This window comes from Gordonia aichiensis NBRC 108223, assembly GCF_000332975.1.
Lineage (GTDB): Bacteria > Actinomycetota > Actinomycetes > Mycobacteriales > Mycobacteriaceae > Gordonia > Gordonia aichiensis.
This window is the reverse complement of record NZ_BANR01000003.1, coordinates 519,043-575,334: the sequence shown is the minus strand read 5'-3', so window position 1 is coordinate 575,334 and position 56,292 is coordinate 519,043. Positions and strand designations below refer to the sequence as shown.

General features: G+C 65.6%; 59 protein-coding genes, 2 tRNA genes, 1 other RNA gene, 1 pseudogene and 1 riboswitch (2 of these 64 cut by a window edge). Of the genes and pseudogenes, 23 read left to right on the top strand and 40 right to left on the bottom strand.

What is annotated here, in order from left to right; translation table 11 throughout:
• From GOACH_RS04070 to trhO, 3 genes are all read right to left on the bottom strand, one after another.
• On the bottom strand, window positions 1–606 hold the 5' portion of the coding sequence (locus GOACH_RS04070; protein WP_040517711.1) for an N-acetylmuramoyl-L-alanine amidase. The gene continues 456 nt to the left of window position 1, outside the view; the window shows 606 of its 1,062 coding nt (coding positions 1–606); it begins with the start codon at window positions 604–606; the stop codon falls past the left edge of the window.
• Between the two features lie 187 nt (window positions 607–793).
• Window positions 794–1,873 carry a CobW family GTP-binding protein gene (locus tag GOACH_RS04065; RefSeq protein ID WP_005170928.1) on the bottom strand — a complete coding sequence of 360 codons (1,080 nt, stop codon included), beginning with the start codon at window positions 1,871–1,873 and terminating at the stop codon, window positions 794–796.
• A complete protein-coding gene (gene trhO, locus GOACH_RS04060) occupies window positions 1,870–2,736 on the bottom strand; it encodes an oxygen-dependent tRNA uridine(34) hydroxylase TrhO (RefSeq protein ID WP_005170925.1) in 867 nt (288 codons plus the stop codon). Before trhO ends, GOACH_RS04065 begins: the two co-directional genes overlap by 4 nt.
• Before the next feature lie 1,080 nt (window positions 2,737–3,816).
• Here trhO and GOACH_RS04050 point away from each other — a divergent pair.
• Window positions 3,817–4,155, top strand: coding sequence for a histone-like nucleoid-structuring protein Lsr2 (locus GOACH_RS04050; RefSeq protein ID WP_005170920.1), 339 nt, complete (start codon window positions 3,817–3,819; stop codon window positions 4,153–4,155).
• Between the two features lie 246 nt (window positions 4,156–4,401).
• A tRNA-Ala gene (locus tag GOACH_RS04045) sits at window positions 4,402–4,474 on the top strand.
• Window positions 4,475–4,576: 102 nt separating this feature from the next.
• Here GOACH_RS04045 and GOACH_RS04040 read toward each other — a convergent pair.
• From GOACH_RS04040 to GOACH_RS04030, 3 genes are read right to left on the bottom strand one after another with little or no spacing between them, the layout of a single operon-like run.
• On the bottom strand, window positions 4,577–5,311 hold the full coding sequence (locus GOACH_RS04040; RefSeq protein WP_245551798.1) for a hypothetical protein: 735 nt from the start codon (window positions 5,309–5,311) through the stop codon (window positions 4,577–4,579).
• Window positions 5,308–6,105, bottom strand: a complete 798-nt coding sequence (locus tag GOACH_RS04035) for a hypothetical protein (protein ID WP_005170916.1) — start codon at window positions 6,103–6,105, stop codon at window positions 5,308–5,310. The genes GOACH_RS04040 and GOACH_RS04035 overlap by 4 nt, the downstream gene beginning before the upstream one ends.
• A complete protein-coding gene (locus GOACH_RS04030; protein ID WP_083859013.1) occupies window positions 6,102–7,448 on the bottom strand; it encodes a site-specific integrase in 1,347 nt (448 codons plus the stop codon). The genes GOACH_RS04035 and GOACH_RS04030 overlap by 4 nt, the downstream gene beginning before the upstream one ends.
• A 111-nt stretch (window positions 7,449–7,559) precedes the next feature.
• On the opposite strand from GOACH_RS04030, the gene GOACH_RS24075 reads away from it, so the two are divergent.
• From GOACH_RS24075 to GOACH_RS04000, 6 genes are all read left to right on the top strand, one after another.
• Complete coding sequence (locus GOACH_RS24075; protein ID WP_005170910.1) at window positions 7,560–7,892, top strand: helix-turn-helix domain-containing protein; 333 nt, start codon at window positions 7,560–7,562, stop codon at window positions 7,890–7,892.
• Window positions 7,893–7,895: 3 nt separating this feature from the next.
• Window positions 7,896–8,516 carry an NUMOD4 domain-containing protein gene (locus GOACH_RS24590; RefSeq protein WP_005170907.1) on the top strand — a complete coding sequence of 207 codons (621 nt, stop codon included), beginning with the start codon at window positions 7,896–7,898 and terminating at the stop codon, window positions 8,514–8,516.
• The gene (locus tag GOACH_RS04015; RefSeq protein WP_005170905.1) at window positions 8,513–9,682 is read left to right on the top strand and encodes a helix-turn-helix domain-containing protein; all 1,170 of its coding nucleotides are present in this window, start codon (window positions 8,513–8,515) and stop codon (window positions 9,680–9,682) included. The genes GOACH_RS24590 and GOACH_RS04015 overlap by 4 nt, the downstream gene beginning before the upstream one ends.
• Window positions 9,683–9,713: 31 nt before the next feature.
• Window positions 9,714–10,181, top strand: a complete 468-nt coding sequence (locus GOACH_RS04010) for a hypothetical protein (protein WP_005170903.1) — start codon at window positions 9,714–9,716, stop codon at window positions 10,179–10,181.
• An 89-nt stretch (window positions 10,182–10,270) separates the two neighbouring features.
• A complete protein-coding gene (locus GOACH_RS04005) occupies window positions 10,271–10,636 on the top strand; it encodes a hypothetical protein (RefSeq protein WP_005170901.1) in 366 nt (121 codons plus the stop codon).
• Between the two features lie 30 nt (window positions 10,637–10,666).
• On the top strand, window positions 10,667–10,849 hold the full coding sequence (locus tag GOACH_RS04000; RefSeq protein WP_005170898.1) for a hypothetical protein: 183 nt from the start codon (window positions 10,667–10,669) through the stop codon (window positions 10,847–10,849).
• A gap of 179 nt (window positions 10,850–11,028) precedes the next feature.
• On the opposite strand, the gene GOACH_RS03995 is transcribed toward GOACH_RS04000, so the two are convergent.
• From GOACH_RS03995 to ykgO, 3 genes are all read right to left on the bottom strand, one after another.
• Entirely contained in the window at window positions 11,029–11,271 is a 243-nt protein-coding gene (locus tag GOACH_RS03995) for a ribosome modulation factor (protein ID WP_040517582.1), read from the bottom strand.
• The gene (locus tag GOACH_RS03990) at window positions 11,268–11,906 is read right to left on the bottom strand and encodes an HAD family hydrolase (RefSeq protein WP_040517707.1); all 639 of its coding nucleotides are present in this window, start codon (window positions 11,904–11,906) and stop codon (window positions 11,268–11,270) included. Before GOACH_RS03990 ends, GOACH_RS03995 begins: the two co-directional genes overlap by 4 nt.
• 276 nt (window positions 11,907–12,182) lie before the next feature.
• Entirely contained in the window at window positions 12,183–12,305 is a 123-nt protein-coding gene (gene ykgO, locus GOACH_RS03985; RefSeq protein ID WP_040517580.1) for a type B 50S ribosomal protein L36, read from the bottom strand.
• Between the two features lie 218 nt (window positions 12,306–12,523).
• Between ykgO and GOACH_RS03980 the strand changes: the two genes are divergently transcribed.
• Window positions 12,524–13,708 (top strand): aminotransferase-like domain-containing protein, encoded by a 1,185-nt coding sequence (locus GOACH_RS03980; protein ID WP_005170894.1) that lies wholly within the window; start codon window positions 12,524–12,526, stop codon window positions 13,706–13,708.
• Window positions 13,709–13,767: 59 nt separating this feature from the next.
• On the opposite strand, the gene GOACH_RS03975 is transcribed toward GOACH_RS03980, so the two are convergent.
• The 4 genes from GOACH_RS03975 to pgm all read right to left on the bottom strand — a co-directional run bounded on the left by GOACH_RS03975 (window position 13,768) and on the right by pgm (window position 17,953).
• Entirely contained in the window at window positions 13,768–14,262 is a 495-nt protein-coding gene (locus GOACH_RS03975) for a DUF1269 domain-containing protein (RefSeq protein WP_005170889.1), read from the bottom strand.
• Window positions 14,263–14,465: 203 nt separating this feature from the next.
• Window positions 14,466–15,245, bottom strand: coding sequence for a YczE/YyaS/YitT family protein (locus tag GOACH_RS03970; RefSeq protein ID WP_005170887.1), 780 nt, complete (start codon window positions 15,243–15,245; stop codon window positions 14,466–14,468).
• Window positions 15,246–15,441: 196 nt separating this feature from the next.
• Window positions 15,442–16,191 carry a DsbA family protein gene (locus tag GOACH_RS03965; protein WP_005170885.1) on the bottom strand — a complete coding sequence of 250 codons (750 nt, stop codon included), beginning with the start codon at window positions 16,189–16,191 and terminating at the stop codon, window positions 15,442–15,444.
• A 121-nt stretch (window positions 16,192–16,312) separates the two neighbouring features.
• Entirely contained in the window at window positions 16,313–17,953 is a 1,641-nt protein-coding gene (gene pgm, locus GOACH_RS03960) for a phosphoglucomutase (alpha-D-glucose-1,6-bisphosphate-dependent) (protein WP_005170884.1), read from the bottom strand.
• Window positions 17,954–18,023: 70 nt separating this feature from the next.
• Between pgm and GOACH_RS03955 the strand changes: the two genes are divergently transcribed.
• Together GOACH_RS03955 and GOACH_RS03950 are read left to right on the top strand one after the other, a co-directional pair.
• Window positions 18,024–18,611: an alpha/beta hydrolase gene (locus GOACH_RS03955; RefSeq protein WP_005170882.1), complete on the top strand. Its 588-nt coding sequence runs from the start codon at window positions 18,024–18,026 to the stop codon at window positions 18,609–18,611.
• A 127-nt stretch (window positions 18,612–18,738) separates the two neighbouring features.
• A complete protein-coding gene (locus tag GOACH_RS03950; protein WP_005170879.1) occupies window positions 18,739–19,314 on the top strand; it encodes a TetR/AcrR family transcriptional regulator in 576 nt (191 codons plus the stop codon).
• Between the two features lie 99 nt (window positions 19,315–19,413).
• Here the strand turns inward: GOACH_RS03950 and ssrA are convergent.
• From ssrA to GOACH_RS03905, 10 genes are all read right to left on the bottom strand, one after another.
• Window positions 19,414–19,786: a transfer-messenger RNA gene (ssrA, locus tag GOACH_RS23260) on the bottom strand.
• A 111-nt stretch (window positions 19,787–19,897) separates the two neighbouring features.
• Entirely contained in the window at window positions 19,898–20,872 is a 975-nt protein-coding gene (locus GOACH_RS03945; protein ID WP_005170878.1) for an alpha/beta hydrolase, read from the bottom strand.
• 220 nt (window positions 20,873–21,092) lie between these two features.
• Window positions 21,093–22,340, bottom strand: coding sequence for a glycoside hydrolase family 27 protein (locus GOACH_RS03940; protein WP_005170874.1), 1,248 nt, complete (start codon window positions 22,338–22,340; stop codon window positions 21,093–21,095).
• A 23-nt stretch (window positions 22,341–22,363) separates the two neighbouring features.
• On the bottom strand, window positions 22,364–22,837 hold the full coding sequence (smpB, locus tag GOACH_RS03935) for an SsrA-binding protein SmpB (protein WP_005170871.1): 474 nt from the start codon (window positions 22,835–22,837) through the stop codon (window positions 22,364–22,366).
• 45 nt (window positions 22,838–22,882) lie between these two features.
• Entirely contained in the window at window positions 22,883–23,794 is a 912-nt protein-coding gene (gene ftsX / locus GOACH_RS03930) for a permease-like cell division protein FtsX (protein WP_005170864.1), read from the bottom strand.
• Between the two features lie 114 nt (window positions 23,795–23,908).
• A complete protein-coding gene (gene ftsE, locus GOACH_RS03925) occupies window positions 23,909–24,595 on the bottom strand; it encodes a cell division ATP-binding protein FtsE (protein ID WP_040517574.1) in 687 nt (228 codons plus the stop codon).
• Between the two features lie 69 nt (window positions 24,596–24,664).
• The gene (locus tag GOACH_RS03920; protein WP_005170861.1) at window positions 24,665–25,282 is read right to left on the bottom strand and encodes a hypothetical protein; all 618 of its coding nucleotides are present in this window, start codon (window positions 25,280–25,282) and stop codon (window positions 24,665–24,667) included.
• Window positions 25,282–26,283: a mechanosensitive ion channel family protein gene (locus tag GOACH_RS03915; RefSeq protein WP_040517703.1), complete on the bottom strand. Its 1,002-nt coding sequence runs from the start codon at window positions 26,281–26,283 to the stop codon at window positions 25,282–25,284. The genes GOACH_RS03920 and GOACH_RS03915 overlap by 1 nt, the downstream gene beginning before the upstream one ends.
• A complete protein-coding gene (gene prfB, locus GOACH_RS03910; protein WP_005170857.1) occupies window positions 26,276–27,391 on the bottom strand; it encodes a peptide chain release factor 2 in 1,116 nt (371 codons plus the stop codon). Before prfB ends, GOACH_RS03915 begins: the two co-directional genes overlap by 8 nt.
• A gap of 106 nt (window positions 27,392–27,497) precedes the next feature.
• Complete coding sequence (locus GOACH_RS03905) at window positions 27,498–27,878, bottom strand: hypothetical protein (RefSeq protein WP_005170854.1); 381 nt, start codon at window positions 27,876–27,878, stop codon at window positions 27,498–27,500.
• Window positions 27,879–27,986: 108 nt separating this feature from the next.
• Here GOACH_RS03905 and hisN point away from each other — a divergent pair, with 108 nt between their 5' ends.
• Together hisN and GOACH_RS03895 are read left to right on the top strand one after the other, a co-directional pair.
• Complete coding sequence (gene hisN / locus GOACH_RS03900) at window positions 27,987–28,787, top strand: histidinol-phosphatase (RefSeq protein WP_005170851.1); 801 nt, start codon at window positions 27,987–27,989, stop codon at window positions 28,785–28,787.
• Between the two features lie 115 nt (window positions 28,788–28,902).
• Complete coding sequence (locus GOACH_RS03895) at window positions 28,903–29,301, top strand: VOC family protein (RefSeq protein ID WP_005170849.1); 399 nt, start codon at window positions 28,903–28,905, stop codon at window positions 29,299–29,301.
• A 10-nt stretch (window positions 29,302–29,311) separates the two neighbouring features.
• On the opposite strand, the gene GOACH_RS03890 is transcribed toward GOACH_RS03895, so the two are convergent.
• On the bottom strand, window positions 29,312–29,971 hold the full coding sequence (locus GOACH_RS03890; protein WP_005170846.1) for an MBL fold metallo-hydrolase: 660 nt from the start codon (window positions 29,969–29,971) through the stop codon (window positions 29,312–29,314).
• 57 nt (window positions 29,972–30,028) lie between these two features.
• Window positions 30,029–30,502 carry a DUF2752 domain-containing protein gene (locus tag GOACH_RS03885; RefSeq protein ID WP_157227529.1) on the bottom strand — a complete coding sequence of 158 codons (474 nt, stop codon included), beginning with the start codon at window positions 30,500–30,502 and terminating at the stop codon, window positions 30,029–30,031.
• 205 nt (window positions 30,503–30,707) lie between these two features.
• Between GOACH_RS03885 and GOACH_RS03880 the strand changes: the two genes are divergently transcribed.
• Both GOACH_RS03880 and GOACH_RS03875 read left to right on the top strand, forming a co-directional pair.
• On the top strand, window positions 30,708–32,078 hold the full coding sequence (locus tag GOACH_RS03880) for an acyl-CoA dehydrogenase family protein (protein ID WP_040517701.1): 1,371 nt from the start codon (window positions 30,708–30,710) through the stop codon (window positions 32,076–32,078).
• A 41-nt stretch (window positions 32,079–32,119) separates the two neighbouring features.
• Window positions 32,120–33,340, top strand: a complete 1,221-nt coding sequence (locus GOACH_RS03875) for an acyl-CoA dehydrogenase family protein (RefSeq protein ID WP_005170838.1) — start codon at window positions 32,120–32,122, stop codon at window positions 33,338–33,340.
• Between the two features lie 139 nt (window positions 33,341–33,479).
• Here the strand turns inward: GOACH_RS03875 and crcB (GOACH_RS03870) are convergent, their stop codons facing one another.
• The 8 genes from crcB (GOACH_RS03870) to GOACH_RS03835 all read right to left on the bottom strand — a co-directional run bounded on the left by crcB (GOACH_RS03870) (window position 33,480) and on the right by GOACH_RS03835 (window position 42,164).
• Entirely contained in the window at window positions 33,480–33,848 is a 369-nt protein-coding gene (crcB, locus tag GOACH_RS03870; protein WP_005170832.1) for a fluoride efflux transporter CrcB, read from the bottom strand.
• The gene (crcB, locus tag GOACH_RS03865; RefSeq protein WP_005170830.1) at window positions 33,845–34,339 is read right to left on the bottom strand and encodes a fluoride efflux transporter CrcB; all 495 of its coding nucleotides are present in this window, start codon (window positions 34,337–34,339) and stop codon (window positions 33,845–33,847) included. The genes crcB (GOACH_RS03870) and crcB (GOACH_RS03865) overlap by 4 nt, the downstream gene beginning before the upstream one ends.
• Before the next feature lie 22 nt (window positions 34,340–34,361).
• Window positions 34,362–34,443: riboswitch (Fluoride riboswitch) on the bottom strand.
• 18 nt (window positions 34,444–34,461) lie between these two features.
• Window positions 34,462–36,357 (bottom strand): propionyl-CoA synthetase, encoded by a 1,896-nt coding sequence (locus GOACH_RS03860; RefSeq protein ID WP_005170828.1) that lies wholly within the window; start codon window positions 36,355–36,357, stop codon window positions 34,462–34,464.
• Between the two features lie 28 nt (window positions 36,358–36,385).
• Window positions 36,386–36,634 (bottom strand): DUF2630 family protein, encoded by a 249-nt coding sequence (locus GOACH_RS03855; protein ID WP_005170824.1) that lies wholly within the window; start codon window positions 36,632–36,634, stop codon window positions 36,386–36,388.
• Window positions 36,635–36,677: 43 nt separating this feature from the next.
• Window positions 36,678–37,001: a histone-like nucleoid-structuring protein Lsr2 gene (locus GOACH_RS03850; RefSeq protein ID WP_005170819.1), complete on the bottom strand. Its 324-nt coding sequence runs from the start codon at window positions 36,999–37,001 to the stop codon at window positions 36,678–36,680.
• A gap of 436 nt (window positions 37,002–37,437) precedes the next feature.
• Window positions 37,438–37,511, bottom strand: a tRNA-Met gene (locus tag GOACH_RS03845).
• Window positions 37,512–37,675: 164 nt separating this feature from the next.
• Window positions 37,676–38,926 (bottom strand): MCE family protein, encoded by a 1,251-nt coding sequence (locus GOACH_RS03840; RefSeq protein ID WP_005170816.1) that lies wholly within the window; start codon window positions 38,924–38,926, stop codon window positions 37,676–37,678.
• A gap of 262 nt (window positions 38,927–39,188) precedes the next feature.
• The gene (locus tag GOACH_RS03835; protein ID WP_040517570.1) at window positions 39,189–42,164 is read right to left on the bottom strand and encodes a UPF0182 family protein; all 2,976 of its coding nucleotides are present in this window, start codon (window positions 42,162–42,164) and stop codon (window positions 39,189–39,191) included.
• Window positions 42,165–42,347: 183 nt separating this feature from the next.
• On the opposite strand from GOACH_RS03835, the gene GOACH_RS03830 reads away from it, so the two are divergent.
• Window positions 42,348–42,992 (top strand): PPA1309 family protein, encoded by a 645-nt coding sequence (locus GOACH_RS03830; protein WP_005170809.1) that lies wholly within the window; start codon window positions 42,348–42,350, stop codon window positions 42,990–42,992.
• A 25-nt stretch (window positions 42,993–43,017) separates the two neighbouring features.
• On the opposite strand, the gene GOACH_RS03825 is transcribed toward GOACH_RS03830, so the two are convergent.
• Window positions 43,018–44,055, bottom strand: a complete 1,038-nt coding sequence (locus GOACH_RS03825; RefSeq protein ID WP_005170806.1) for a YlbL family protein — start codon at window positions 44,053–44,055, stop codon at window positions 43,018–43,020.
• A 188-nt stretch (window positions 44,056–44,243) separates the two neighbouring features.
• Here GOACH_RS03825 and GOACH_RS03820 point away from each other — a divergent pair, with 188 nt between their 5' ends.
• The 6 genes and pseudogenes from GOACH_RS03820 (at window position 44,244) to GOACH_RS24170 (ending at window position 49,835) form a co-directional block, all read left to right on the top strand.
• Window positions 44,244–45,722 carry a zinc-dependent metalloprotease gene (locus GOACH_RS03820; protein ID WP_005170804.1) on the top strand — a complete coding sequence of 493 codons (1,479 nt, stop codon included), beginning with the start codon at window positions 44,244–44,246 and terminating at the stop codon, window positions 45,720–45,722.
• Between the two features lie 108 nt (window positions 45,723–45,830).
• Entirely contained in the window at window positions 45,831–46,763 is a 933-nt protein-coding gene (locus GOACH_RS03815) for a hypothetical protein (RefSeq protein WP_005170800.1), read from the top strand.
• Between the two features lie 55 nt (window positions 46,764–46,818).
• Window positions 46,819–48,135, top strand: coding sequence for an ABC1 kinase family protein (locus tag GOACH_RS03810; protein WP_005170797.1), 1,317 nt, complete (start codon window positions 46,819–46,821; stop codon window positions 48,133–48,135).
• A 106-nt stretch (window positions 48,136–48,241) separates the two neighbouring features.
• Window positions 48,242–49,570, top strand: coding sequence for a 13E12 repeat family protein (locus GOACH_RS24180; protein WP_005170795.1), 1,329 nt, complete (start codon window positions 48,242–48,244; stop codon window positions 49,568–49,570).
• A pseudogene (locus GOACH_RS24555) lies at window positions 49,491–49,682 on the top strand (HNH endonuclease); the annotation flags it as partial. The gene GOACH_RS24180 and the pseudogene GOACH_RS24555, both read left to right, overlap by 80 nt.
• 9 nt (window positions 49,683–49,691) lie before the next feature.
• Window positions 49,692–49,835, top strand: coding sequence for a hypothetical protein (locus GOACH_RS24170; protein WP_245551796.1), 144 nt, complete (start codon window positions 49,692–49,694; stop codon window positions 49,833–49,835).
• A 148-nt stretch (window positions 49,836–49,983) separates the two neighbouring features.
• Here GOACH_RS24170 and GOACH_RS03800 read toward each other — a convergent pair whose 3' ends face one another.
• The 3 genes from GOACH_RS03800 to GOACH_RS03790 all read right to left on the bottom strand — a co-directional run bounded on the left by GOACH_RS03800 (window position 49,984) and on the right by GOACH_RS03790 (window position 52,998).
• Complete coding sequence (locus GOACH_RS03800; RefSeq protein WP_005170791.1) at window positions 49,984–50,310, bottom strand: WhiB family transcriptional regulator; 327 nt, start codon at window positions 50,308–50,310, stop codon at window positions 49,984–49,986.
• Window positions 50,311–50,483: 173 nt separating this feature from the next.
• On the bottom strand, window positions 50,484–50,759 hold the full coding sequence (locus GOACH_RS03795) for a hypothetical protein (protein WP_005170788.1): 276 nt from the start codon (window positions 50,757–50,759) through the stop codon (window positions 50,484–50,486).
• Window positions 50,760–50,877: 118 nt separating this feature from the next.
• Window positions 50,878–52,998 (bottom strand): ATP-dependent DNA helicase UvrD2, encoded by a 2,121-nt coding sequence (locus GOACH_RS03790; RefSeq protein WP_040517699.1) that lies wholly within the window; start codon window positions 52,996–52,998, stop codon window positions 50,878–50,880.
• 140 nt (window positions 52,999–53,138) lie between these two features.
• On the opposite strand from GOACH_RS03790, the gene GOACH_RS03785 reads away from it, so the two are divergent.
• On the top strand, window positions 53,139–53,420 hold the full coding sequence (locus GOACH_RS03785) for a mycoredoxin (RefSeq protein ID WP_005170782.1): 282 nt from the start codon (window positions 53,139–53,141) through the stop codon (window positions 53,418–53,420).
• Between the two features lie 11 nt (window positions 53,421–53,431).
• Here the strand turns inward: GOACH_RS03785 and nudC are convergent, their stop codons facing one another.
• The 3 genes from nudC to GOACH_RS03770 all read right to left on the bottom strand — a co-directional run.
• Window positions 53,432–54,370: an NAD(+) diphosphatase gene (gene nudC / locus GOACH_RS03780; protein ID WP_005170779.1), complete on the bottom strand. Its 939-nt coding sequence runs from the start codon at window positions 54,368–54,370 to the stop codon at window positions 53,432–53,434.
• 66 nt (window positions 54,371–54,436) lie between these two features.
• Window positions 54,437–55,507, bottom strand: coding sequence for a potassium channel family protein (locus GOACH_RS03775; protein ID WP_005170776.1), 1,071 nt, complete (start codon window positions 55,505–55,507; stop codon window positions 54,437–54,439).
• Window positions 55,508–55,562: 55 nt separating this feature from the next.
• Window positions 55,563–56,292 carry the end of an ATP-dependent helicase gene (locus tag GOACH_RS03770; protein ID WP_005170773.1) on the bottom strand. 2,801 nt of this gene lie beyond the right edge of the window, so the window shows 730 of its 3,531 coding nt (coding positions 2,802–3,531); the start codon falls outside the window, past its right edge; its stop codon occupies window positions 55,563–55,565.

The following is a 56,292-nucleotide window of genomic DNA, read 5'->3' as shown; positions in this document are numbered from 1 at the left end:
GGCCTTGACGAAGGCGTCGCGCATGACGTTCGACGCCTTGCGACCCTCACCACCCTGCACCGCATTCGCCTTGGCGTCGGGCAGCGGCAGCGAGGGCACGATCATGTGAAAGCCCTTCTTCGTCGCATCAGCGCCGGCCGTCGTCGAGTCCGCGTGCAGACTGACGGCAACCGCAGCACCCGATCGGCTCGCGGCAGCAGCGCGTTCGTCGACGCAACCGCCCCAACCGGTGTCATCGGGCCTGCTCAAGACGACCCGCGCGCCCTGACTTTCCAGGCCGGCCTTGACCAGCTGCGAGATCTGCCAGTTCACCGTGTGCTCAGCCGCACCGTTGACGCCGGTGGCACCGGTCGTCTGGCAGTCCTTCTTGCCTCCGCGGCCGTCGGGGACCTGTGCCGACAGGCTGTGGCCTGCGGAGCCCCCCTGATGTCCGGGATCGAGAAACACCGTCTTACCCGCAAGGGCGGTGCCGGTTGCCGACGGCGCAGCGGGAGCAGCCGTCGCGGTTCCTGTCCCCGTCGCGACGGTGACGGTTGCGGTGGCCGCAAATGCGAGCGCGGCGGCAGCAGCAGACACACGGGTCCGCAGGTGTCGTTTCTGGGTCATCACGGTTTCGGGCGCGCATTCGGCTTCTGCCGAGCGCACCTCACTCCTTCCAAGACGCAACACTAGTCACAACAGTCACAGCTTTAACAGCTAAGCAGCCGAACGCGCAATGCGGAAATCGATGACCTGGCATGACGGGATTCGTTAGGGACCTGTGACGTTCGTGCAACCGGCGAGGCGCGCTCGGTCAGCTCGGCTCGTGCAGATACCGGGTGATGTGCAGGATGCCGTACTCGTCGTCTGGCGTCTCCGCAGTGGCCAGGACGCTCTCGAGCGCTTGCCGCGCCGCAACGGGGTCCATCTCCGACCCGATGGCAACGATTGCGGTGTGGGGTACTTCTGCCGACCACCCCTCGCGGACCACGCGGACGAACCCGCCGACAGCATGCACGACGTACCGCTCGGGATACCCGGGCAGATCGAACCGTACGACTCCCTTGATCCGATAGCACCCGACCGGAGGCTCGTGCAGGAGAGCAGCGAGACGTCGAGGATCGACGCCGTCAGATGTCTCGACCTCGACGGATTGGTAGGCGTCGTGCAGGTGCACGTGTGACCCGTGGTCATCGCACCCGGAGTCGGTGTCGGCGATCAGCAGCTCGTCGAGAGTGAGCTGACGCGGCGCGGAGTCATCCCCGACGTCTCGCTCGAGTCGATCGAACAGCAGTCCCGGGTCGATCCGACCCTCGGCCACGGCGACCGTCGGTGCCGAAGGGTTCACCGCGCGCACCGCGGCAAGCAGGTGTGCGAGCTCGTGTTCTTCGACGAGATCACGCTTGTTGACCACGACGAGATCGGCGATCGCCAGGTGCGCGTCGACGTCGGGGTGTCGCTCGCGCAAGGCCCCGAAGCCTGCGGCATCGACCACGTATACGAGGCCGCCGTACCGCATCGCGGGGTCGTCGAGTCCTGCGACGAGTCGGACAAGCGCTTTCGGTTCCGCGATGCCACTCGCTTCGATCACGATCGCATCGAGTCCGGCCTCCGGTCGTGCAAGCGCGACGAGCGCCTCGTCGAGACCGTCCCGATCGACAGAGCAGCACATGCAGCCGTTGGAGAGCGTCACCGCGCCGTCGGCCTGGCCGGCCACAAGCAGTGCGTCGATGTTGATGGCACCGAAATCGTTGACGAGCACGCCGAGTCGCGCTCTGCCTACCGCTCCCCCGTCGCCCCCACCGCCGGACCGCAGCAGGTGATTGAGCACGGTCGTCTTACCCGCGCCGAGAAAGCCGGCGAGGACGACCACGGGCACCGGCTGTGAGTTCATCCGCGAGTGTCGGCGAGTCCGTCGAAGCAGTCGGGGCAGATCACCGCCAGCTCGCGTCCCTGCCGATCCGGGTAGTTGTCGACGTTGCTCGTCGGCCGTCCACACTCGCCACATCGACCGAGTACCGCGGCGTCGTCGGAGAAGTCGACGGTCATCCGCTTGTCGAAGACATACAGCGAGCCCTCCCACAGACCGTCGTCGCCGAACTGTTCGCCGTAGCGGACGATGCCGCCGTCGAGTTGATAGACCTCGGAGAAACCGCGCTTGCGCATCAGCATCGACAGCACCTCGCAGCGCACCCCGCCCGTGCAGTAGGTGACGACCGGGCGATCCTTGAGGTGATCGAACGCCCCGCTGTCGAGGAGCGGGACGAAGTCGCGCGTGGCTCCGACCTCGGGCACGACTGCGCCCGCGAAACGTCCGATCTCGGCCTCGATCCGATTGCGTCCGTCAAAGAAGACGACGTCGTCGCCACGCTCTGCGACCAGGCGATGAACGCCGTCGGGGTCGAGCCGCTCACCGCCACCGACGACACCGTTGACGTCGACGTCGAGCTCGTCCGGCGCACCGAACGTGACGATTTCCGGTCTCACGCGAACGACGAGTTTCGGGAAGTCGTCGCCGAGGCCTTCGGACCATTTGATGTCGACATCGCGGAATGCCGGGTACTCGCGCAGTCTCCTGACGTAGCGTTTGACGCTGTCGAGTTCGCCGCCGACCGTGCCATTGATACCGTGCGGGGAAACGATGATCCTTCCGCGAAGATCGAGCGATTCGCACACGGCTAGCTGCCACAGGCGTATTGCCTCGGGATCCGGGAGTGGCGTGAAGACGTAGAACAACACGATCTTGGGGGTCGACACAGTGCAAGGGTACGGTCGACGCCGCGCGCGCTTTCTGGCGGTTCCCGCATTCATGGCGGCAGCACTTCTCGGTGTTGTCCTCAGCGCGTGCGGCCTGGATACCAACACCACACCGTCATCGATCGTCCTGCCGCCCACCGATCAGTTGTCGACGGAATCTGATTATCCGACGTCGTCGACGACAATCGCGACACAGAGCCGAACAGCAACGTTTCTGCCGAGCGGGACAATCGGCCGCGCGATAGCTACGGCCCCTCGCGCAGACAATTCTCGATATCACCAGGGTTCGACGACCCCGCGTGGGCCGGTTGTCGAGACGTCGGGTTTTCACTTCACCACCCCGAGCAGAGACGTGAGTTGCTCTACCGAGATCAACGTCGACGCTTCCCGCCGCGCTCTGACATGTCGCGCGAATGACCACCAATCATCGGCGCCACGCCCGGCGCGCACGCCGCGTTCCTGTGCGTGGGCTGAGGATCTCGTGGTCCTGACGGCCGACCGCGCACAGCAGGGTGGGTGCCAGAATGAGCATCCGGTTTTATATCGCAGCGCAATCGTCGACTACGGCACCACCATTTCTGTCGGACGATTCTCCTGCCTCATAGACACCCCTGGAATCTACTGTCTGCAATCGGACTCGCAATCCGGATTCTCGCTCAGCACAAAGGGTTTCGCCCCTCTCAATGCTGCAGACAAGGCCCCTGCGACACTTTCGAATCGGGCCGGAATCGAGTCCGAGACAGTCACGACAACGACCTCTGATCAGCCCGACGAAGGCCTCAGCACACCTCCGACGAACTGAAGCTCACATTCTTTGATCCGCAATCGTCGGTAGTGATACAAACCGCATTTCGATGCGCGAACCCCGGTCGCCACTCGACATGCGGCGTCGAGGCCAATGCTGATTCCGAACAGTCAAACCCAAGGTGTATAAAGAATGCATATACTTCTGCACCGGACAGGCGATCACGCGATAGTCGAGCCGAGTGTGGTGACCGTCCACCGCAACACCAGCGTTCTATTGCAGCAACCTGGAGTCGGTTGCGACCGCACACGTCCACAAAGCAACTCGGAGGGAAAATGGCAAAGAAGGAAATCGTTCAGGTCATCGACGACGTCGACGGCAAGGTGCTCGATGAGTACGAAACCGTGCGCTGGAGCCTCGACGGCAAGAACTACGAGTTCGACACATCGTCGAAGCACGCCCAGCAGTTCCGCGACGGCCTGGCGAAATACATTTCAGTCTCTCGTGCGAGCGGATCACGGGGCGCAAAGCGTGTCGCGCAGAACACAGGCGGAGGCCGGAGCAAAGAGCAGACGCAGGCAATCCGTGCGTGGGCAACCAAGAACGGTTTCGAAGTGAGCGATCGCGGCCGCATTCCGCTCAACGTCCTCGAAGCTTTCGAAGCTGCGCACTGAGGTGCGCCGTCTCGACCCAGATCACGAGTAGGGTGTCTGCGCCGCATACGTGCAGCGCAGACACCCTGTCTGATGTCGAGGCCACGGGTCCCCGACCCCGCACGCCGCCGGGCCGGATCCGTTCCGTGAGCCGGAGCGCTGCTCCGGCCTCCGGGGTTACCGACCGAATTTGGTTCCGTCCACAAGGATGGTGTAGTTTCGCCATTGCGCTTGGCACGGAAACGGCGAGCGCGCATTCATGAATACGGGGCTATGGCGCAGCTGGTAGCGCACCACACTGGCAGTGTGGGGGTCAGGGGTTCGAGTCCCCTTAGCTCCACAACACAAAGGGCAGGTCAGACACTATTTCTGACCTGCCCTTCGTCGTACCGAATTCCCGCAGTGTGCCGAGAATGTGCCATCGCTCGGTAGACGGGCCACCTCACTCATCGACGTTCCGCGTCATCGTCGCGTTCGCCTTGGTCGGGAAGCGGGTCGTCCACGGCACGATCGGTGAATCCTGCACCGGCCACTCGAAGTAACTCACCGTCGCCAGAACCTCGTGCGCAAGTTGCCGCATCAACGCGAGGTGAGCGTTGCCGGCGTACTGCGGCACCCCGTTCTCGAATGGTGTCGCGCCCAGCCGCTCGAACTCGGCGACGATCGACAGGCCTTCGCCGTGTCGCATCAGCGATTCGTAGAACCCTGCGAGGACAGCGTCGACGTGCGCGCCGCCGTCCTGGTCGGTCATGGCCCGCACGACAGCCCGCCGCGTGTAGCCGGTGCCGTCGTAGGAGAACAACGTCTCACCCGACCACCAGTCGGCGATCGGTCGCCCGGTGTACCGCTGCGCACAGGCAGCGCTCACGCGCACCGGCTCCGGCCCGTTGAGATCCAGGTGCACGACAAAGAAATCCATCCACCAGTCGGGACCGTGCCGATTGTGTTCGGTGCCGAGCATCAGCGCCTCGGGTCCGTTCATCCCGAGGTGTGTGAGCAGCGACGTCGCGTGCCGAGTGTCGTGGAACAACACGCGCAACGAGGTCGCGATCCGCAGCGCCTCGTCCTCGTGGCCCTGGTCGAACAGCCAGCACGACCGCTTGAGAAATCCGATGTGACTCGACAGCAGCCGCCGGAAACGGTCGACGGCGTCCTCGCGCTCGGTCACTGTGGTCACGGCCGTTTCGGTGGCAGCTTGTACGCGTTCGCCGGGTCGTCGATCACACGCTCGGGCATCAGCACCTCGGTAATCCACATCACGCCGTGCGCATCGTGGCGGAACGCCTCAACGCGGTGCACTGGCCCGTCGGCCTCGGGATCATGGTCGTCGAGCGGCTGGTAGTCGCCGCTGAACGGGTCGAGTTCTTCGCGGTAGGTCACTTTGCGCCCGATCACTGTCAGGTACTCGCGAATCGTGTTCACGATCGGCCCGACACCGGCATTCGCCGCTCGGGTCTCGTCGACGTTCTCCCAGAACGGTTTGCCCTGGCTGACGTATACGTCGATGTACACCGCCTCGTCGTCCTCGACCGGTGCCGCGAATCGTGAGTGAATCGTGCTCGCCGTTGTCGGCTGGGGCACCGACGCCGACGGCGTGCCCTCGGCGAACAGTGCTGGCCGGTGGAGGAATCGCAGGGCATGCCGTACGCCCGGCGCAACCTCGCGACCGGTGAACCACTGCGGAAGGTAGCCGCTGGCGTCGATGATTCGTGAGCCCTGCGCGGCAGCCTTCCCAAGGTTCTCGCGCACGACGTCGAGCTTGAACCCTGGTTCGCTCGTGTGCGGCCTGTCGTCGGCACCGTGCAGGCTGAGTTTCAGCGGAGTCGCGCCAACGCCGAGCGGCGACAGGTAGAACGACGTGCGGTGAGACCGGATATTCCACGCCGCACTGAGGATGCCCGTCACGTTGCTCTGCACAACAAACCCGATGCCGATCTCGCCGTTCATGCTGGTCGGCTCTGACTCACTCATTCGCTCGCCGCCTGCCCGAACAGCGATGCACCAGCCCGCGCCAACGCATCACCGTCGACGTGCCCGTAGACGCGCAGGGTCATCGCCGGGTCGTGCCCGTGCCACTTCGCGACGTCGAGCACTGGGACACCGCGGGCCATCATCAGCGACACCGACGTGTGCCGCACGTCGTGCAACCGGATCCTCGGCAGCCCAGCCACTTTCACCAGGCGACGGAACTCCGCCGAGTACGTCTCGGGCCGAATCGGCGACCCGTCCGCGTTGACCGCCACCAGCCCCGTGTCGGGCCACTCCGACCCCATCACGAGGCGTTCGGCTGCCTGTGCCGCCTTGAACGACCGCAACGCCGCGATCACGTCACCGGGCATCGGCAGCACCCGGCGGGACCGCGCCGACTTCGGGTCACCCTCGACCGTGCCACCGGGCACCACCACTCGGCCCGCCACGATGGCGACCGTGCCCGCGTCGAAGTCGATCGCATCCCACCGCAGCCCCAGCACCTCCGAGCGCCGCAGCCCGTACAGGGTGAGCAACCACAGCGCGTAGCCGCGATCGTTCTCGACGTGCACGCGGAACGCCTCGGCCTGGTCCTGCGCCCATGCCGCCATCTCGCGTGTCTCGGCCTTCGGTCGCTCAACGTGTTCGGCGACGTTGCGCACGACAAGCCCCTGCGCCTCGGCGTCAGCGAGCGCCGACGTCAGCAACACGAGCATGGTTCCGACGGTCCGCGCACTCACACCCGACACCTCGGGTTCGTCATCGGCGACGCGTGCCGCCACGTATCGGCCCCGCGATGGCCGGGTGACGTGACCGCTGGCGCGCAACCTGTCGAGGAACTTGCCCGCGTTGGCCCCGCACTCGGATTCGACCTGCGAGTAGGTGACGCCGTCGGGATGCGTTGCGACATAGTCGAGTACCCGAACGGCTCGGTCGCTCAGCCGTGCCGCTGTCGTTGATCGGCCCGACTCCATCCGCCACGTCACGAGTTCGTCGATGTGAGCTTTCGTCAACTGCTGCAACCCGATTCCACCGAGGCGTTCGACGACGGGGCGTAGCGCCTGACGGTAGTTCGCGAGGGTGCCCGGTCGAATGTCGCGTCGCCCATCGAGCCAACCGGTCAGGTACTCGCCGACGGTCACCGAGTGCCTGCCGACGTACTTGCCCGACTCGACTTCCGTTGCGATCCGGCGGTATTCGCGGCGAGCCTCGGCCATCGTGCGGTAGGTGAACCGCTGCCGAAGCCGACCGCCGTCGGGCTTGGTGCCGACGTCGAGTTGGAACGTGTAGCTGACGGTCCCGTTCTTCGCGGTCCGCTTCGTGATCGGTTCTGCCCGTCGCGTCATGCTGGACAGCGTAGCGCCGAGGTGTGATAAGTTGGGCGACACAAATTCCACAGATTCAACTCGCTGGCACGCGGCCGGGGTCGTTTCCTTTCCCAAAAGGACCGCTCCGCTATGCCCCAGACTGCCGAACCCGCTCTCGACCTCTCCGACGCGCTCGACGCCATCGCACAGGTTCCCGCCGACGGCCTCACTCCCGAAGCCGCTGCCGCTCTCCACGCCGCACACCGCGCCATCACCCGCATCGGCGACACCAACACCGCCATGTGGGCAGTCCAGAACCAGCCCACGATCTCGGTCAAGCAGGCCGCAGCGTTGCTGCAGATCGACCGCATCACCGGTTACGACCACGTCAAAACCGGCGACATTCCGTCGATCAAGATCGGTCGGCGCGTACGCGTTCCATCCGCACCCATGCGCCGCATGCTGGGCATCGAGGACGCCTGAGCGATGCCCCCGAACGACGAAAGCCGCCCCAGTGGGGCGGCTCCCGAACCCTGCTCCGACAGCAGTGGCACCGATGATAGTCGGTCGCCACGACCTGCGGACACCGGCGAGCAGTGGCAGCCGATCAGCGGCTACCTCGGCCTCTACGACGTGTCGAACCACGGTCGTGTCTGGTCACGGCCCCGACGCGTCACCGATGCCCGCGGCCACCGATACACGCGGCCCGGTCGCATCCTCGCCCACGCGCACGACCACGTCGGGCACTCGGTCGTCAACCTGCACCGCGACGGCGTCATGCGACAACACCGCGTGCGCGCTCTCGTTCTCGGCGCGTTCGTCGGACCGCGACCCGCTGGCCTCGAATGCCGATCCCGCAACGGCGATTACAGCGACTGCAGCCTCGCTAACCTGACCTACGGCACGCACTCGGCGATCATGCGCAGTGTCGTCGACAACGGTCACCACGCGCAGGCCGGGCGCACCCACTGCCCAGCCGGCCACCGCTACGACGCCGAGAACACCTCGGTCGGATGGGTCGATGGTCGACTACGCCGCCACTGCCGCACCTGCCGACGCGCACGCGCCCGCGCTCGTTCGGCGTCATCGGGCGGTGACCGCACATGAGGAAGTGGTCGAAGTTCCAGTGGTACAAAGACCTCCGCGGCTGCCGAACACACATCACACCGGTTGAGTACCTGGTTCTCACGATGCTCGCGAACTACGCCGGCGACGATGGCCGCAACGCCCGCCCATCTGTGGGCAGCAGCCTCGCCCCCGACTGCGGCATGGACACCCGGCACGTCCGGCGCACCCTCGCCGCTCTGGTCGACAAGGGCTATCTCGTGCTCACCGAGCGCGGCGGAAACCGTCGCGGCTATCGGATGGCGAACGTCTACGCACTCGTCCGGCAGATGCCCCACATGACGCCCGAAGCCGACGCCGACGCAAACCCGAAGGGGGGCAGTGACTACCCACCTTCACCCGACGGGAAGGGGGGCACTGACTGCCTACCTTCCGACACCGGGAAGGGGGGCACTCACGGGCAGGGAAGGGGGGCAATGACGGGCAGGGAAGGTAGGTACTCACTACCCACCCATCAGATCAGTAATCAGATCAAGGATCAGGGGGCGTCGCGTTCGGCAGATGACGAACCGCCCGCAGGTACCCCACACACCCCCACACCGGAATCCCCGAAGAACAGCAACCCGACCGAACAGACAGTCGAGGACGACCCCGAGCCGGCCAGTCGCTGCCAGCGTCACCGATCGATCGCCGGCCCCGTCGACGAACCCTGCCGCCCCTGCCGCGACACCCGCCTCGCACACGAGGCGTGGCAGACCCGGCAGGCCCAACGCGCCGCAGCCACGAAAGCTGAACGACAGCGCGCTCTCGTCGACTGCGACCTGTGCGATGACCACGGATGGCGACTCGGCCCCGACGGCACCTCGATCGAGCCTGTCGAACGATGCACCCACCAGCGGCCCGCACCCGAGCCGAAGCCGCGCCGCCGACGCACACCAGCCGCTGACCCCGTGCCGGCCAAGCGCAGGCCCCAAACACCCGCCCAGTTCGAGCAGGAACTGCGCAACGCCGCGACCAAGGCCCGCAACCTGCTCGCCAAACACGGCCCCCTCACCGCCGAGCAGATCAGACAGCAACTCGACCCCGCCAAGGAAGGCAGCTACAGCAGCGGCACCCCCGTCGCCGAGCAAGTCCTGCACGTCCTCGACACCCGCCTCGTCCCCAACGGCGACGTCACCCGAGACCGCACCCACTACCGCATCCCCTGACCCCCACCGACTCCGACGACAGGAACACCCCATGCTCAGCGACCACGAAGAACGAACCGCACAGCAGTTCCTCGACAGACTCGACACCGAACTCACCAACGCAGGCGAACCCGGCACCCACCAGTGGCGAGCCGCCCGAGACGCGCAACTCTCGTGGCTCCACGAACACCACGGATGGGAACCCGACGTCCTCGCCCGCCACTACGGCATCAGCCACGACACCGTCCGAGTCGCCCTCAACCGGCACCGAGCTCGTGAAGCCGCCGCCCAAGCACTACCCGCGTTCGACGACGACACCACCACGACCGCAGCCCGCAGCCGCGCAGCAGGTCGATGGAACGTCCGCATCCCCGACTACTCGATCGACCTGACCGTCGACCACGACACGGCGAGCAAACTGCACGACCTCGCCACCGACCACCACATCGACGTCCACGTCACCCGCATCAGTGAATCCAGATCCCCCACAACGGCTCTCAGAACGCCACAGACGCGATAACCGAGGCTCGGCACCCACACACCGGGCCGAACCCCTCACACAGGCGCACAGGCCCGCACAGCCCCACTCCGACAGCAAGGCGAACACCCATGAAACCGGCACACACACCAGACACGACATCGACCCCCAGCACCGACGAACCCCACATGCTCGCGTTCTACGCCCGCGCATGGCTCGCCGAACACGACCAACGCATCGCCCGCCGAGGCCCCCAACTCGTCCACCGCCACGGAAACGGCCCGTGGCGACCAGTCACTGCCGCGACGCTCGCCGACGCCATCACAGCGGTCGCTGAGCAACGCCGGCAGCCCCTCGACAGCGCACGCCTCGTCGACACCGTCCGTGAACTCATCGACAGCGCACCCGTTCTCGGGAACCCCGCCCCGCGCCCGCTCGTGAGGCTCACCCGGACGATCACCCGCAGCATCGCCCCGAATCCACTGCCCTCGCACTGACACCCGGCCAGCATGACGAAAGCAGCACCCATGACGACACCACCCGGCAGTGATACCCCGTTCGTTCCCGCGTACGGCTACACCGCCCAAACCATGTACGAACTGCAGAACGTCGACCCCGACGCGCTCGGGCAGGCGTCGAACATCCACCTGTGGGAGCAGGTCGAAGAGTTCCGCAACCGGCTCCTGACCGACCTGCTCGCGACCACCTGACAGCATCACCGGACGTGGACGCGACCGACAGGCAGCCGGTCGGGTCCGCGCCTACCCGGTGTCGGCGACACGCCACCAGCCGCAACCGATCCGAGCGTTGCGAGTAGCCGTGAAAGTGCCCGCGACGTTGCTGGCTGCGCCCGGTCCGGAGCGCTGCGAGTAGCCGACCTACCTCGGCGTCACGGCCTGTCGTCGACCTCGGTATGTGCCTGTCGACGCCGCTCTGCCTCCCGCGCCGCGAACTCGACACGACGCACCTCGCTCGCCTCCCGATAGCCGCGCCACCACAGGACGCCCAACACCCGCCGGCCTGCGAACGGATTCGCCGACCCGACCCGCGCTGTCTGCCCGGACCGGTATGCCTCGACCGCTTCAGCAGGCGTCGGCAGTGGCGATCCGAACCCCCGCCCTCGTCGAGTCACGCTCGCCCGTACCGGGCCAACTGCTCGCCCAGTTCGTCGAGCGAGTCCAGCCGCACATCGGCGACGCTCACCTGCCGTCTGCTCCCGTGAATGTGGCCCCACGGACCGCGCCGCAGAAATGCCGTCCGCAGACCCGCACCGGTCGCAGGCAGCACGTCGTTGTCGAGCCGATCACCGACGTACAGCACCTCGCCCGCCTCGACACCCGCTGCCTGCACCACCCGCTCGAAGAACTCCGGCGACGGCTTCGCCACCCGCCACCCGGCAGACAACGCGACGAAGTCGGCACCGAAACCGAGAGAGCGCAGACCGGCGACCGCCCCCGCCGGCTGGTTGCCCGCGATACCGACGACGAACCCAGCCGCCCGCGCCGCCCGCAGACAGCCGACGGCGTCGGGATACAGGTCGACGGACGTGATGGGCGTCGTCGACGCCGGAGCGGTCACCCCGAGCCGCTGCCAGACCTGCCGATGGTCCTCGTCGCGTTCGATCAACGCACCGAGCACACCCATCAGCGCGAACGGCGTCGTCCCCGAGTCGAGTGCGCGCTCAGCCCACATGCGCGACTCGTCGACCAACGTCTCACCGACATCGAACACGACGGCACGCAGCCCCGAAGGTAGTCGCTCATCCACCCGTCGATCGTCGCACGGCCCCGAGTACGTCGACTCCGAGCGAAACACCAGACCCCCGCAGTGTGCCGACAGTGTGCCAAGAACCGCACGACCGGGCGGATACGGAACCGAACCGAAAGCGTCATCTGCACTGGTCAGCACCGATTGAACCGACCGCAGCCAAACCCGCACAGACACTGCGAATCGCACTGGCAGTGTGGGGGTCAGGGGTTCGAGTCCCCTTAGCTCCACAAGCAGAAACGCCCTCCGACCCACGTCGGAGGGCGTTTTTTGCACTCACCCCTGGCGGCCCTTGTACCGCGGATCCTTTTTGTTGATGACGAAGATGCGACCGCGACGTCGCACCACCTGTGCACCTGGCTTGTTCTTCAGGGACCGTACCGAGTTGCGTGCCTTCATACCACTATCTTAAACGATAATCGTTTTCACTAAAAGCGCCGGTTAGTCGTCGCCACACCCGCACCACCCATCTCGATACGTTCCACATAGTGAGACGCGAATACCGTTGAGTGAGATCCGCTCGCTACCCTACGAGCAGGCGCCCACCCACGTACGCCTTCACGGTGACCATCCGCATCACCTCCCCGTTCAGTTCCCGAGAACAGGAGTGACGTGCGATGCCACAGTCCCCGACAATTCCAGCGATCCCCATCGAATCAGCAGCGCTCCGCGGCGTACGGGGATCGGCGATTCGCGACCTTCTCGCCGTCACCGAGCGCCCCGGCGTGCTGAGCCTGGCGGGCGGGCTCCCGGCCACCGAGCTCATCCCGGCTGAACGGATAGCCGACGCCGCGACACGGGTGCTTGGCCACCGTGATGCCCTTCAGTACACGACGAGCCGCGGAGCAGCGCAGGCGCGCGATGCGGTGGCAGCTCACGAAGGTGTCGACGCAGATCGACTCCTGCTGACTCACGGCTCCCAGCAGGCCTTGTCGTTGCTCGCCCTGGCTCTCGTCGATCCCGGCGATGTCGTCGTCGTGGATGATCCCGTCTACGTCGGCGCCCTGCAGGCGTTTCAATCCGTGCGCGCAGATGTCGCGGCGCTGCCGATCACACACGACGGCACGAACATCGCAGCGCTCATCAGACTGCTCGACAGCGGCGTCCGTCCTCGCCTCGTGCACACAGTCAGCAACTTCCACAACCCCTCGGGAGTCACTGCAAGCCCGACCACTCGTCGCAGACTCACAGATCTCGCTGACACCTACGGATTCTGGATCGTCGACGACGATCCATACGGACGCCTGAGATTCGACGGACCGGCCCCTTCCCCGATCGTCGGCGAGCGCGTGATCCGCCTGGGCTCTGCGTCGAAGACATTGGCGCCCGCGCTCCGTGTCGGATGGTTGAGCGCAACACCAGCGATCGTCGGCCTGGTCGAACGACTCAAGCAGTCCGCGGACCTGTGCGGGTCGACCCTGAACCAACTGATGGTGGCAGACCTACTCTCGGACGCATCGTGGTTCGACGCCCATATTGGCACGATCACTTCCGCTTACGCCGCTCGCGCACACGCCCTGACGGCCGCGCTCGACGATGAGCTCGGCACCCGCATCGAGTACGCCTCGCCAACCGGGGGAATGTTCTGCTGGGTGCGACTTCCCGGAATCGACACCACCGACCTGCTCGGCGTCGCACTGTCACATGACGTCGCGTTCGTTCCGGGAGCAGCGTTCTCGGTCAGCAGCGACCTCGCCGAGTATGCGCGCCTGAGTTTCGCCACGCTGTCGCCCGACTCGCTTCGCGAAGCAGTTCATCGGCTGAGTGCAGCCATCGACGACGGTGCGCACAGCACGGTGTAGACACGGCGAGACCCCTCCGATGAACGGAGGGGTCTCGCTGTGGCAGAAAGACTTTCAACTCAGGAGAACTTGGCCTTGAGCTTCTCGATACGCTCCTCGCGCTTCTCCTTCTTCTCCGCCTTCTTCTCGTCGTGGATCTTCTTGCGAGCGGCCTCGGCCGCCGCCTCTGCGGCATCCTGCTGGGCCTCGAGCTCGGAGACGACCTCGTCGAGCGGACGACGCACGATTGCGCCGTTGTACTTGGTCACGAGGGCATCAAGAGCGGCGGTGTCGGCCTCATCGGTCTGCGCGAGAATCGCGTTCCCGCCGGGGCGAACGGTCTTGCCGAACTCGGTGATCGCATCGTCGAGGTCGTCGGAACGGCTGGCGTCGACCAGCGCACCACCGGCGGCACCGAGACCGAATCCCAGCAGCACGCCGAGTGGGCCACCGAGCACACCGATCAGCATGCCGAGCAGAGAACCGCCGACTGTGGCGTCACCGGACTCGACGTCGCCGCCCTCGGTGACGGTCAGGTGGCCCGCCTCGTCACGCTGCACGATTGCGGCGGACACGAGCCCGACCTACGCGCCGGAGTTGGCAATGGTGTTGTACACCTCGTAAGTCGTCGAATTGTCCTGGAAACTGATAGCTACGACATATTCGGTCATCTGCTGCCTTCCATTCGCTGTAGTGCGCTCAGTCCCCCCTGCACGAGCCGATGCCCGCTTTTCCACCGTAGCGCGTCATCGCGTGGGCGGTGCACGTTTGCCCGGCGTCAGAAGTGTGAACGGCCCATGACGACCCGCGATTTTCTCGCACTGGCGGCCGTAAGATCCTTGCGCATCAACGGTTTGTTCACCTTTTCGGTGAAGGTCTCGATAAGCGGACCGGTGAAGAAGGCCGTCACCACGGTGCCCGCGCCGATGGTCCCGTGGAAGATCACCGCGAGGACGACGAAGACCAGATCCTGACAGGCTCGTACCACGCGGTAGGGCGCTCTCGAGTGATCAACGATGATCGGCGCCACCGAGTCGTATGGCGAATTACCAAGGGCCGAAGTCATATACAGCGATGCGCCGTAGCAGAAGAGTGTGATCCCGATGGCGAACATCACCATCTTCTGCCACGCGGCGGGATTGTCGGAAAAGTAGGGATCGAGCCAGGTACTGAACCACTGCACGAAGTAGCCGACCAGGATCATGTTCATGATCGAGCCGATTCCGATGTATTGGCGACCCCATAGCAGCATCGGAATGAAAAGCACAGCATTGCTGATCAACTGATAGGTGCCGAGATCGATTCCGAGCGTGTTACTGATGCCGATGTTGGCGGCGGTGTACGGGTCGACGCCCACCTCTCCGACACGGAGTACCGCTGATCCGAGGGACAGAATCGCGATGCCGACGAGAGCCCAGAAGATCCGACGCACGTAATAGCCATCGAGTAACGAGGCATCCGATGGTGGCGCAGTGGAGGATTCGCCCGGGTCGGGCGTTGCTGAGCCATCGGATCGATCAGAGTGCGTGGTGTCCCGACTGTCGTCTGGTCCGGTCATCGCTCACCATCACCGCCTCGGTCGTAGGCCCCCGTGATAACAACTGATACCAAGGGTGCCACCAATCCGAGGGCAATCCGACTATTTCAGGCTTCGCGCTTGCGCGTCGGGCGTTGCTTGCAACACGTTCGAGATCTGCGCTCGTTGCAGCGGGGTTGCTACGCGGTACTCACCGGAAGCGACCACGCGACATCGATCACTCGGTCGCCTTGCCGAGCAACGTGTCGAGCCACCGAGTTCCGTCGAGAATCCCTTCGACGGGTTCGCCACCGGACAGAACCGTCGGAGTTGCCACCTGTCCACCTGTCGCCTTGGCCAGTTGGTTCTCGGATTCTTCCGCGGCCTTTTCCCCCTCGGCGACCCTGGCCCCGTCGGCGATGCACTTCTGGGTCGTAGCGTTGGCACCCTGCTCAGCCGCGACCTTCGACAGATCGGCGTTCGACGGATCGGAGTCGCTGCCCTCCTTGGGCTGATCAGCGAACAACGCGGTGTGGTACCTGAAGAAGACCTCTCGATTCTCCCCTGCGCCAACACATTGCAGAGCACCGGCTGCCCTGCTCGAGTAGCTTCCCGACGCCGACTGACGGTTGAGGAAGTTCAGCATGTGATACCGCACTCGTAGTGTGCCCGCATCGACGGCGCTCACGATGGCCTGACCCGACTGCTGTTCGAACTGCTTGCACACCGGACACATGAAGTCTTCGAAGATGTCGATCGTCGACTTCGCATCGGGCGCACCGATGATCAACGCCGCGTTGGAATTGAGGACCTGCTCGTTGGCCGTCCCGCCGTGATCACGGCTACGGTTCCACAGAACCCCGCCGACGACCAGCGCGATCACCACCACGACAGCAATTGCCAACAGCACATAGGTCGATGTGCTCGACGTCGCGCGCGGCTGATACTTCGACGTCGATGCTTGCCGTGGCTTGCGCCTGTCTGTCACAGATCATCCTTTGTGTGGTTCGCCGTGCCCTCCCAGCGGGCAGGGTGCCGCAACGGCGATTCGCAGCGCGGCACCAGGGGCGAGCCTAACGCACCCTCGAACCCCCGACGGCGCCACCACGTCACGACAACGCGGCGTCGACGACCTCCTGCGCCTGCTCCTGCACCTTCCTGAGGTGGTCGACGCCCTTGAACGACTCGGCATAGATCTTGTACTTGTCCTCGGTACCCGACGGCCGCGCTGCGAACCAGGCGTCTGCGGTGGTCACCTTGACGCCGCCGATCGGGGCATCATTGCCAGGTGCCGTCGTCATCACCGCGGTGATCGGATCGCCCGCGAGATCGGTGGCGGTGATCTGATCGGCGGACAGATTGGCGAGGACCGCCTTCTGCTCACGGGTGGCAGGTGCATCCGTTCTGGCATAGGCGGATTCGCCGTACTGATCGGCCAGCTCACGGTAGCGCTGCGACGGGGTCTTGCCGGTGACCGCCAGGATCTCCGACGCCAACAACGCCATGATGATGCCGTCCTTGTCCGTCGACCACGGGCTTCCGTCGAACGTGAGAAACGACGCGCCGGCACTTTCCTCGCCACCGAAGGCAATGCTCCCGTCGAGCAGGCCGTCGACGAACCACTTGAATCCGACAGGGACCTCGAGGAGGTTACGGCCGATCCCTGCGACGACCCGGTCGATGAGACTCGAACTGACGAGGGTCTTCCCGACCGAGGCGTCGGGCGACCACTTCGACCGATGGGTGTAGAGGTAGTCGATCGCAACGGCCAGATAGTGATTGGGATTCATCAATCCCCCGTCGGGTGTGACGATCCCGTGACGGTCGGCGTCAGTGTCGTTGCCCGTCGCTATGTCGTAGGAATCACGCGACTCGATGAGTGACGCCATCGCGTCCGGGGACGAGCAGTCCATCCGGATCTGACCGTCGGTGTCGAGAGTCATGAACGAAAAGGTCGGATCCACAGTCGGATTCACGACAGTGAGCTTGTCGAGGTTGTAACGGAACCCGATCGCCGCCCAGTAGCCGACCGACGCACCGCCGAGCGGGTCGGCACCGATGTGTATGCCTGCGTTGCGGATCGCCTCCAGATCGACGACGGACGCGAGACCGTCGGTGTAGTTCATGACGAACGAATAGTCGTGCACCAGGTCGTCGTGCCGGGCCTTGTCGAACGAAATACGCCTGACCCCATCGAGTTTCGCGGTGAGCAACTCGTTGGCCCGGTTGGCAACCCATGACGTGATCGTCGTGTCGGCGGGCCCACCCGACGGCGGGTCGTATTTGAAACCTCCGTCGCGCGGCGGGTTGTGCGATGGCGTGACGACGATGCCGTCCGACTGGACACCGGGGTTGGCCGCATTGAACGCGAGGATCGCACGACTCACAGCGGGAGTCGGCGTATAGGTGTCCCCTTCGGCGGTGTACACGGTGACCCCGTTCGCCACGAGCACCTCGAGTGCCGATTGCCACGCGGGCACCGACAGCGCATGGGTGTCGAACCCGATGCACAACGGACCGGTGATCCCGGCACCGGCACGATACTCGACGATCGCCTGGGTGATCGCGAGGATGTGCGCCTCGTTGAACGCGGAGTCGAGGCTCGAACCCCTGTGTCCCGAGGTACCGAAGACCACCCGCTGCCCGGGATCGTCCGGATCAGGCACCTTGTCGTAATAGGCGCCGACAACGGCATCGACGTCGATGAGGTCTTCGGGCTGAGCCGGAGTGCCGGCACGTGGGGAAGCCATAGTTCTAGATTGTGCCCGAAACGGGGCGCCATCGTCAGTCCATTGTCCCGGCAACGGCATGCTGTAGGTGATGACCCCGCGACTCAACGTGCTCGTTCTCCCCGGCGGCACCGACAACAGTTATCGTCCGTTCAGCCCGACCCAGGGGACCGCGCTGCGGATGTACCCGTTCACCTGGTCGATCAAGGCGCGGTTCGGCGGCGACGTCGACGTCCGGCAGGTGCGCTATCAGGTGTACGGCTGGAACGGCGGACAGGCCAGCCCCATGCCGTACGCGCATGCCGCGCTCGACGCGATCACCCAAGACCATCCGGACATCCCGGTCGTCCTCATCGGTCATTCGATGGGCGGACGGGTCGCCGCTCACCTCGGCAGCGACGAACGCGTCGTCGGGATACTCGCGCTGGCTCCGTGGTGGCAACACCGGGACTGGCGTCGAATACATGCGGGGGTGCGGGTCTGCGCGATCCACGGCGACGCCGATACGCTCACGTCGCCGCGACGTACCGCCGAGGGGATCGCCGAACTCCGCGACGAGGGCTATGACGCAACGTTTGTCTCGGTACCCGGCGGGCGTCACGCGATGCTCGACCACATCGGCCTGTGGCAGAAATCAGCCATCGAGTTCGTCCATCACGCGATGCACGACGTGGTCTGATCGATAGAACGTCGTCTGATCGATAGAACATCGCCGACAGTTGTCGCCTGCCGTACCGACCGCGCATACCGCGGCAGAACCGCGCGGTACGGTGTTGCCCATGCCGAGGCCGGGTAGGCGGAAAACGATGTCGGAGAGCAGAATTCTCGATGCGACATCGGCAATTCTGGCGACCGGTCAACACTACGCAGACATCCCCGTCGAGCGGATTCTCGAGGTGGCCGACGTCTCACGATCGACGTTCTACCAATGGTTCCCCGACAAGCGCGCTCTGATCCTGCGCCTCACGGGTCCGCTTCTCGAGGAGTTCGTCGCAACGGCCGACCGCTATTGGAAGGAACCGTCGCAGGCACGCCCTGAGGCCCTGGCCGACGTCGTCGTCGAATTGTTCGCGTCCGCCCGCCGGTACCGCGTCATCTGGCGTGCCTACCTGGAGACCACCAGCACCGACACCCGGTTCGGCGACAACTTCCGACGAGGCCTGCACAGCTACACCATCGGTATCGCGAACAGAATCCGCACCGAGCAGGCCGAGGGCCTCATCCCCGCCGACGTCGACCCCGACCAGGCGTCGCGTTTCATCGTCGTGGCAATGCAGGCGGGCTTCTCCGACGTCATGCAACTCGACGACGACTCCCACGACCGTGCATTCGCCGAGGCGATGGCCCGGTCGTTCTGGCTGACGATGTACGGCCGCAACTGACGGCGCGTCGCGCTGTCGTGCGTTCCGCGAGGACAGTGTCCCGAGGGTCGCGGGAATCACAGAAAAAGCCTCCCACCTGCGTGAACAGGTGGGAGGCTTTCGTGGAGCTGCCGGGAATTGAACCCGGGTCCTCCGTCGCTTCGGTAGGGCTTCTCCGTGTGCAGTCCGCTCTGCCTCTACTCGGATCTCCCGGTCACGCGAACAAGCCGAGATGACGATCCCAGTCGCTGTGAGTTGTCCCGTTCACTCCCGCGACCGGAGTGGACGGTGAGCTCCCCTGAATGATGCCGGCACCGGGTCGAGGAGCGAAACCCGGGCCGACAGACACGCAGTCGCTGTCAGGCAGCGAGTGCGTAGTCGCGCTGATTCTTATCGGCGCTTAATTGGTTGCCGCGACGCTTAACGGTGGTCTCTGGCCTGCACCGACACGCTTCCCCCACCTCGACGCACGTAGTCGAAACCGATCAGCCCCGAGATGGTTCCACCGGAAAACCGGCGGAAGCTCCACTATAACAACCCGCGACGCCGGGTTCATTCCCTTTTCCCGCGGCGCCCCGACGCGAGCCGAGCCGATGCCCCGTCGTCAGGCCCCCAGCGCAGGACCGATCACGCGCCAGCTGTCGCGCATCTCGGTGGCGAACAGCGACCACGTGTGTGCGCCCTGGTCGAACACCCGGTAGGTGTGCGGAATCCCCGCGCCGCGAAGTGCCCCGGCCATCTGGTCGGTACACCACCGCGTCGCCATCTCCACCTCGGCGGGTCCGGCGAGCAGCGACGGTGCGCCCACCGGAGCGCCGTCGGTGCGTCCCGGGAGACCCGATGCCGCGCCGAGGTATATTGCCTTACCTCTCAGCCGTTCCGGGTGACGCGAGGGATCGTGGTCGACCCACGCGGGCGATCCCGGAGGCCCGAACATGTTCAGCGCATTACCGCCACCGAGCGAGGTCGCGGCGAAGACGCCGGCGATGGCCGGCGGCGCACTGATCGCCGGGCAACCGCTGTACGACGCCGCGGCCCGATAGAACGATCCGCCCCGGCCTGCGATGTCGAGCGCGGGACCACCCGACAGCGACAATCCCGCAATGGCGTTGCGGCCGTTGGTCTTCAGGGGCTCGGCAATGGCGGCGGGCAGTTCCCGCAGCAGGTAGGTGGCCCACTTGTTGACCCCGAGGACCGGGTCGGGTCGCTGCCAGTCAGCATACGAGGAGTAGGGACCACCCAGCGGCGAGACCACGGTCACGTTTTTGCGCGCGAAGAACGAGCGATGGTCGGTCTGCTTGAGCCAGCTGTCACCCTCGACGCCACCTGAGCGACCGTTGAGGAGGTAGAAAACCGGCGCCGCGCTCCCGCCACGCGGGCGCAACACCTGATTCGGGATCACCTTGCCCATCGACGGCGAATAGACGTACACCATGGACAGTTGAGCGTCGACCCGATCGATTCTGACCACCGCCGCCGATGCGGGCGCCGCGAGCACCGTTCCGGTGAACAACGTCGCCACCGCGACCACCAGCGCGGCAACGACCGAAACAGCACGACGACTCGGTCTCGTCGACATCAGCCGCTGCCGAACCCGACCTTCCTGTGACTCGTGCGACGCATGATGCAAATGTGGCAGTTTGGTCCAGATCACCCGGCATGTGTATCCGTACGCACAGCAAACGTCCAGGCCCGACGCGCCGCTCGATCCACATTGTCATCAGATCGCGACCGGACCGACCGAACCGAGATGCCGGCGACGCCCCGACGTGACCGTGCCCCGCTGCAGCTCAAAAGGCTCAGCGAATCTCCAGCATCACGGTGTCGTGGACACCGACGGGCACCGACAGTTCACCGTGCTGCGCGGTGTACGAACGCCCGGTCCACGCGTCGACGCCCGTCACCGAGGCGTCGCCCACGAGTCCGACGCTCCCCAACGGCACCGACAGCGTCCGCGGGTGATCTGCACGGTTGGTCAGCGAGATCACCAGACCCTTGTCGCCGATCGCGCGGGACCACACCTCCGGGTCGTCGTCGACCATGGCCCCCGCGACGACGCGTGAGTCCTGATCGACGTTGATGACGGTTGCGTTGCGCAGAAGCTCACGAGTGTCCTGCGACATAGTGGTCAGGTCGTTACCCATGATGAGCGGCGCGGCCATCATCGACCACATCGAGAGCTGCGTGCGCTGCTGCGCAGGAGTGAGCGAGCCCGACCCGGCAACGAGCATGTCCGGATCGATGAACGAGCCCGGCTTCACCCGCGACGTCAACGGCCCGGCGGCGTCGATGATGTTCACGATGCCCTGCGACCCCGATGGCCCGCCCGTCGTCGACCACGCGGGCGCGATGTCATTGGTCACGCGTGTCGTGGTGGCCGTTCCGCCCCAGTCGAATTCGGCACCGGGTACTGATCCGGCGACCCCACTGTTGGGATTGATCGCGAAGACGATACGACGTGCGGTCTCGCGCAGGGCATCCCGCATCGCGGTGAACGCCGAGACCTGATCGTCGTGGGAGGCGTCCGACGAACACCAGTCGTACTTGAGATAGTCGACACCCCAGCGTGCAAAGGTCTGTGCGTCGACCGACTCGTGCCCGCCACTGCCCGTCGCACCCGGATACCTGCCCTGGAACTGGGTACAGGTCTTGTCGCGGGCACCGGAATAGACACCGAAGAGCAACCCGCGATCGTGGAGATACGTACCCAGAGCAGCCATCCCGGACGGAAAACGCACCGGATCGGCCTGGAGTCTGCCCGCGGCGTCACGCTGCGGCGCTGCCCAGCAATCGTCGACGATCACGTACTTGTAGCCGACGTCGCGCAGACCCGACGAGACGAGCGCGTCGGCCTGCGCACGGACGATCTGCTCGGTCACCCCGCAGCCGAAGGTGTTCCAACTGTTCCACCCCATCGGGGGTATGGCCGCGAGTCCCGAGATCGCAGGCCCGTCACCACCGATCCGCCCTGCAGGCTGCGGCGCACACCCGGCAGCGGCAAGCACCGCGATCACCACCCCGAGGCACGCGAGAATCGACGCGCGCACCCTACGCGACGACGAACTCGGGGTCACATGCCCTTGACCCGACGACCCAGCTCGCGTTCAACCTCTCGCTGCGCGGTGCGTCGGGCGATGTCGTGGCGCTTGTCATGTGCCTGCTTACCGCGGGCAAGCGCCAACTCGACCTTGACCTTGCCGTCGTTGAAGTACAGCGACAGCGGCACCAGTGTGAGGTTGCCGTCGCGGATCTTGCCGATCAGATTGTCGATCTCCCGGCGGTGCATCAGCAGCTTGCGCTTGCGCAGCGGCGCGTGATTGGTCCACGAGCCCCTGCCGTACTCCGCGATGTTCAGTCCGCGCAACCAGACCTCGCCGTCGTCGATGGTGGCGAACGCGTCGACCAACGACGCCTTGCCCTCACGAAGGCTCTTGACCTCGGTACCCACCAGAGCGACACCGGCCTCGTAGGTGTCCAGGATGGTGTAGTCGTGGCGCGCCTTACGGTTCGACGCGATCACGTTCCGTCCCTTTTCCTTCGCCACTTTCCACCTCCTTTCCCTGTCGTCGACAAGCCCGCGCTCCGAGCCTCACTCACGAACGTAGACACGCAGCGTGACATATGCGGTCGCGCCTGCCAACACAATTCCGGTGAGAATGAGCCACGGTGACACGAACAGCACGTCACCGGCAGTGATCCTGGCGAGGATGTTCACTCCGTAGAGGTCGTGCAACGCCTTGTCGAAGAAGAACACCTTGGCCGCGAACAGCCCGCCGATGGCCAGCAACGAACCGATGAACGCCGCGACCACCGCTTCCAACAGGAAGGGTAGTTGCGTATACCACCGCGTCGCACCCACCAACCGCATGATCGACACCTCGGTACGCCGGGTGAACGCCGCGACCTGCACCGTATTGACGATCAGCAGGATCGCCGCAACCGCAAGGACCGCGGCCACCGCGAACGCCGCGTTGCGCACGCCGTCGAGCACACTGAAGATGCGTTTGACCAACTCTCGTTGATCCAGAACGCCGTCGACCCCGAGATCCTTCCGATCGGCGTATTTGTCGAGGACCGCACCGAACCGGTTCGCATCACTCATCCGTACCTTCAGCGACGCGGGGTTGGCATCAGGCGAGATCATGTCCGCGATCTCGGGCGCGCTCTGCTCGAATGCCGCCTTCGCGGCCTTGTAGGCGTCGGCCTTGCTGACGAAGGTCACCGAGCCCACGCCCGGTTCGTTCTCGAGGTCCGTGCGCAGCGTCGAGCACGGAGCGCGTTGGCAATCCGGGTCGGCACCACTGACGTCGTCGTTGATGTAGAACTGCATCTCGACGCGGTCGAGGAAGATCTTCTGGCTCTTGTTCGCCATCTGGATGACCAACAATCCGCCACCGAGCATGCCGAGAGTGATGGCGGTGGTGAGGATCATCGCGATGGTCATCGTGACGTTGCGGCGGAGACCGTTGAAGACCTCGCTGATGATGAAGTTCGCTCGCATGCTGCTGCTACACGTCCTTTGGTCTGTGTCGTGCGCGTGGAGTGGGTGGTACGCGGACTGACGGGCGTCGAGTCGGGTCGGCGGTGCGGGTCCTGCACCTCAACCGACCGGGGTTCAGCCGATGCCGTACACGCCTTGTGCGTCGTTGCGGACGAGCCGACCGTTGTCGAACTCGAGAACCCGACGACGCATCGCATCGACGATGTGCCTGTCGTGCGTCGCCATCACGACGGTCGTTCCACGACGATTGACCCGGTCGAGCACGTCGACGATCTCCTCGCTGGTCTCGGGATCGAGGTTCCCGGTGGGCTCATCGGCGAGCAACACCAGCGGGCGGTTGACGATCGCGCGGGCGATGGCGACGCGTTGCATCTCACCACCCGACAGTTCGTACGGCATTCGATCCTGTTTGCCCTCGAGCCCCACGTAGTCGAGCACCTCGGGCACGACCCGCCGGATCGTCGACGGCTGCTTGCCGATCACCTCGAGCGCGAACGCGACATTATCGGCCACCGACTTCTGCTGGAGCAGCCGGAAATCCTGGAAGACGCACCCGATCGACTGCCGCAGCTTCGGAACCGAACGGCCCTTGAGTCGATTCACATGGAAGTCGCCGACGTAGACCTCACCCTGCGTCGGACGATCCTCCTTGAGTAGCAGCCGGAAGAACGTCGACTTGCCCGAACCGGAGGGGCCGATGAGGAACGCAAACTCGCCCTTGTCGACCTCGAGATCGAGATCGCTGAGGGCGGGTCGGCTGGATGCCTTGTACTTCATCGTCACGTTGTCCAGCTTGATCACGACAACAGAGTGTAACGGTGACGCCTGAGAGGGTTGTTCAGGTGAGTGTCCGCGCGCCACCCGCTCAGGTCAGCGTGACGGAACGGCGGTGGTCTCGTTCTGCTGCTCGTTCTGCTGCTGATTGCGATTGAAGAAGTCCGAGAAGCCGTTGCCCCGCGTGGTGGTCGGCTGCCCCGACTGTCCAGGAGCGGTCTGGCCCCCGGGCGCAACACTTTCGGTGCCCGACTCCCCGGTCGTCTCCGACGGCCCCGTGGTCGACGGGTACGACGACGAGGGAGGCGTCGAATAGGTCGACTCGGGCGTCGTCTGCACCGTCGTGCGGTGACGGGCAGGTTGCGGGGCAGGCGGGTCGACGATCCCGTACCGCTGCGAGGTGTACCCGTAGAGCACGACACACACGATGAACAACACGGACACGAGCGCGGTGCTGGTCCGGATGCGGGTGCGCGGAATGTGACGCCAATCGCGTCGGTGCCGCGTTCGGTGGGTATCACCGCTCTCGTCCGACGGCCCGTTGTCCTCCGACGCTGCCGCGGAGTCGGGCGCTGTGTCCATCGCGACCGGGGCCTTGTCGGCCGCGGCCTCTGCCTGCTCGATCTTGGCGACGACTTCCTCGGCCGCGGCCTTCGCAGCGTCGTCGTCGGACCGATGTGCACTGTGCTCGGGACCGTCGTGGCGATGGACCATCACTTCTCACCTCCCGACGACGGCTGCGCCTCGAGCTCTGAGTGTCCGCTCGGCGGTGCGGCTCCCGACTGCACCTCTTTGCCGGGAGCGACGTTGATTCCGCGGCGGGCGAGTGCGCGCACGATCCACGCACGTAGTGCCCGACTGACCTCGAACTGCTTGCCGGGCAGAGTCCTGGTCACCATTCGAACGGTCATCGAATCCAGTTCGAGGTTCGTCACGCCGAGCGGCGACGGGGCGTCGAGGAGCAGATCGTGCCAGTAGGGATCGTTGTAGAAGCGCTTGCCCACTTCGGAAAGGACCTCGTTGACCACCCCGATGTCGGAGTCGGCAGGCACCGGGACATCGACGACGGCTCTGGCCCAGTCCTTCGACAGGTTGGTGGTCTTGATGACCTGCCCGTTGGGCACGGTGATGACCTCGCCCTCGGAGGTACGCAGTCGGGTGATCCGCAGGGTCACGTCCTCGACGGTGCCCTCGGCTTCGCCGTTGCCGGTGACGGTCAACGCCACGACGTCGCCATAGCCGTACTGGCGTTCGGCGACGACGAAGAACCCGGCGAGGATGTCCTGCACGACGCGCTGCGCACCGAAACCGAGCGCGGCACCGACGACAGCGGTCGGTCCGACGAGTCCGGACAATGGCACCTTGAACACGCTGAGGATGTGCAGGAACACGATGATTCCCACGATCACAACCAGCGTCCATGACACCACGTCGATCATCGCGCGGCGGTGCTTGGAGTCCTCGCTCTGCACGATGAGGTCACTGTTGTGGAACCGTGCCTCGATGCGGTCGGTGAACTTCTGCGCCGACCAGCGGATGAACCGGACGACCAGAATTCCGCCGAGAATCCAGATGACGATCTCGAGACCGCTGGTGGCCATCCATCGGTAGAAGCGCCCGATCACCGACTCTGTCGCCCCCGGCGCGAAGGCGAGAACGGTCAGATCGGCACGCGACAACACCTCAGAACCCGCCTGTGCCAGGGTCTCACGCATCGGCATCGGCCATCCGCCACCGGATTCCGGCCTCGATGAACTCGTCGATGTCGCCGTCGAGGACGGTCGCGGGATTGTTGTTCTCGACGTTGGTCCGCAGGTCCTTGACCATCTGATAGGGGTGCAGCACGTACGACCGCATCTGGTTGCCCCAGCTCGATCCGCCGTCGCCCTTGAGGGCGTCGAGCTCGGCGCGCTCCTCCTGCTGCTTGCGGGCGAGGAGCTTGGCCTGCAGCACGCGCATCGCCGACGCCTTGTTCTGCAGCTGGCTCTTCTCGTTCTGACATGTCACGACGATGCCGGTGGGGATGTGCGTCAGACGGACCGCCGAGTCTGTCGTGTTCACCGACTGCCCACCGGGGCCCGAAGAGCGGTACACGTCGACCTTCACGTCGTTCTCGTCGACGTCGATGTGGTCGGTGGTCTCCACGACGGGCAGCACCTCGACCTCGGCGAACGAGGTCTGGCGACGACCCTGGTTGTCGAACGGGCTGATCCGGACGAGTCGGTGCGTCCCCTGCTCCACCGACAGTGTGCCGTACATGTAGGGCGACTTGACCGCGAAGGTCGCCGACTTCAGTCCCGCCTCTTCGGCGTAAGAGGTGTCGTAGACCTCGACGCCGTAGCCGTGCTTTTCCGCCCAGCGGACGTACATGCGCATCAGCATCTGCGCCCAGTCGGCGGCGTCGACGCCGCCCGCACCCGACCTGATGTTGACCACGGCGTCGCGGGAGTCGTACTCGCCGGCGAGCATGGTCTTGACCTCCATCGCCTGGATGTCGCTGCGCAGGGACTCGCGCTCGGCGTCGGCATCGGCGAGCGCGGCCGAGCGATCCTCGCCCTCTTCGGCCTCGGCGAGCTCATAGTGGACGGGCATGTCGTCGAGACGTTGCCGCAGCTCGGTGACGCGTCGCAGCTCCGACTGTGCGTGCGACAGCTCGCTGGTCACCTTCTGCGCATGCTCTTGGTCATTCCAGAGGTCAGGGTCCGACGCCTGCATCTCGAGCTCGTCGATCCGTCGACGCAACTCGTCGACGTCGAGGACCTTCTCGACGGTCGTCAGAGTCGAGTCGAGGGATTCGAGATCGGTTGCCACGTCAGGATGCACGGTTTACCAGGGTACCGACTGCCGATCGCCGACGCGCCCCCGCTCCGTGCTGTGCACACGTTCGGCTCCGTGCTGTGCATACCTTCGGCGCTGTGCGTCACACATCTCACGTGGTCGGCGGTGCGTCGGGGGTCTGCATCGGTGGCAACTGTCCGAAACCCCACGTCGTGGCGGCCTTACCGGGTTTGTAGACGACGGCGTGTTCGGAACCGATCTGCGGCCACATCTCGCCGTCGGAGAGCACCATCGTCCCGTACACGTCGGTCGGGTGGGTTCCCGGACCGTTGATGGTTCCCGAGATGGTGCAGAACATCTGCCCCTTGCTGTCGGGTTCGGCCTGTTCGCTGACACCGGTGACCGTCAACAGCCCTTGCGCATAGCCCGCGGTGTTGCCGCCAAATCCGCCGATCCGCTGGCCACGGTTACGCATGATCATCGCAACAACGGCGACGACGAGCAGGATGATGAGGATCGCGGTGAACACCATGGGCCAAGCGTACCGATCCCGGTCGGTCATTTCGGGCACACGAATCGCAGGCCACGAGCGGCGACGGTGTCGATCGGCGACGCCGACCACTAGCGATAGGCTGACCCGGTGTTCCCGACGCCCGGTTCCGATCTGTCCGCAGACCTCGATTTCGCCCTCTCACTCGCGGAGTCCGCGGACGCGCTGACGATGCAGCGATTCGGCGCGATCGACCTGCGCGTCGACTCCAAACCCGATCTGACGCCGGTCTCCGACGCCGATCTCGCGTGCGAGCAGATGATCCGCGAGCGTCTCGCCGCAGCCTCACCCGACGATCAGGTGCTCGGGGAGGAGTTCGGTGGTGATGCGGTCCTGACCGGTCGGCAGTGGGTCATCGACCCCATCGACGGGACCAAGAACTTCGTCCGCGGCGTACCGATCTGGGCGACGCTCATCGCGCTGCTGATCGATGGCGTGCCCGTGGTCGGTGTGGTGTCGGCACCAGCTCTGCGGCGTCGGTGGTGGGCGGCCGAGGGCCGCGGTGCGCACGTCTCGTTCGACCGCGGCCGGGCCCGCCGCATCGAGGTCTCCAGCGTCGCCGACCTCGCGTCGTCGAGCCTCACCTTCTCCAGCCTGTCCGGGTGGGCCGACCGCGGAATCCGCGAGGAGTTCATCGGCCTCACCGATCGCGTATGGCGGGTACGCGGCTACGGCGACTTCCTCAACTACTGCCTCGTGGCCGAGGGCGCCGTCGACATCGCCGCGGAGCCAGAGGTGTCCCTGTGGGATCTCGCCCCGCTCGACGTCCTGGTCCGCGAGGCCGGTGGCCGCTTCACTGCACTCGACGGCTCGCCCGGTCCCGCGGGCGGGAGCGCGGTGGCCACCAACGGACTGCTGCACGACGAGGTGCTTGCGGCGCTGACAACCTGATCAGTTCGGCGCACCGCCGACCTGACCTCTCGGACAGTCCACGCCGATTCCGACGTCTGCGGTCGCGGTGACTCCTAGCGTGTCGGACATACACCCCGATCAGAGGAGATCCGTCATGCCCAGCTTCCCCGCGCTGACCCACGTGGCCGTCACCGTGACCGACCTCGACGCCAGCACCCGTTGGTACTCGGGACTGTTCGACGCCGCGCCCGTCCTCGACGAGGACGAGGAGTCCGGCGATTTCCATCACGCGGTGTTCGCACTCGACGGCGGAACCCTGTTCGGCCTGCACACGCACACCGGCTCGAGCGCTTCCGGCGCCTTCGACGAGCGCACGACAGGACTCGACCACGTCGCCTTCGCCGTCTCCCGTGACGACCTCGACGGCTGGGTGCGGCGCCTCGACGAACTCGGTGTCGCACACAGCGGCATCAAGCACGCGCACTACGGGTCGGGCATCTCGTTTCGCGATCCCGACAACATCGCGCTCGAGTTCTTCGCACCTCCGGCCTGACCCCCGCGCCTCACACCTGCGTCGCCGACTCCTCGCCGAGAACGACGAATTCGGTCCCCGGATCCTTCATGTCCGACAGCCGTCCGTAGTGGACGCCCGTGCCCGCATCGGACAGGATCGCCTGATGGATCGGCACTGCGACCCGCGGCGCCATCGCCCGCAGGTAGTCGACCGATTCACTGAGCTTCATCCACGGTGCAGCCGACGGCAGTGCGAGGACGTCGATCTGCTCGAACGGGATGTAGAAGGAATCCCCGGGATGCATGAAACGTCCTGGCGCCGTGGGGGTTCCGAGTACGTAGGCGACGTTGTCGACGACCGGGATCTCGGGATGGATCACCGCGTGGCGACCCCCGGTGAACCGAGCGGTCACGGAACCGACGGTGACCTGTCCGCCGGCGAGCGCTGCCGTCCACTCCCCCGCCACGTCATCGGAGTTCAGCTGGGCGGCTGTCTGTGGATCCGCGATGCGGATCGCCTGCGGATTCTCACCGATCAGATTCGGAAGTCGCGCGGTGTCGCAGTGATCGGGATGCTGGTGGGTGATGAGGATGGCATCGAGGCCGGTGAGGCCCTCGAAGCCATGCGAGAAGTTGCCGGGATCGAAGAGGATCCTGGCCCCCTCGAGCTCGACGAGTACGCAGGAATGGCCGAAGTGGGTGATCTGCATGGTTCCACTCTGCTCCCCCGAGCCCGATGTCCGCATCGGCGCACGTGATCGAGCGGTTCACACGACCGTCGGGAACACACCCCACCCGACTGCGGCGTCGACGATGCGCGCCACTCCGTAGACCAACCAGATCCCTACAAGCGTCAGCACGATCGGTAACAGGCGTCTCACTCGTAGCCTCTGCACCGCAGTTCGCCCGGCCGCGAGACGCCATACGGCGAGCACCACCGCGACCGCCGTGACGGCCAGGGTCAGCGGCCCGAACGGATTGAACGCAAGAGCGCCACCGACGTCGCCGTGCATCAGATGGACCCAGCTGCGTGTCAGGCCGCACCCCGGGCAGGGCAATCCGGTCATCATCCGGAAGGGGCAGATGTCCGGGCCGTGATCGACCGATTCCACCGGCCACAGCACCGCGGTGAGCAACGCCGCCGAACCCACGGCGGCCACGATCGCCGGCCCGGTGACCCCACCACCCCGAGTCGACGCCGCCGCGGTATCCCGATTCGGGGCGTCGGTGTGGCCGTCGATACTCACGCAACCAGCGTAGACCGGCGAGCCGTTCACGAGCTTCGACGGACGCGTGACAAACTCCTTACCGAGTAGTAAGGTCCATACTTACTATCCAGTAAGATAGCGGGGTCTGCCCAGCCCGACCGGAGAAACGTCTCCGACGGTGCTCGCACCGCAGCACGCCGCCGAGCAACAACACCGAGCGCGAAGAGAAATGGTGGTCATGACAACTCACACCGAACCCCGCGACACGTCCGCAGTGGGCAAGAACCCGCACAAGCGCAACGCCATCGGCACAGCGATGCGCGTGCTCACGACGGTGACCGGCTCCGACTTCGCGGAGAAGTACCAGATCCGCGAACCCATCAACCGCATCGCCTACCAGGCGACCAAGACCGGGTTCCAGACACTCGGCGCCGCGAACCGCGCCTTCAAGAAGGTGCAGGGCGGATCGGGCGGTGCCAAGCGGCTGACCACCGCCCCCAAGGACTACTTCAACCTCAACCCCGACGACGAACAGCAGATGATCGCCGAGACGGTCAAGGAGTTCGCGGAGGAGATCCTGCGTCCGGCTGCCTACGACGCCGACAACGCAGCGAGCGCACCCGAGGACATCGTCAAGCGGTCGGCAGAGCTCGGCATCACGATGATCAACGTGCCCGAGGAGTTCGAGGGCGCTGCCACCGAGCGCGGGGTCGTCACCAACGCCCTGGTTGCCGAGGCGATGGCCTACGGCGACATGGGACTCGCACTCCCCCTCCTCGCCCCGAGTGGTGTGGCGACAACGCTCACCAACTTCGGCAGCGAGGGCCAGCAGAAGACCTACCTGCCCGACTACGCGGGCGAGAACGTACCCCAGTCGGCTGTCGTCATCGCCGAGCCGCGTGCACTGTTCGATGCCTTCTCGCTGCAGACCAAGGCAACCCGCGTGCCGAGTGGCTACCGCCTCAACGGCGTGAAGTCGTTCGTTCCCGCTGCCGGGTCGTCCGAACTGTTCATCGTCGGCGCCCAGCTCGAAGGCCAGCCGGCACTGTTCATCGTCGAATCCGATTCCGCGGGCCTGATCGTCGAGGCGGACCCGGGCATGGGCGTGCGCGCCGCAGGCATGGGTCGCCTGCTGCTGCAGGACGTCGCCGTTCCCGAGAGCGCGCTGCTCGGCGAGGAGACGGGCGAAGCCGCTCTGGCCGCATATCGCGACGTCGTGCGTCTGTCCCGTCTTGGCTGGTCCGCGCTCGCCGCAGGCACCGGAAAGGCCGTCCTCGACTACGTGATTCCCTACGTCAACGAGCGCGAGGCCTTCGGAGAGCCGATCTCCAACCGTCAGGCCGTCGCCTTCATGGTCGCCAACATCGCCACCGAGCTCGACGGCATTCGTCTGGTCACACTGCGCGGCGCATCGCGCGCCGAGCAGGGCCTGTCGTTCGCCCGCGAAGCCGCGCTGGCCCGCAAGCTGACCATCGACAAGGGCCTGCAGATCGGACTCGACGGCGTGCAGCTACTCGGCGGTCACGGCTTCACCAAGGAGCATCCGGTTGAGCGGTGGTATCGCGATCTGCGTGGCGCGGGCATCGGCGAGGGCATCGTCGTCCTCTGACGGCCTGTCCCCTACGCGACTGACTTGAGAAAGCATCTGACATGGCAATCAATCTGGAACTCCCCCGGAAGCTGAACACCACCATCGACCAGGCCCACCAGGCCGCGGCCGAGATCTTCCGACCCATCTCCCGCAAGTACGACCTCGCCGAGCACGCCTACCCCGTCGAACTCGACACTCTCGCAAGCCTGTACGACGGTCTCGCCGAGACGGGCCAGGCTGGAGCCGGCGCCGACGGCGGCCGCTCGCAGAAGAAGTCGAAGTCCGCTGTCGAGGGCGCGAACGTCAACGGCGGCAACATGCAGTCGGTGATGAACGTCATCGAGACCTGTTGGGGCGACGTCGGCTTGACGCTCTCGATGCCCTACCAGGGTCTCGGCAACTCGGCGATCGCCGCCGTCGCGACCGACGAGCAGCTCAAGCGCTTCGGCAAGGTGTGGGCCGCCATGGCGATCACGGAGCCGAGCTTCGGTTCCGACTCGGCCGCGGTCACCGCCACCGCCAAGCTCGACGGCGATGAGTACGTCATCAACGGCGAAAAGATCTTCGTCACCTCCGGTTCGCGTGCTACGCACATCGTCGTGTGGGCCAGCGTCGACCGCAGCCTCGGCCGCGCAGCCATCAAGAGCTTCGTGGTGCCCCGCGAGCATCCAGGCGTCGAGGTGGTGCGGCTCGAGCACAAGCTCGGCATCCGCGCCTCCGACACCGCGGTGATCCGCTTCGAAGACTGCCGCATCCCCAAGGAGAACCTGCTCGGCAGCCCCGAGGTCGACACCAAGAAGGGTTTCGGCGGGGTCATGCAGACCTTCGACAACACCCGCCCGCTCGTCGCGGGAATGGCGGTCGGTGTGGCACGCGCAGCGCTCGAGGAGTTGCGCCGCATCCTCGAAGAGGCCGGTATCGAGATCGACTACGACAAGCCGGTCGAGAACCAGCGCGCGGCCGCAGCCGAGTTCATCCGCATGGAGGCCGACTTCGAGGCCGCCTATCTGATGACGATTCGCGCGACCTGGATGGCCGACAACAAGGAACCCAACTCGTTGCAGGCCTCGATGGCGAAGGCGAAGGCGGGTCGCACCGTCACCGACGTCACCAACAAGGCCGTCGAATTGACCGGCACACTGGGATATTCGGAGCGACTGCTGCTCGAGAAGTGGGCGCGCGACTCGAAGATCCTCGACATCTTCGAGGGCACCCAGCAGATCCAGCAGCTCATCATCGCGCGACGCGTGCTGAACAAGAGCAGCGCGGAACTCAAGTGACACACTGAGTCTCAACGGCGAGAGCCCTGCGGAACCGCGGTTCGGCAGGGCTCTCGCCGTGTGTGTACCCCGGCGCACTCACGCGCGTACGGCACCCCTGGTCGCATCCGGCTGCCGCTGTCATGCTCGGCGTCTCGACTCAGATCACATACGCGAGAACGAGTCCGACCGCACACGCGGCTGTCGCAGCCACCACGGAACCCACGGCATTGCACAGCGACAGCAACCGTGAGCTGCGCTGAGCCAGCCGCACCGTCTCGACGCTGGCTGTGCTGAATGTCGTGTAGCCGCCGCAGAATCCGGTGCCGATGATCGTCTGCAGGTCCGTCGGCGCAGCGTGGTAGATGACCAGTCCCGCGAGTATTCCGAGGAGCAGCGACCCCGTCACATTGATCGCGAACGTCGCCCAGGGGAACGCCGTAGTGCGTCGCTGCTTGATCGCGCCGTCGACGACGAAACGCGCCACGGCCCCTACCGCACCGGCGATCAGGATGGCGATGACGGTCACGACATCTTTCCCTTTCGACGCCGCGCGACATCTCCGGCGACGACGATGCCCGCCCACGCGGCGACGACACCGAGGATGACGCTGACCGCGGCGTACGTGACCGCGACGACCGGCGCGCCGTGCCGGCCGAGTTGGGTGGTCTCGAGAGCGAACGTCGAGTATGTCGTGAACGCCCCGCAGAAACCGGTTCCCGCGCACACCCGGACTTTGCGCCGCCACCCGGCGTCGGAGCCCGCGAGTGCCAGGACCTCCAGCAGCGCACCGAGAATGAACGCCCCCGCGATGTTGATGCCGAAGGTCGCCCACGGCCACGCGGTACCTCTGGTCGGGAATGCCTCCTCGATCAGATACCGCAGGCCGGTGCCTGCCAGGCCACCGAGGAAGACCAGACCGATCGCACCGAGCTGCAGATGCAGCGGCCGCGATCCAGGTGAGTCGGGATCGATCGGATTCGACGCGTCGTCGGCCGAGTCCCCACGTTGATCACCCACCACAGAGCTCCTTGTGTCACGGACCGGAACAGGAACCATCAGCCGTGCACGGCGGTTCGGGCACACACGGTGTTGCCCGGGCGAGATCCATCACCCGCGACGAGTCTACTCACTCCGCAGGTTCAGTCGCCGATCTGTTCGGCCAGCCGAGCAAGCACGTCGGGGTCCTCGATGGTCGACGGCACCACGTACTCCTGGTGATCGGCGATCTGCCGCATGGTCTTTCGCAGGATCTTGCCCGACCGGGTCTTGGGTAGCGCGGGCACGACGGTCACGTCGCGGAATGTCGCCACCGGACCGATCTCCTCGCGCACCCTCGCGATCAACTCGTCACGCAACGTGTCGGGTTCGATGTCGACACCCGATTTGAGCACGACGTAGCCACTTGGCCGCTGCCCCTTGAGATCGTCGTGGATGCCGATCACCGCGCACTCGGCGACAGCCGGATGCGACGCGACCACGGCCTCGATGCTGCCGGTCGACAACCGATGCCCCGCCACGTTGATCACATCGTCGGATCGGCCGAGGATGAAAATGTAGCCGTCAGCATCGATATAGCCTGAATCGCCGGTCAGGTAGTACCCCGGGAAAGCGCTGAGATACGAACTGCGGTAGCGCTCGTCGTCACCCCACAGACCGGTCAGCGTGCCCGGCGGCAGGGGCAGACCGATCACGATGTTGCCCTCGACTCCTGCGTCGACGGGATTTCCCTCGCCGTCGACCACTGCGACGCCGAAGCCGGGAACTGCGACCGTCGCCGAGCCGGCCTTGACCGGCATCGGTTGCAGGCCACGCAGATTGGCTGCGATCGCCCACCCGGTCTCGGTCTGCCACCAATGGTCGATCACCGGGACACCGAGCACATTCGACGACCAGGCGAGAGTATCGGGATCGAGCCGCTCACCTGCGACGAACAGTGTGCGAAGCGACGAGATATCGTACTGGTCAAGGAGTTTCGCGTCGGGATCCGCTTTTCGGATGGCCCGGATCGCCGTGGGCGCAGTGAACAACGCCTTGACCCGATGCTCGGCGATGATCCGCCAGAAAGCTCCCGCGTCGGGCGTGCCGACGGGCTTGCCCTCGTACATCACCGTCGTCGCGCCGACGAACAGCGGCGCGTAGACGATGTAGGAGTGGCCGACCACCCAGCCGACATCGGAGGCGGTCCACCAGATGTCACCAGCGCCGATGTCGTAGATGTTGGCCATCGACCAGGTGAGTGCGACTGCGTGTCCCCCGTTGTCACGCACCACTCCCTTGGGTTTTCCCGTGGTGCCCGACGTGTACAGGATGTAGAGCGGATCGGTGGCCGCGACATCGACCGGCTCGGTGAGCCCGGCGGTCTCCATCTCGGTATCCCAGTCGAGCCATTCCGCTCCATCGCCACCGGCGTGATCGGCAGCAGAACCCGACACCTGGGGACGATCCTTCACCACGACCGTCGACACCGCTGCGTCCGACAGCGCCAGCGCCTTGGCGACGATCGGGAGATATTCGACGCTGCGCCCAGGCTCGAGGCCGCCCGACGCCGTGACGATCGCCACCGGCCCGGCGTCGTCGATCCGCGTCGCGAGTTCGGGAGCTGCGAAGCCGCCGAAGACCACCGAGTGCACGGCGCCGATGCGCGCACACGCCAACATCGCGACAGCAGCCTCCGGAATCATCGGCATGTAGATGATGACGCGGTCGCCTGCGGTCACGCCGCGCCGCCGCAGGACGTCGGCGAATCGAGACACCTCCGCGAGCAGCTCGGCGTAGGTGTACTCGCGGGTTTCGCCCACCATCGCTGAGTCCCAGATCAGAGCGAGGTCATCGCCGTGGCCGGCCGCGACGTGGCGGTCCAGCGCGTTGAAACACGTGTTCAGTCGACCGTCGGGAAACCAGCGGTAGAGCGGTGCCTCCGAATCGTCGAGCGCGATGGTCGGCGGAACCGACCATTCGACGTCGGCAGCGGCCTGCAGCCAGAACTGCTCTCGGTCGTCGACGCTGCGCGCAAACGTCTCGTGGTAACTCGGCATCGAACGTCCCTTTCGTCGCCGGTGCCGATCAGTCCAGGTACTTCTCGACGACGTCGGCGGGCCGGGTTGCCGCGGCATCGGGGTCCTGGCCTGCGTCACGTTTTGCCTGTCGCTGCCTCAGCAGGTCCCATGCCTGGTCAAGAGACACCTCGATCTGAGACAGACGCGAGTTCTCCGCGTCGGGAGTGATATCGCCGCGGCCCACTTTGGCGCGGAGGTCGTGCTCCTCGGCGATGAGGTCGTTGATGTGCTCGTGGATCTGCTTGTCAGTGGCCATGTCCCCCACGTTAGTACCGCGGGGGCACGACGAAGCGCGATTGTCAGACCGCGGCCTCGAACGCCGCCACGATCTCCGAGGAGATACGGCCGCGATTGCTGATCTCGTACCCGTTCTCACGCGCCCAGGCGCGGATGGCCTGCGTTCGCGGATGAGCGCGCTTGGATGGACGGCCGCTCCCCGCGCCATCGGATAGACGAGAAACTGCGAGATACTTCTGTAGCGATTGTGCGAATTCCTTGGCGTGTGCCGGCGATGTATCGAACTCGTACTGTTTTCCGTTGAGCCCGAATACGACGGTCACTGCTTCGTCCAATTCGGTTCCGTCGAGATCATCGACGAACGTCACGACCTTCTTTTTCGCCATGCCGGCATTCCCTCCCTTGTGTTACCGCCACGATGCGACAATCCCGACAGGCGATGACCTGCCGTGATCCGCCCAGCAACGTTCGAGGCATCGCAGGCCACAATCGCAGAATGCGCACGCGTAGCCACCGACGCGACGAAATTCCCCCAGGACGGACGATGCGTGATTGAGTCGAACAAACCTCATCGCACACAGCGTCGTCGAATCGGATTAAGTCTATCGAATGAGTCGAAGAAAGACACCGCCGACGCCGTGGCGTCGACCAATTGGCCACAACCGGCAAGCGTTCCGTGCACTCGCGAGGCGCGGAATCGGGGTCACCTCAGAACCCACCGCGCACTTATTCGGCAAGCGACAACCGGCCGAGTGGGTGCGAGAAAAATGAACCGGCCCCGCCCGAACGATTGCGCATCGTCCCGGCGGGGCCGGTTCTTCGTAGCGGGGACAGGATTTGAACCTGCGACCTCTGGGTTATGAGCCCAGCGAGCTACCGAGCTGCTCCACCCCGCGTTGGTGAACACCACGTTACAGGTGCGTTCGACGCAGATGCAAATCCATAACGACACACCTCCTGAACTGCGGAAATGCGTCGAGAATCGGCCAGCTGGCGCATCGCAGTGACCGACGTCACCGCCGTCGGGCTGTCCGAGCCAAGCCGATTCTCACCGTCACCGTCATCTCGCGGACCGCACGCCCATCAGTCCCGCGAGTTGTTCGGCGAGCGGATTCAGGTTCAGCTTGTCCGGATCCTTTTTGGGTGTCGAGTCCCAGGGTTGCCGGGTATCCGGCTGTGCCGTCGAAAGTCGCTGTGCGCCACGGACTCCGGTCGGGTTGCCGAACGGGACCGTGCACTGGGCCGCGGTGTTGAACGGGAACTCGTCGTAGTTGATGTCGAACGTGGGCTTCTCACGGCGAATGCGTGCCAGCATGGCGTCGGTCGACTCGTAGCCGCGCGTGCAGGCGGGCGGGTTGTTGGTCTCCAGGACGATCCCGAAGTGGATCTGACCGTCTCCGGGCCCCGTTGTGTGACTCTGCGCCGACAGGTAACTGAGCATCGCGAAGGTGTTCCCGACGTTGTACCCGGCGGGCTCGATGGTGCGGGCGACCTCGGATAGCTGGCCGACAACCTTGCCGATGTCTCCCCCATTGCGCTGGATGAGGGCGGATATCTGGGTTGCCGACGTCGTTCCCGTGGTCAACAACCTACGAAGGTCGGGATCCGACGAGGCCAGCGTCGCGGTGATGAGGTCCAGGCTGCGTGACCACGCGAGGATCTGATCCGACTGCGCCGCTTGGGTGGCGAGGACCGAATCGGCGGAGTTGATCAGCGAAATCGCTTGCGGCAGCGAATCGACGCCCGCCCGTGACAGCTTCCCCAGCGAGTCGACAAGTCGTGTCAGGTTCTCGCCCTGCCCGTTGAATGCCGCGCCGAGTTGGGTGATCACGGTGTGCAGGTCGTCGATCGGTATCGATGAGGTGAAGTCAATCGCCGACGACACGACGTCCTCGATCGGGGGCGGTACAGCAGTTCTCGTGATCACCGATCCATCGCGAAGGAAGGGGCCGGCGCCCGAATTCGGGCGCAGATCGACGTACTGCTCACCGATGGCTGACCGATTCGCCACCACGGCAACAGAGTTCGCGGGGATATCCGGGCCGGAGGACTCGAGGACGAGCGGCACCGTCACCCCGTCCGCAGTAAGTGCCAGCGTGCCCACTCGCCCCACGGGCACCCCCATGTAGGTGACCTCGGCGTTGGTGAAGATCCCGCCGGACTCCGGCAGCTGAGCGTTGACAGTGTAAATCCCCACGCCGACAACGCGATTGAGATGCACGTACCGAATTCCCGCGAAGACCGAGACGGCGAGCCCCGCGATGATCAACACCGCGATCTGGATTCGAGCGAGACGACTCAGCGGTGGCACTTTCCGACCTCCCCGAACGAACGATCAGCACCCGTCGAATCGAGCACTCGCGATTGTCACATTAGCGACCGTCATCGCAATTCCTTGCATCGCGAACAGCCGGTGTGACGCTCGACGCCCGAGGTCAACAACCATGAGCCAGAACACATTCAGCACACGGATGAGATCGGCGAAACAGCCTCTGCAACGGCCTCGGCGCCGAACCGCTGAGTCAGAGCGGTCCGGCGCCGAGGGTCGTTGCAATAGTGAGTGTGTGCGTGACTCAGTTTCCCGAGGGCAGTGATTCGTACTGCTGCACAGCCTTGTTCAGCCGATCGAGCGCCTGCCCGTATGCGGTGAAGTCGCCCTTGCTCTGAGCGTCCTTGAGCTGGCCGAGCGCGGCTCCGATCTCCTTCACCGCAGCATCACGCTGCGGGCTCGACGGCCCCTGCTGATTGGGCTGAGTCGGTGTGGCCATCGGCTGCTGACCGTCGTCACCGACGTCGACCGGACCGTTCTCGGGAGCGGTTACCTGGGCGGGAGAGATCCCGACATCGCGCAGGGCCTCGGCCACCGTCGCCCGATACCCCACCCTGGCTTCGTTGCTGGCCGCGTTGAAATAGACCAGAACGCGGTACAGCTTCGGAATCGCGGAGTCGTCGGTCTTCGACTGCGTGTACATCGGCTCCATGTAGAGCACGCCGTTCTGCCCCACCGGCAGCGTCAGCAGATTGCCGTAGGTGACCTTGGTGGTGTCCTCGACCTGTTTGCGGTCGGACGCCACGGGTCCGGCGCTCTTCATGTTCTCCTGCGCCTGCTGCGGGCCGACGGTCTGCTTGGTGGTCGGCAGCGTCTTGACCGTGATCTTGCCGTAGTCCTCCGGATCCGACGACGCGGTCATGTATGCCGAGAGGAACCGGCTGTTGAGGCCGTTCATCACCGTCGTCAACTGGAATTCGGCCTGCGGACCCGATGGCGACGCCGCGGTGAAGTAATACGGCGGCTGGCTCAGCCCCTGACGAGCTGCGGTGTCGTCGGTCGGGTCACTCGGGATCGACCAGAAGTCGTTGCTGCGGAAGAACGTTCCCGGGTCCGATACGTGATAGCGCGAAAGAAGCGCACGCTGGATCTTGAACAGATCCTCTGGGTAGCGCACGTGCTGCTTCAGGTCGTTCTGCTTGTCGAAGTCGCTGCGCGGCTTGACCGTTCCGGGAAAGACCTTCATCCAGGTCTTGAGCACGGGGTCGTCCTGGTCGACCTGGTAGAGGGTCACCTTGCCGGTGTACGCGTCGACGGTCGCCTTGACCGAGTTGCGCACGTAGGACACCTGCTTGTTCACCTGCGTCCTGCCGGTCTGTCCGCGGTTGAGCTCCTGTGCGTCGGTCGTCGCATCCTGCAGCGACGTCTTCTGCGCGTACGGATACGTCTCGAGCGTGGTGTAGCCGTCGACGATCCACTCGATCGATCCGTCGGCCATCACAGCCGGATAGGTCTTGGAGTCGACCGTCAGCCACGGCGCGACCTTCTTGACGCGGTCGCGTGGGTCGCGGTTGTAGATGATCTTCGAGTTCGAGTTGATCGCACCCGAGAGCAGGATGTTGCGCTCGGTGTACTTCACCGAATACAAGAACCGGTTGAACCAGTTACCCAGCGACACACCGGAATCGGCGCTATAGGTGTAGTTCTTTCCGTCGAGGTCGTACTCCTTGTCACCGCCCGTCGACCCGACGATCGCGTAGTCGGGATCGACCTTGGCGATCAACTCACCGAAGTAGATCCGCGGCTGGGTGACCTTGATGGGGGCGTTGGCCTTGTAGTCCGACGTCTGGTAGTTCTCCAGGTCGCTCACCGCGAAAACCGGGAGGCCACCGCGGTCGCTCTCGGCATCCGACGACGCCTCGTCGACGGTGTTCGCCTGTGCGGCGATGAAGCCGTTGCCGTGTGTGAAGACGGTGTGCTTGTTGATCCAGTTCTGCTGGTTGGCGTCGAACTTGCTGGGGTCGAGTTCGCGCGCGGCAACGATGAAGTCGCGCTGCTGACCGTCGACGTCGTAGCGATCGACGGCGAGTTGGCTCGGGAAACCGTAGAAGTTCTTGAGCTTCTGGCGCTGTGTGAACGCCGGCTCGATCACGTTGGGGTCGAGAACACGGATATTCGACAGCGTCGCGCTGTCGTTGTTGACCGCCACCGGATCGGCCGTCTGCTGAGTCCAGTTGCGCTGGTACTCGACGTTCTTACCGTCGACGAGGCCGTACGCGCGTTTGGTCGCGTCCATGTTGCGCTGAATGTATTCGAGTTCTTTCTGCGCGGCATTCGGCTTGACCGAGAACTGCTCCATGGCCAGCGGCCACCCGACACCCATGACGAGCGCGGTGAACAGCATCAACACGGTCGCGAGCGCCGGAATGCGCAGATCCCGCATGAAAGCACCGGCGAAGAACGCGACGGCACAGATGATGGCGACGACGAGGAGAATCAGTTTGGACGGCAGCACCGCGTTGATGTCGGTGTAGCTGGCGCCGGTGAAGATCTCCTGCTTGCGCTGGCTGGACAGCAACGAGTACCGGTCGAACCAGTACGACACGGCCTTGAGCAGCAGGAATGTCCCCGCGAGGACCGCCAGCTGAATGCGCGCCGCGTTGGTGATCGAGTTGCCACCACCGCCGAGACGGATGCCACCGAACAGATAGTGCGTAATCAGGTTCGCGAAGAACGAGATCACCACCACCACGAACAGGATGTTGAGTACGAATCGGTAAAACGGGAGGTCGAAGGCATAGAACCCGACGTCGAGCCCGAACTGCGGGTCGCGTTGACCGAACTCGGTTCCGTGCAGGAAGGTCTGCACGGTGGCCCAGGACCCCTGCGCGACAAGCGCGAAGATCAGACCGATGAGGATCGGCGGGACCAGGGCGTACCACCGGATGTGGCCCATGATCGAGGCGCGGTAACGCGCCAGGGGGTCGTTGGGCCCGCTTGCGGGCACGAAGACCGGACGCGACCGATAAGCCAGCGCCACGGCGCCGAAGATCAGTGCCCCCGCGACGATCCCGACAATCAAGAATAGTGCGACGCGGGTCCAGACGATCGTGGAGAACACCCGGGTGTATCCGACGTCAGACATCCAGAGCCAGTCGGTGATGATACTGACGAGCCGCGGCCCCACCAGCAGTATCACGAGGATGGCCACTCCCACCCCGATGGCGATCTTGCTTCTGCGCGACAGTGTCGGCATGCCCGCCGGCCCGCGTACGCCCACTAACCCACTCTCCCAGTGCCATCGTTCCGGGGTCCGCCCCGGTTCGGTCATTCCGGACATCTCCGGGTTGGCTCGCACCACTCGGCGCGATCGTGGCCTTCACTGTACTGGCCCGCCACCGAGCCCACCGGATCCTGTGGGTCCGGTAGGTCGCGGTGGCGCAACCGGGCAGTATGGACAGCCATGAGCGACGAGCACACCGGCCCCGACGACACCGGGTCAGACAACTCCTCCCCGAGCGAGAACGGCCAGTTCTCCGCGGACGATCTCGGCCGCGCGCTCCATGACGTCCTCGACCACGTCGAGCGAGGAGGCTGGGGACAACCACCACAGGTGTTCGCCCTCGTGCCCACAAGGTTGATCGCGGCACAGAATCCCGAACTCGTCGACGAAGGGGACGATTCGGCGTTGAGTCCCGTGGCGCAGGAGCCGCTCGAGGTCGCCGGCGGCGAGGAGCCCTACGCCCGACTAGAGGAGTTCCTCGCGACGGCGACCTGGTACCCGCCGGTGGAGGGGGTGGCCCTGATCCTGGAGATCGTCGTGCTGCCGCCGGACGCGGAGGGCGACCTCGATTCGGCATTCGAACCGCTGCTGGGCGACCCGGCCGCGAGCGAGTCCGCAGCGCGTGAGGCGGCCCGCGCGCATCCGTCGGCACGCACGGCACGGCTGGCCGTCGGGGCACTGCGGAACGGAAAGAGACTCTCGCTGATGCGGTTACGTCCCGGTCCCGACGACGATCCCGACGCGCCCATGGAACTGCTCACACACCCCGAACTCGCGTCGACGTTGCAGGCGGCACTGGCAGCGACCCTCGACGACCGCACCTAACGCGCACCGACTCAGCGCCGCGACCTCAGCAGTGCGGCGCGTCTTTGCCGCTGCGGACGTCGTCGAGCGCCGAGAGTGCGGAGTCCAGGGAGTCCACCTTGACCAGCTGTAATCCGTCGGGAGCGTCGGATTTGGCCTCGGTGCAGTTCTTCTCGGGTACCAGGAAGACACTCGCCCCGGCTTCCCGGGCGGCGCGGGTCTTGTGCGTGATGCCGCCGATCGGGCCGACCTCGCCGTCGTCGGAGATGGTCCCAGTGCCTGCGATGAACTTTCCGCCGGTGAGTTCGCCCGGCGAGAGGCGGTCGATCACGGCAAGTGTCAGCATGAGGCCGGCCGACGGGCCGCCGATGTCGCCGACGTTGTAGGTGATCTTCAGGTTGGGGTCGGCGTTGACGACGTCGGGGGTGAGACCGATGTAGGCCACGTCCTTGGCGTCTGGTCGACTGCCCGCGGTCACCGTGACAGTCTGTCGGGCGCCGCCGCGGTCGATCTCCATCGGTATCGCGGCGCCCGGCTTCTGCCTACGCACGGCCGACTGCACGTCCTCGGAGGTCGACACCGCCGTCCCGGCGACGGTGAGGAGCTGATCGCCTTGACGCAACACCTTCGACGACGGTCCGTCGGGCGCGACGGAGTCGACGATGAGCTTCGTCGGCCGGTCGAGGTGACGCAGCGCCGCGGCCGTGGCGGTGCTCTCCGAGCCCGACATCTGCTGTTGGTTCTGCTCCTGCACCTGCTCGGTCGTCTGGTCCGGCGGGAAGATCTGCTCCCGCGGCTGCACGGTGTAGCGGCCCGACAACCAGAGGCGGATCGAGTCGAACAGCGTGAGGCCGTCGTTGACCGACACCGTGGTGAGGTTGAGGTTTCCGGTGGTCGGGTCGACCTGTGCGCCGGTGATGTCGACGACCGGCTTGTCGTCGAGCTTGCCGAGCGTGTTGACGGTCGGCCCCGGTCCGAGAGCAACGAACGGCACCTGCACGGTGGTGCCGACGACGACGAGGATGAGCAGGAGCAGCGTCGTCACTGCGATGGTGGCGATTCGGCGGGAATGCTGCCGCACCATCGTTGCGGGACCTGTCATTCCGCCCACCATAATCGACACCTGCATCCGGCCGTGAGCCGCACGCTCGAGCCGGACGCGCGTGGTCATGTGCGACCGGGATCGCGCACGTCGAGAGTCATTGAGCGAACTACGCTCAAGGCGAACGCCTCGCGGGTCGCCGATGGCTGTTCGGACGGTACCGTGGAGGTATGAGTGATTTGCCCTTCGGTTTTTCCGCGTCCGGCGACGGCGACGACAACAACCGTGACAAGAACGGCAACGACAAGGGCAACGGCGCTTCTGGTGGAGGCGCTTCCGGTGGGGGTGATTCGGCCCAGAACCCGTTCGGCTTCGCGCTCGGCGGCGAGTCCCTCGATCCAGCGGCTCTCGGTCAGATGTTCAGCCAACTCGGCAGCATGCTGAGCGGAATGGGTTCCGGATCTTTCGGATTCGGCGGTGCGGGCCAAGGCTCCGGACCGGTCAACTACGACCTCGCATCCAATCTGGCGCGCCAGCAGATCGGGAACTTCACCCCTGTTTTGCAGAAGGAGACGGGCGCCGTCACCGATGCCGTGCGCCTCGCCGATGTCTGGCTCGACGACGCCACAACCCTTCCCAGCGGTGTCAGCAAGTCCGTCGCATGGACGCCGGTGCAGTGGCTCGAGGAGACGATGCCCACCTGGAAGCGCCTGTGCGATCCGGTGGCCCAACAGCTTTCGCGTACCTGGGAGCAGAACCTACCGCCCGAGGCTGCACAGTTCGCCGGGCCGATGATGGGCATGCTGACCCAGATGAGCGGCATGGCCTTCGGCACGCAACTCGGCCAGGGACTCGGCCAACTCGCGAAGGAGGTCCTCACCTCCACCGACATCGGCCTGCCGCTCGCCCCCGAGGGCGAGGCCGTGTTGCTCCCCGAGGCCATCGCGTCCTTCGCGGAGGGACTCGAGCAGCCCGCGCAGGAGATCGTGGTGTTCCTCGCCGCGCGCGAGGCCGCGCATCTGCGACTGTTCACGCATGTTCCGTGGCTGCGCCAGCGCCTGTTCGCGACGGTCGAGGAGTACGCGCGTGGCATCACCGTCGACTTCAGCGGCATCACCGACCTGACCGCGAACATCGATCCCGCCCAGTTGTTCTCCGATCCGTCGAAGCTCGAGGAGCTGATGAGTTCATCGGCCTCCTTCGAGCCGACGACGACGCCCGAACAGAAGGCGGCCCTGAACCGACTCGAAACGCTGCTCGCGCTCGTCGAGGGATGGGTGGAACAGGTTGTGTCCCGGGCCCTTTCGGATCGAATCCCGAGCACGGCAGCACTTACTGAAACCATGCGCCGACGGCGCGCCTCCGGTGGACCCGCCGAACAGACCTTCGCGACGCTCGTCGGACTCGAACTACGACCCCGCAAGGTCCGGGAGGCGTCGACGCTGTGGCGTCAACTCGCCGAGGCCAGCGACATCAGCACACGCGACGGCGTCTGGGCACATCCCGACCTGATGCCCGATGCCGACGATCTCGACAACCCCGCGGGCTTCATCGATCGGGTCATCGGCGGCGACGTGGGCGGCATCGACGAGGCGATCGCCGAACTCGAGCGCACTCTCGCCGAAGAGGCCGCGAACGATTCGGGTGACGACAAGCCCGAGACCGGTGGCGAGCAGGACCGCGACACCAAGAACGACGACGACGCCTGAGCCTCCCTGCGCCGGTGCAGGCTGTGGATGGCTCCCGTCTGGTTCCCCGGCTGTGGATAACCTCGCGATCCGCGCCGCCCGCGACGATTCTGCTGGCAGAGTTGCCGCATGGCACGACGCGCACGTGATCTGTTGACATCGACGAGTAACGCCGACGCGTCGGACGACCTCCTCCCCGTCGTGATTCCGGGGACCGTCGTGGTCATCCGACCGGGCAACCGGCTGCAGATCGGCAGCGGCCCCGACAACGGCCTCGTCGTCGAACTCGGCGGCGATGTCTCGGCTCGCGCGCTCGCCGGTCTGCTCGTGACGCTGGAGAGTCCACGTCGAATGTCTGATATCGCAACCGAACTCGCCACGACGGGCCTGACCCCAAACGATCTTTCCACCCTCCTCGACCATCTGGTGGCAGCGGGCCGGGCACTACGCGGACTCGCCGCGACGCCACGTCATATCGACGACCGCCTGCGTCACATCCGCGTCCACGGGTCCGGACCACTTGGCGGACATCTCGCGACGTCGCTCGCCGACGCGGGCTTCTCGGTGACGCGATCGAGCGGACGACCCTCGTCCGCGCACCCGGTATCGGAGTGGCAGACGGATCTGGTCGTACTCACCGACTACCTCGTGCACGACACAATGCTCGTCACCGGCCTCATGGATGCAGGGACCCCCCATCTGCAGGTCCGGATGAGGGACGGGGTGGGGGTCGTCGGTCCGCTGGTGCTGCCGCGCCTCACGAGCTGCCTGATCTGTATCGATCTGCATCGAGCGGATCTCGACCCCGAGTGGCCGATCGTATCGGCGCAATTGGTGCGCGTCGCGGGTCATGGGCGTCCGGCAACGGTCCGCGCCACCGCCGCGCTCGCCCACGAGCACATCGATCAACTCTCCGCCGCCATCGGTGCGCCGCAGAGCACTCGACAACCCGAGTTGCTCGGACGGACCGTCGAATTGCACTCCGGGCCGACCCGGATCGTCACGAAGACGTGGGTACCGCATCCGCTGTGCCGCTGTCGATACGACGCAGCGGCCGGGTGATGGCTGAGCCGGTTCCTCAGGTCGGTCATCTATCCTGTGATGGGGAAAGGACACCATGACCGACATCACACGCGGACAGCATCGTCGCAACGCTCGACTGGCCACGCTGCCGATCGGGATGGCGGGGCGCGCGGCGGCAGGCCTCGGCAAACGCATGGTCGGCAAAGACAAGGACGAGGTCAACCAGGAACTCCTGGAGAAGGCCGCTGACCAGCTGTTCTCGGTCCTCGGCGAGCTCAAGGGCGGCGCCATGAAGGTCGGGCAGGCCATGTCGATCATGGAAGCCGCGATTCCCGACGAGTTCGGCGAACCCTTCCGTGAAGCGCTCACCAAGCTGCAGGCGGAGGCTCCGCCGCTGTCGGCACCGAAGGTCCACAAGGTTCTCGACCAGCAACTCGGCACCAAGTGGCGCCAGCGTTTCCGCGAATTCTCCGACGAGCCCGCTGCGTCGGCGAGTATCGGTCAGGTCCACAAGGGCATCTGGTCCGACGGGCGCGAGGTCGCTGTCAAGGTGCAGTATCCCGGAGCCGACCACGCACTGAAGGCCGACCTCAAGACGCTGTCGCGGATGTCGGGGCTGCTGCAAAAACTCTCCCCCGGCACCGACGTCAAAGCGATGATGGACGAGCTCATCGACCGGACCGAGGCCGAACTCGACTATCTTGGCGAGGCCGACAACCAGCGCGCCTTCGCGAAGGCTTTCGACGGCGATCCCGACTTCGTCATCCCGAAGGTCATCGCGAGCGCACCCAAGGTGGTCGTCTCGGAATGGCTCGACGGCACGCCGCTGTCGAAGATCATCACCTCCGGTGATCAGGCCACCCGCAACGAGGCAGCAGCCCGCATGGCAACGTTCGAGGTGAGCTCACCCTTCCGCGTCGGACTCCTGCACGGCGACCCGCACCCGGGCAACTTCTTCATCACCGACGACGGCCGCTTCGGCGTACTCGACTTCGGGGCCGTCGGCCATTACCCCAACGGGCTGCCACCAGAAACCGGCCCGATTCTGCGACTCGCGCGCGACAAGAAGTACGACGAGCTGACAGAAGAGATGATCAAGGCGGGCTTCATCCTGCGGTCGCGCGCCGACCGGGTGAGTCCAGACGACATCGAGGCGTATCTGAAGCCCTACGTCGATCCGCTCTACTCGGAGTCGTTCCACTTCACCCGAAAGTGGCTCCAACGTGCCGCGGGCAAGGCGACCGACGTGCGCGGCGAGGTGTACAAGACATCACGAAACCTCAACGTGCCCAAGCACTATGTGATGGTGTTCCGTGTTCTCGCCGGCTGCGTGGGCATCGCGTCACAACTCGACGCCGAGGCGCCCTATCGAGCGATCATGGAGAAGTGGGTGCCGGGGCTCGCCGACTGAGTTCGCCGTTCTCCGCGCTGTCCGAATTGTCGTACCCACCCTGTAGCGTTGTCGCCAGATCGAACACACAAGCGATCGCAGGCACGCAGACGAGGAGGGGGTGGCCATGACCGACATCATCGACAACACCAGCGGCTCTGTCCCGACGTCACCGTTCCCGCATTCGCCGCTGTCGTTCACCGCCGCCGACCTCGACACGATCGCTCACCTCTCCGGTGTCGAGCTCAACGACGTCGCCCGCACCACCCAACGCCTCGCCCGCCAAGCCGAAGCACGCACCGCCCTTCTCGCCTACCGCATCGGCCAATCCATCGCCGACGACATGCTCGTCGTCACCGCCACCCGACCCCACACCCACCACGCCGTCGACAAAGCCGCCATCGCCGAAATCTCACTACAACTCGGCATCTCCCGATCACTCGCGCGCCGCTACGCCATCCTCGGCGCCCACCTCACCGACCTCCCCCACACCACCCTCGCCTTCCTCGACGGCCACATCCGGTTATCCCGCATCGAGATCGTCGCCGACCAACTGTCGATACTCGACCCGTCCCTGCGAGCACAGGCCGAACCCCTCGCGCTGGAACTCGCCCGACGCACCTCCGCCGACTCCACCCTGCGCGATCAACTCACCGAACTGGTCATCGCCCTCGATCCGGACGCGGCCGCCCACGCCCGTCGCGAGTTCGCCAACCGCAACCAGAACATCCACATCCGCCCCGACACACACGGACACGTCACCCTCGACGGCTGCCTCCCCGCCGAACAAGGCCTCCACCTCGCCACCCGCATCTCCACACTCATCACCGAACGACTCTGTTCTGATGAGCCACGCACTCCAGGTCGACGCCGCGTCGCCGCCCTCGCCGACATCCAAGGCCTCCCCGGCGCCCACCTCACCTGCCACTGCGGCAGCACCGACTGCCCCGCCACACCTCATGACGGTCAAACAGACTGCGACACAGCACCGTTCGACGACACAGCACCGTTCAACGAGCCCGACACCGGCGAGGCCGACGCCGCGGTGGCCGCTGACAGCGCGACCCGCGATGAACACAATGCCAAAGAGCCGACAGCCGAGCCCGCGCAACAGCCAGCATTGGAAGTACTCATCGATCCCGCCGGCGTCGCGGTGCCCCGACTCGTCGGCCACGGCGTGATCGACCCTGCCCACGCCGCCGAACTCGCCGCAGGCGTCATCGCACGACCCATCGCGTTTCCCGACCTCACCGCACTCATCAACACCACCGGCCAGCCGAGTCTCGCAGTGAACCTCACCACGCCAGGACTCAACCTCGCTGCGATGGCCTCAAACCTCGCCTCATGGGGGCTTACCAGACAATTCCGCACCGTCGATCGATCCCAGCGGGCACGGCGGATATCCGGCCCCACCGCCGTGGGCGCTGAGATATCGAATACCCGAGTGGCTTCGTGAACAAGTCGTCGCACTGCACGGGGTCTGCCGATTCCCGGAGTGCGGGAAACCGGCCGAACACACCGAACTCGACCACCTCGTCAAGTTCAACCACACCGACCCCCACGCGGGTGGCTGGACCGTGCTGTTCAATCTCATTCCGTTGTGCGGACCCGACCACCAGCGCAAGCACCTCGGTCTGTGGATCCCCTCGATGCACAGCGATCTGTCGATCACCTGGACGAGCACGCGAACCGGCGAAGTGGTCGTTACCTATCCGCGCTGACGGAACGTTGACGTCGAGATGAACGAGTGCGCGGCGCGCTTCCGCGCACGCCCCTAAGATCGAGCACCTACGACCTGAACACACATGGCCCCTGCCGCGGCAACGTTGATCGCTGCGGCAGGGGCCACGCTTGTCGTGCAGGTACACGTCACGCCGCGTTCTTACGCGGGCGGCCGCGGGGGCGCTTGCGCGCGATCACGGAACCACGCTCGAAGATCTCGCCGCCCCACACACCCCAGGGCTCGGCGCGATCGAGGGCGGCCTGCAGGCACTGCGCCCGCAGCGGGCAGTCGGCGCACAAAGCCTTGGCCCGCTCGAGGTCACGGGGATCATCGGCGAACCACAGGTCGGCGTCGGCTTCCTGGCACGGAAGGGCCGAGGCAGCGGCAGGCGCTGCCTGCGGCACGGCCACGGACTCGGCGGCGAACTCGCGGTCCGCCGACATACAGGACTCCAGAACACATTCGACGGTCATCTGGTACTCCACATCTGTTCGAGGTTGGTCATCGTCTGGCGGCGAGAGCCGTTGACCTCGACGTGGATGGGAGTCGTCGATCCACCTGCTGGTGATTCGATGGTCCGTCACGAAAAAGGCCACGGGTCGCCCTGTGCGATTCACCCGTGGCCGTTGTGGCTGTCGAAACTCTCTTACATGGAGAGATCCCGAGTCAGTACGGGGAACCGCTGCGTCGCTCGCTTCGCTGCGGCAGTGCTCGCTGCCGGTGGGAACCCGGCTGCGCCGAGACCCTGCGCGTTCGCACGCAGTGCGGGCTGCGGATCTGCAGCACGCCAGGAGCGTTCACTGACGGCACACGCGCGAGGCGCATGTAGTTCGATGCGATGGGCATCGGGCATCGCGGCGATCGTCTCGATCATCAAGGCGGCTGCCGGGTTCTGATCGATCGCGTTGGCGATTCCGTTCACTGATCCACTCCTTTCGGTCTCGATGGCTTCGCGAGGGGCTGCGACACACTCAAGTGCGCCGGTGACCTTCCCGTGCTGACGCGAACCAGACTATGCGCTGCGCTCACGAGCGCACAACCTATTTTTGACCTGCAGTTTTGACGAGTTCGATGACCTCGTCTCCGTACTCGTTAAGTTTCGCCGCGCCAATGCCCGAGATCGACACGAGCGCAGCGGAATCGGTCGGTCGCTGCTCGGCGATCGCGAGCAACGTCTTGTCGGAGAACACGACGAAGGCAGGGACCTTCTTCGAATCGGCCCGGGTGCGGCGCCACTCCTTGAGCGCCACCAGCAGTTCCTCGTCGAGATCCGACGGGCAATCGGCACAACGCCCGAGCAGGGTCGCGGTCGAATCGAGCAACCGAGATCCACACACGCGACACGTCGGTCCCCGACGTTGCGGCCGCTTCGACGGTGCTGCGATCCGCGATGCGGGAGAGTCGTCGGGAACGATGTCGGCGAGAAAACGGGAACGTCGTCGAGCACGACCACCCTCGTTACGGGCGATCGCCCAGGAGATGTGCAGATGCTCGCGCGCTCGAGTCACGCCGACATAGAAGAGTCGACGCTCCTCCTCGACGTCATCGTACGATCCCTTGATGGCCTGGCTGATCGGGAGCGATCCCTCGGTCAGTCCGACGAGGAACACCGCGTCCCATTCCAGTCCCTTCGCCGCGTGCAACGACGACAGCGTGACGCCCTGGACGGTCGGTGGGTGCCGAGCCTGCGACCGCGCATCGAGTTCTGCGACCAGCTCGGTCAGCGTGAGGTCGGGATTGTCGACGAGCATCTCGTCGGCCAGCCCGGACAGCGCGCGCAACGACTGCCACCGCGCCTTCGCCTGTGCACCTTTGGGCTCGTCGTCGGACATGCCGAGTTCACCGAGAACCGAGCGCACCACCGTGGTCAGTTCGACGTCGTCGCGGACACCGCGCTGCGCCACCAGCGAGAGTTGCCGCATGGCCTGACGGACCTCCGCCCTGGTGAAGAATGCCTCCCCGCCGCGCACCTGGTAGGGGATGCCCGCTTCGGTGAGCGCCTGTTCGTGGTTCTCCGACTGTGCATTGATGCGGTAGAGGATCGCGATCTCCGACGCCGCCACTCCCGCGTTCATGAGGCGCTTGATGGCTGCGGCAACCGCGGACGCCTCGCTCGGCTCGTCGTCGTACTCGGCGAACTCGGGCTCCGGTCCGGCGTCGCGCTGGCCGATCAATTGCAGTCGCGTGCCGGCGATACGTCCGCGCGCGGCACCGATCACACGGTTGGCCAGGCTCACCACCTGCGGCGTCGACCGATAGTCACGTTCGAGGCGCACGAGCGCGGCGTCGGGGAATCGACGGCCGAAGTCGAGCAGGTACTTGGGCGTCGCGCCGGTGAAGGTATAGATCGTCTGGTTGGCGTCGCCGACGACGGTGAGGTCGTCGCGCGCTCCGAGCCACGCGTCGAGCAGCCCCTGCTGCACCGGTGTCACGTCCTGGTACTCGTCGACGACGAAACACCGATAGCGCGAACGGAATTCGTCGGCAAGTCCGGCGTCGGACTCGAGAATCGTCGTCATGAAGATGAGGAGATCGTCGAAGTCGAGGAGGCGGTCGCCGTCGGGCGAGACCTTGGCGTCCTCGTAGGCGGCGAACGCCTTGGCCACCTGTGCGGCGGGCGCGGGGATCTCGCGGGTGGCGCGGGTGACGGCCGCAACGTAGTCCTCGGGGCCGATGAGCGAGGCCTTGGCCCACTCGATCTCCGACATCAGATCGCGCACGGTATCGGTCGAGCTGTCGAGTCCGGCCTTGCGTGCCGCTCGCCCCACGAGCGGGAACTTGTTGTCGAGCAGTTCCCACGACGCACTGCCGAACGCCCTCGGCCAGAAGTAGCGGAGCTGGCGCATGGCCGCCGCGTGGAAGGTCTGCGCCAGCACGCTCGGGCCGTCGGCGCCGATGCCGAGCGACCTGAGCCTGCCGCGCATCTCGCCCGCCGCACGCGCGGTGAACGTCACGGCGAGCACCTGGCCAGGGTTCACCTGGCCCTGATCGATCAGGTACGCGATGCGACGCGTGATGGTGCGCGTCTTGCCTGTTCCTGCGCCTGCCAACACGCACACCGGGCCGCGCGGCGCGAGAACCGCGGCCCGCTGCTCCGGGTCGAGTCCGTCGAGGATGCTGCGGTCACGTGCGTTGCGGGGCGATGTGGAACTGTCGGGCACGGGTTCCACTATGGCACCCCGATACGACGCCGAGCCGCGCCCGGGCACCCGCACTCCACAAGCCCGACGGAGTGTTCGTTCCCACAGGCGGGGTGGAGGCCGCCGGGAACACCGGCGGCGACGATCGTGTTGTGGATGCCATGAGCGAGACTTCCGACACGCAGAGTTCCGACACCCAGACCCCGGCCGCACTGACCATGTACACCACGTCGTGGTGCGGTTACTGTGCGCGCCTCAAGACGGCCCTGCGCAGTTCCGGCCTCGAGTGGACCGAGATCGACATCGAACGCAACCCCGACGCCGCAGAGTTCGTCGGCAGCGTCAACGGCGGCAACCATGTGGTTCCGACCGTGCTGTACGCCGACGGCACGACCGCGACGAATCCCTCGATCACCGACGTGAAGAAGAAGCTCGGCGTCTGACGCAGGCCCCGTCAGGCGGGCGTGCGCGCCCACGCTTCGACGAGCGCTCGCGCGATGGAGATCGAGCCGGGAAGCAGGAGTCGAGGGGCGTTCTCGCCGTCGGCGATATCGGGCTCGGGCATGCCCCGCAGCCATTCGTCGCCACGGTCGAGGGCCTCGAGAACCTCGGTACGCGTGAACCACTGCGCGTCGCCGATCTCGCCGTCGAGGAAGCGCAGTGGTTCGTCGGGGTCGCCGAGCGCGGAGAAGCCGAGCATCAACGACCGCGGAAACGGCCACGGCTGCGAACCGAGATAGCGGGGTTCACGCACGGTGATGCCGACTTCCTCGTGCACCTCCCGAATTACGCACTGTTCCAACGATTCACCCGGTTCGACGAAGCCCGCGAGTGTCGAGTACCAGCGGTCGGGCCAGACGGCCTGGCGTCCGAGCAGGATACGGTCTGCGCCGTCGTGGACCACGGTGATGATCGCGGGATCCGTGCGCGGGAACTCGTCGACGCCGGTCTCCGGGTTGCGTCGTACCCATCCCCCGCGCGCAGGCACTGTCGGCGCGCCATCGACCGGCGAAAAGCGTGCTGTCGCATGCCAGTTCAGGATGCCCAGCGCAGTGGCGAGCAAGCCGGCCTCGTCGGGGTCGAGTCGAACCGCGCCGCGTCGGGGGTCGGCGGTCTTTCCGTCGAGTTCGTCGACCCTCACCGTCCACAGATCGGTGTCGGTATGCGCGAGGAAGACGGCGTCGGCGGGCGGGTGATCGCCGAACTCGGCGGCGTCGGCCCATCGCAGCGCACCGTCGGCGTCGACCGGATAGCGGCCACCGGCGTCGACGCGCAGCACCTTGGCCGTCGACCAGCCGGCCACCATGCGATCGGGTTCATCACGGACTTCATCGGCACGATCGAATGTGCCCCGGGACAGCAACGGCGGTTGGTCGAAGACAAAGGCGCCCATGAGGTCTGTTCTACCCTGACCGGCGCGCCACACGCGAGACGGGGTTGGTGTCGTGCGCCGAGCGCATCAGTCAGGGGCACCCTTGCGCACGTACAGCAGCCGATCTCCGGCCTCGATCTGCTCCACCTCGCTGTCGTCGACACGATGCAGCACACCGTTGCGCACGACGCCGAGGACGATATCGCGAGTATGGGCGGGCGAACCGCCGGTCTCGGTCGGGTCCACCTCGCGCTCGGCAATGGCGTACCCGGCGTCGGGGGTCAGCAGATCCTCGATCACCTCCACCACGGACGGCGTCATCGTCGCGATTCCCAGAAGCCTGCCCGCAGTCTCCGACGAGACCACAACCGAGTTCGCGCCCGACTGTCGCATCAGGTGCGTGTTCTCCGACTCCCTGATCGACGCGACGATCTTCGCTCGCGGGTTGAGTTCGCGAGCCGTCAGCGTGGCAAGCACGGCGGTGTCGTCACGGTTGGCGGCGACGACGATGCTGGCCGCGTGCGCGACACCCGCCAGGCGCAACACGTCTGATTTGGTCGCATCACCGCGGACGGTCACGAGGCCGTCGGCCTCGGCGTGTTCGAGGACCCCGGGATTGTTGTCGACGACGACGATCTCCGACGGCTTGATGCCGTCGCCGATCATGGCGTCGACCGCCGTACGGCCCTTGGTGCCGTACCCGATGACGACGGTGTGATTGCGCACGTTGTTCCTCCAGCGCTGGATCTTGAGAGCTTGGCGGGACCGCTCGGTGAGCACCTCGAGCGTCGTTCCGATCAACACGATCAGGAACAGCACGCGCAGCGGAGTGATGATCAGCAGGTTGATCAGTCGAGCCGACGGAGTGAACGGGGTGATGTCGCCGTAGCCGGTGGTCGACAACGTCACGGCCGAGTAGTACATCGCGTCGAGGAACGAGAGCGGGTTCTCCTGGACATCGCGGTATCCACTGCGATCGATATAGACGAGAACGGCCGTGAAGAAGAGCGCGACGATCGCGAAGATGACCCGGCGCCCGATCGCCCGCGCGGGACTGTGCTTGAGCTCGGGGATGCGGACAACGCCGACAAGCGCGTAATCCGGGCCGTCGGAGAGTTCTTCACCCCGCCATCGACGGCGCAACCCGCGTCCGCGCATCAGCGCAACCACCTTTGCTTCACAGGGTGTGAATCTAGTGCATCCGCGGCACGTTTCACTGCTCCGACTCTCGTGCGAGTAGGGCCAGGAGATCGTCGTGGTCGGGCAGTTCAGCGGGCTCGAGCGTGTAGTTGTGCCGGACATAGTGGAATGCGGCCCTCACCCGCTCCACCGGAACACCCGCCAGTTGCGCCCACGCAATCCGGTACGCGGCGAGCTGGATGTCGACGGATTCACGGTGCGCGCCGCTCACGGTGGCGTCGTTGGATGCCTCGTCGCCCTCTCGGCCCCCGCCGCTCTGACGATCTCCACCGCCCCGACCGCCGGGCACCGCTCCCGTCTTCCAGTCGACGACGACCCACGAACCATCGGGTTCGGCGAACACCGCGTCGATCCGACCGCGGATCACCGTGTCGCCGATGACGGTCTCAAAGGGCACCTCGACCTCGCTGGGGTTGCGCGATGCCCACCTCGACGCCAGGAACGCCTCGCGCAGCGCGTCGAGATCGGCATCCGGCGACGCCGAGGAATCGGCGGCACCCGGCAGTTCGTCGATGTCGAGCAGCCGCGTCGCACCGAACCACCGCTCCACCCACGCGTGGAAGGCGGTGCCGCGGCGCGCCGTCGGATTCGGCCGAAACGGTGTCGGGCGTCGGAGTCGTCGAGCGAATTCCCGCTCGTCCGAATCGAGTTCGACGAGTTGGCTGACCGACAGGTGGGTCGGGAGCGCGACGTCGACGAGGGCCTGATTACCCCGGTGATGTTCGGCGAGCAGCGCGTCCACT

Coding starts and splice junctions, on each gene's coding strand:
- GOACH_RS04065 (WP_005170928.1), bottom strand. CDS start 1,873: ATGAACTCACAGCCGGTGCCCGTGGTCGTCCTCGCCGGCTTTCTCGGC.
- GOACH_RS04050 (WP_005170920.1), top strand. CDS start 3,817: ATGGCAAAGAAGGAAATCGTTCAGGTCATCGACGACGTCGACGGCAAG.
- GOACH_RS04035 (WP_005170916.1), bottom strand. CDS start 6,105: ATGAGTGAGTCAGAGCCGACCAGCATGAACGGCGAGATCGGCATCGGG.
- GOACH_RS04030 (WP_083859013.1), bottom strand. CDS start 7,448: ATGACGCGACGGGCAGAACCGATCACGAAGCGGACCGCGAAGAACGGG.
- GOACH_RS24075 (WP_005170910.1), top strand. CDS start 7,560: ATGCCCCAGACTGCCGAACCCGCTCTCGACCTCTCCGACGCGCTCGAC.
- GOACH_RS24590 (WP_005170907.1), top strand. CDS start 7,896: ATGCCCCCGAACGACGAAAGCCGCCCCAGTGGGGCGGCTCCCGAACCC.
- GOACH_RS04015 (WP_005170905.1), top strand. CDS start 8,513: ATGAGGAAGTGGTCGAAGTTCCAGTGGTACAAAGACCTCCGCGGCTGC.
- GOACH_RS04010 (WP_005170903.1), top strand. CDS start 9,714: ATGCTCAGCGACCACGAAGAACGAACCGCACAGCAGTTCCTCGACAGA.
- GOACH_RS04005 (WP_005170901.1), top strand. CDS start 10,271: ATGAAACCGGCACACACACCAGACACGACATCGACCCCCAGCACCGAC.
- GOACH_RS04000 (WP_005170898.1), top strand. CDS start 10,667: ATGACGACACCACCCGGCAGTGATACCCCGTTCGTTCCCGCGTACGGC.
- ykgO (WP_040517580.1), bottom strand. CDS start 12,305: ATGAAGGCACGCAACTCGGTACGGTCCCTGAAGAACAAGCCAGGTGCA.
- GOACH_RS03980 (WP_005170894.1), top strand. CDS start 12,524: ATGCCACAGTCCCCGACAATTCCAGCGATCCCCATCGAATCAGCAGCG.
- GOACH_RS03970 (WP_005170887.1), bottom strand. CDS start 15,245: ATGACCGGACCAGACGACAGTCGGGACACCACGCACTCTGATCGATCC.
- pgm (WP_005170884.1), bottom strand. CDS start 17,953: ATGGCTTCCCCACGTGCCGGCACTCCGGCTCAGCCCGAAGACCTCATC.
- GOACH_RS03955 (WP_005170882.1), top strand. CDS start 18,024: ATGACCCCGCGACTCAACGTGCTCGTTCTCCCCGGCGGCACCGACAAC.
- GOACH_RS03950 (WP_005170879.1), top strand. CDS start 18,739: ATGTCGGAGAGCAGAATTCTCGATGCGACATCGGCAATTCTGGCGACC.
- GOACH_RS03945 (WP_005170878.1), bottom strand. CDS start 20,872: ATGTCGACGAGACCGAGTCGTCGTGCTGTTTCGGTCGTTGCCGCGCTG.
- ftsX (WP_005170864.1), bottom strand. CDS start 23,794: ATGCGAGCGAACTTCATCATCAGCGAGGTCTTCAACGGTCTCCGCCGC.
- GOACH_RS03920 (WP_005170861.1), bottom strand. CDS start 25,282: ATGGTCCATCGCCACGACGGTCCCGAGCACAGTGCACATCGGTCCGAC.
- GOACH_RS03915 (WP_040517703.1), bottom strand. CDS start 26,283: ATGCGTGAGACCCTGGCACAGGCGGGTTCTGAGGTGTTGTCGCGTGCC.
- GOACH_RS03905 (WP_005170854.1), bottom strand. CDS start 27,878: ATGGTGTTCACCGCGATCCTCATCATCCTGCTCGTCGTCGCCGTTGTT.
- GOACH_RS03895 (WP_005170849.1), top strand. CDS start 28,903: ATGCCCAGCTTCCCCGCGCTGACCCACGTGGCCGTCACCGTGACCGAC.
- GOACH_RS03890 (WP_005170846.1), bottom strand. CDS start 29,971: ATGCAGATCACCCACTTCGGCCATTCCTGCGTACTCGTCGAGCTCGAG.
- GOACH_RS03880 (WP_040517701.1), top strand. CDS start 30,708: ATGACAACTCACACCGAACCCCGCGACACGTCCGCAGTGGGCAAGAAC.
- GOACH_RS03875 (WP_005170838.1), top strand. CDS start 32,120: ATGGCAATCAATCTGGAACTCCCCCGGAAGCTGAACACCACCATCGAC.
- GOACH_RS03860 (WP_005170828.1), bottom strand. CDS start 36,357: ATGCCGAGTTACCACGAGACGTTTGCGCGCAGCGTCGACGACCGAGAG.
- GOACH_RS03855 (WP_005170824.1), bottom strand. CDS start 36,634: ATGGCCACTGACAAGCAGATCCACGAGCACATCAACGACCTCATCGCC.
- GOACH_RS03850 (WP_005170819.1), bottom strand. CDS start 37,001: ATGGCGAAAAAGAAGGTCGTGACGTTCGTCGATGATCTCGACGGAACC.
- GOACH_RS03830 (WP_005170809.1), top strand. CDS start 42,348: ATGAGCGACGAGCACACCGGCCCCGACGACACCGGGTCAGACAACTCC.
- GOACH_RS03825 (WP_005170806.1), bottom strand. CDS start 44,055: ATGGTGCGGCAGCATTCCCGCCGAATCGCCACCATCGCAGTGACGACG.
- GOACH_RS03820 (WP_005170804.1), top strand. CDS start 44,244: ATGAGTGATTTGCCCTTCGGTTTTTCCGCGTCCGGCGACGGCGACGAC.
- GOACH_RS03815 (WP_005170800.1), top strand. CDS start 45,831: ATGGCACGACGCGCACGTGATCTGTTGACATCGACGAGTAACGCCGAC.
- GOACH_RS03810 (WP_005170797.1), top strand. CDS start 46,819: ATGACCGACATCACACGCGGACAGCATCGTCGCAACGCTCGACTGGCC.
- GOACH_RS24180 (WP_005170795.1), top strand. CDS start 48,242: ATGACCGACATCATCGACAACACCAGCGGCTCTGTCCCGACGTCACCG.
- GOACH_RS03800 (WP_005170791.1), bottom strand. CDS start 50,310: ATGACCGTCGAATGTGTTCTGGAGTCCTGTATGTCGGCGGACCGCGAG.
- GOACH_RS03785 (WP_005170782.1), top strand. CDS start 53,139: ATGAGCGAGACTTCCGACACGCAGAGTTCCGACACCCAGACCCCGGCC.
- nudC (WP_005170779.1), bottom strand. CDS start 54,370: ATGGGCGCCTTTGTCTTCGACCAACCGCCGTTGCTGTCCCGGGGCACA.
- GOACH_RS03775 (WP_005170776.1), bottom strand. CDS start 55,507: ATGCGCGGACGCGGGTTGCGCCGTCGATGGCGGGGTGAAGAACTCTCC.